This is a genomic window from Secundilactobacillus paracollinoides DSM 15502 = JCM 11969 (assembly GCF_001311135.1).
Classification (GTDB): Bacteria; Bacillota; Bacilli; order Lactobacillales; family Lactobacillaceae; genus Secundilactobacillus; species Secundilactobacillus paracollinoides.
The window spans coordinates 1-57,671 of sequence record NZ_BBAG01000013.1 but is presented as its reverse complement, the minus strand read 5'-3'; the positions used below and the strand labels follow the sequence as shown (position 1 = coordinate 57,671).

At 47.7% G+C, this 57,671-nt stretch carries 37 protein-coding genes and 17 pseudogenes; 19 read left to right on the top strand and 35 right to left on the bottom strand.

Annotated elements, in window-relative coordinates; translation table 11 throughout:
• The first annotated feature begins 91 nt into the window (after window positions 1-91).
• Window positions 92-643, top strand: a complete 552-nt coding sequence (locus tag JCM11969_RS19775; protein ID WP_054709630.1) for an alpha/beta hydrolase — start codon at window positions 92-94, stop codon at window positions 641-643.
• A complete protein-coding gene (locus JCM11969_RS19770) occupies window positions 622-1,047 on the top strand; it encodes an alpha/beta hydrolase (protein WP_054709626.1) in 426 nt (141 codons plus the stop codon). The genes JCM11969_RS19775 and JCM11969_RS19770 overlap by 22 nt, the downstream gene beginning before the upstream one ends.
• A gap of 209 nt (window positions 1,048-1,256) precedes the next feature.
• Here the strand turns inward: JCM11969_RS19770 and JCM11969_RS06555 are convergent, their stop codons facing one another.
• Window positions 1,257-1,808, bottom strand: a complete 552-nt coding sequence (locus JCM11969_RS06555; RefSeq protein ID WP_054709621.1) for a TetR/AcrR family transcriptional regulator — start codon at window positions 1,806-1,808, stop codon at window positions 1,257-1,259.
• Window positions 1,809-1,910: 102 nt separating this feature from the next.
• Here JCM11969_RS06555 and JCM11969_RS06550 point away from each other — a divergent pair, with 102 nt between their 5' ends.
• Window positions 1,911-3,623, top strand: a complete 1,713-nt coding sequence (locus JCM11969_RS06550; protein ID WP_054709618.1) for an MFS transporter — start codon at window positions 1,911-1,913, stop codon at window positions 3,621-3,623.
• A 515-nt stretch (window positions 3,624-4,138) separates the two neighbouring features.
• Here JCM11969_RS06550 and JCM11969_RS06545 read toward each other — a convergent pair.
• Window positions 4,139-5,760: pseudogene (locus JCM11969_RS06545) on the bottom strand (peptide ABC transporter substrate-binding protein).
• Window positions 5,761-5,983: 223 nt separating this feature from the next.
• On the opposite strand from JCM11969_RS06545, the gene JCM11969_RS06540 reads away from it, so the two are divergent.
• On the top strand, window positions 5,984-6,463 hold the full coding sequence (locus JCM11969_RS06540; protein ID WP_054709614.1) for a C39 family peptidase: 480 nt from the start codon (window positions 5,984-5,986) through the stop codon (window positions 6,461-6,463).
• A 127-nt stretch (window positions 6,464-6,590) separates the two neighbouring features.
• On the opposite strand, the gene JCM11969_RS06535 is transcribed toward JCM11969_RS06540, so the two are convergent.
• From JCM11969_RS06535 to JCM11969_RS06525, 3 genes are all read right to left on the bottom strand, one after another.
• Window positions 6,591-6,968: a hypothetical protein gene (locus JCM11969_RS06535; RefSeq protein ID WP_054709611.1), complete on the bottom strand. Its 378-nt coding sequence runs from the start codon at window positions 6,966-6,968 to the stop codon at window positions 6,591-6,593.
• Window positions 6,969-7,956: 988 nt separating this feature from the next.
• A complete protein-coding gene (locus JCM11969_RS06530) occupies window positions 7,957-8,556 on the bottom strand; it encodes a hypothetical protein (protein ID WP_054709609.1) in 600 nt (199 codons plus the stop codon).
• An 87-nt stretch (window positions 8,557-8,643) separates the two neighbouring features.
• On the bottom strand, window positions 8,644-9,078 hold the full coding sequence (locus tag JCM11969_RS06525) for a hypothetical protein (protein ID WP_054709606.1): 435 nt from the start codon (window positions 9,076-9,078) through the stop codon (window positions 8,644-8,646).
• A gap of 175 nt (window positions 9,079-9,253) precedes the next feature.
• Between JCM11969_RS06525 and JCM11969_RS06520 the strand changes: the two genes are divergently transcribed.
• Window positions 9,254-9,913, top strand: a complete 660-nt coding sequence (locus JCM11969_RS06520) for an MIP/aquaporin family protein (protein WP_054709603.1) — start codon at window positions 9,254-9,256, stop codon at window positions 9,911-9,913.
• A gap of 47 nt (window positions 9,914-9,960) precedes the next feature.
• Here JCM11969_RS06520 and JCM11969_RS06515 read toward each other — a convergent pair.
• The 6 genes and pseudogenes from JCM11969_RS06515 to JCM11969_RS06490 form a co-directional block, all read right to left on the bottom strand.
• A pseudogene (locus JCM11969_RS06515) lies at window positions 9,961-12,181 on the bottom strand (glycoside hydrolase family 3 C-terminal domain-containing protein).
• A 7-nt stretch (window positions 12,182-12,188) separates the two neighbouring features.
• Window positions 12,189-12,497, bottom strand: coding sequence for an ROK family protein (locus tag JCM11969_RS19765; protein WP_082409211.1), 309 nt, complete (start codon window positions 12,495-12,497; stop codon window positions 12,189-12,191).
• Entirely contained in the window at window positions 12,428-13,048 is a 621-nt protein-coding gene (locus JCM11969_RS06505) for an ROK family protein (protein WP_082409210.1), read from the bottom strand. The genes JCM11969_RS19765 and JCM11969_RS06505 overlap by 70 nt, the downstream gene beginning before the upstream one ends.
• A gap of 44 nt (window positions 13,049-13,092) precedes the next feature.
• Window positions 13,093-14,534, bottom strand: a pseudogene (locus JCM11969_RS06500) (6-phospho-beta-glucosidase).
• 568 nt (window positions 14,535-15,102) lie between these two features.
• The gene (locus tag JCM11969_RS06495) at window positions 15,103-16,245 is read right to left on the bottom strand and encodes an ROK family transcriptional regulator (protein ID WP_054709588.1); all 1,143 of its coding nucleotides are present in this window, start codon (window positions 16,243-16,245) and stop codon (window positions 15,103-15,105) included.
• A gap of 27 nt (window positions 16,246-16,272) precedes the next feature.
• Entirely contained in the window at window positions 16,273-17,679 is a 1,407-nt protein-coding gene (locus JCM11969_RS06490) for an MFS transporter (RefSeq protein WP_082409209.1), read from the bottom strand.
• A 278-nt stretch (window positions 17,680-17,957) separates the two neighbouring features.
• On the opposite strand from JCM11969_RS06490, the pseudogene yicI reads away from it, so the two are divergent.
• From yicI to JCM11969_RS18195, 6 genes and pseudogenes are all read left to right on the top strand, one after another.
• Window positions 17,958-20,236: pseudogene (yicI, locus tag JCM11969_RS06485) on the top strand (alpha-xylosidase).
• A gap of 1,340 nt (window positions 20,237-21,576) precedes the next feature.
• Window positions 21,577-22,747, top strand: a pseudogene (locus JCM11969_RS17035) (2-isopropylmalate synthase).
• The gene (gene leuB, locus JCM11969_RS06465) at window positions 22,747-23,820 is read left to right on the top strand and encodes a 3-isopropylmalate dehydrogenase (protein WP_054709577.1); all 1,074 of its coding nucleotides are present in this window, start codon (window positions 22,747-22,749) and stop codon (window positions 23,818-23,820) included. Before JCM11969_RS17035 ends, leuB begins: the two are co-directional and overlap by 1 nt.
• Window positions 23,801-25,177, top strand: a pseudogene (gene leuC, locus JCM11969_RS06460) (3-isopropylmalate dehydratase large subunit). The gene leuB and the pseudogene leuC overlap by 20 nt, the downstream one beginning before the upstream one ends.
• Window positions 25,174-25,758 carry a 3-isopropylmalate dehydratase small subunit gene (gene leuD, locus JCM11969_RS06455; RefSeq protein ID WP_054709574.1) on the top strand — a complete coding sequence of 195 codons (585 nt, stop codon included), beginning with the start codon at window positions 25,174-25,176 and terminating at the stop codon, window positions 25,756-25,758. Before leuC ends, leuD begins: the two are co-directional and overlap by 4 nt.
• A 1,059-nt stretch (window positions 25,759-26,817) precedes the next feature.
• Entirely contained in the window at window positions 26,818-27,333 is a 516-nt protein-coding gene (locus tag JCM11969_RS18195; protein ID WP_054709568.1) for a transglycosylase SLT domain-containing protein, read from the top strand.
• A gap of 84 nt (window positions 27,334-27,417) precedes the next feature.
• Here the strand turns inward: JCM11969_RS18195 and JCM11969_RS06440 are convergent, their stop codons facing one another.
• The 6 genes and pseudogenes from JCM11969_RS06440 to JCM11969_RS20830 all read right to left on the bottom strand — a co-directional run.
• Complete coding sequence (locus JCM11969_RS06440; RefSeq protein WP_054709565.1) at window positions 27,418-27,687, bottom strand: hypothetical protein; 270 nt, start codon at window positions 27,685-27,687, stop codon at window positions 27,418-27,420.
• A gap of 80 nt (window positions 27,688-27,767) precedes the next feature.
• The gene (locus JCM11969_RS06435) at window positions 27,768-28,052 is read right to left on the bottom strand and encodes a hypothetical protein (RefSeq protein ID WP_054709562.1); all 285 of its coding nucleotides are present in this window, start codon (window positions 28,050-28,052) and stop codon (window positions 27,768-27,770) included.
• Window positions 28,053-28,250: 198 nt separating this feature from the next.
• Window positions 28,251-29,761: pseudogene (xylB, locus tag JCM11969_RS06430) on the bottom strand (xylulokinase).
• A 690-nt stretch (window positions 29,762-30,451) separates the two neighbouring features.
• Window positions 30,452-31,797, bottom strand: a pseudogene (gene xylA, locus JCM11969_RS06425) (xylose isomerase).
• A gap of 298 nt (window positions 31,798-32,095) precedes the next feature.
• The gene (locus JCM11969_RS19760) at window positions 32,096-32,470 is read right to left on the bottom strand and encodes an ROK family protein (RefSeq protein WP_263850022.1); all 375 of its coding nucleotides are present in this window, start codon (window positions 32,468-32,470) and stop codon (window positions 32,096-32,098) included.
• A 143-nt stretch (window positions 32,471-32,613) separates the two neighbouring features.
• A pseudogene (locus JCM11969_RS20830) lies at window positions 32,614-32,958 on the bottom strand (ROK family protein); the annotation flags it as partial.
• Between the two features lie 1,493 nt (window positions 32,959-34,451).
• Between JCM11969_RS20830 and JCM11969_RS06410 the strand changes: the two are divergent.
• Genes JCM11969_RS06410 through greA form a run of 3 tightly spaced genes read left to right on the top strand, consistent with a single transcriptional unit; the run spans window position 34,452 to window position 36,635 of the window.
• The gene (locus JCM11969_RS06410) at window positions 34,452-35,570 is read left to right on the top strand and encodes an aminotransferase (RefSeq protein ID WP_054709552.1); all 1,119 of its coding nucleotides are present in this window, start codon (window positions 34,452-34,454) and stop codon (window positions 35,568-35,570) included.
• A gap of 18 nt (window positions 35,571-35,588) precedes the next feature.
• On the top strand, window positions 35,589-36,146 hold the full coding sequence (locus tag JCM11969_RS06405) for a cysteine hydrolase family protein (RefSeq protein ID WP_054709549.1): 558 nt from the start codon (window positions 35,589-35,591) through the stop codon (window positions 36,144-36,146).
• A gap of 21 nt (window positions 36,147-36,167) precedes the next feature.
• Entirely contained in the window at window positions 36,168-36,635 is a 468-nt protein-coding gene (greA, locus tag JCM11969_RS06400) for a transcription elongation factor GreA (RefSeq protein ID WP_054709546.1), read from the top strand.
• Between the two features lie 123 nt (window positions 36,636-36,758).
• On the opposite strand, the gene JCM11969_RS06395 is transcribed toward greA, so the two are convergent.
• The 13 genes and pseudogenes from JCM11969_RS06395 to JCM11969_RS06330 all read right to left on the bottom strand — a co-directional run bounded on the left by JCM11969_RS06395 (window position 36,759) and on the right by JCM11969_RS06330 (window position 49,188).
• The gene (locus tag JCM11969_RS06395) at window positions 36,759-37,481 is read right to left on the bottom strand and encodes a hypothetical protein (RefSeq protein ID WP_054709542.1); all 723 of its coding nucleotides are present in this window, start codon (window positions 37,479-37,481) and stop codon (window positions 36,759-36,761) included.
• Complete coding sequence (locus JCM11969_RS06390; RefSeq protein ID WP_054709539.1) at window positions 37,481-37,816, bottom strand: hypothetical protein; 336 nt, start codon at window positions 37,814-37,816, stop codon at window positions 37,481-37,483. The genes JCM11969_RS06395 and JCM11969_RS06390 overlap by 1 nt, the downstream gene beginning before the upstream one ends.
• 241 nt (window positions 37,817-38,057) lie before the next feature.
• Window positions 38,058-38,423: an SdpI family protein gene (locus JCM11969_RS06385; protein WP_156319279.1), complete on the bottom strand. Its 366-nt coding sequence runs from the start codon at window positions 38,421-38,423 to the stop codon at window positions 38,058-38,060.
• Window positions 38,387-38,671, bottom strand: a complete 285-nt coding sequence (locus tag JCM11969_RS06380) for a DUF1648 domain-containing protein (protein ID WP_054709534.1) — start codon at window positions 38,669-38,671, stop codon at window positions 38,387-38,389. The genes JCM11969_RS06385 and JCM11969_RS06380 overlap by 37 nt, the downstream gene beginning before the upstream one ends.
• A pseudogene (locus JCM11969_RS06375) lies at window positions 38,664-38,941 on the bottom strand (autorepressor SdpR family transcription factor). Before JCM11969_RS06375 ends, JCM11969_RS06380 begins: the two are co-directional and overlap by 8 nt.
• Window positions 38,942-40,301: 1,360 nt before the next feature.
• A pseudogene (locus tag JCM11969_RS06365) lies at window positions 40,302-41,584 on the bottom strand (O-acetylhomoserine aminocarboxypropyltransferase/cysteine synthase family protein).
• 752 nt (window positions 41,585-42,336) lie between these two features.
• Window positions 42,337-43,594: pseudogene (ilvA, locus tag JCM11969_RS06360) on the bottom strand (threonine ammonia-lyase IlvA).
• 898 nt (window positions 43,595-44,492) lie between these two features.
• Window positions 44,493-45,142 (bottom strand): annotated as a pseudogene (locus JCM11969_RS06355) (ABC transporter permease).
• A pseudogene (locus JCM11969_RS06350) lies at window positions 45,142-46,073 on the bottom strand (osmoprotectant ABC transporter substrate-binding protein). The pseudogenes JCM11969_RS06355 and JCM11969_RS06350 overlap by 1 nt, the downstream one beginning before the upstream one ends.
• Window positions 46,074-46,086: 13 nt before the next feature.
• Window positions 46,087-46,715, bottom strand: a pseudogene (locus tag JCM11969_RS06345) (ABC transporter permease).
• Window positions 46,712-47,884 carry a betaine/proline/choline family ABC transporter ATP-binding protein gene (locus JCM11969_RS06340; RefSeq protein WP_263850021.1) on the bottom strand — a complete coding sequence of 391 codons (1,173 nt, stop codon included), beginning with the start codon at window positions 47,882-47,884 and terminating at the stop codon, window positions 46,712-46,714. The pseudogene JCM11969_RS06345 and the gene JCM11969_RS06340 overlap by 4 nt, the downstream one beginning before the upstream one ends.
• Window positions 47,885-48,553: 669 nt before the next feature.
• Window positions 48,554-48,820: an FCD domain-containing protein gene (locus tag JCM11969_RS06335; RefSeq protein ID WP_054709528.1), complete on the bottom strand. Its 267-nt coding sequence runs from the start codon at window positions 48,818-48,820 to the stop codon at window positions 48,554-48,556.
• Window positions 48,817-49,188 (bottom strand): GntR family transcriptional regulator, encoded by a 372-nt coding sequence (locus tag JCM11969_RS06330; RefSeq protein WP_054709525.1) that lies wholly within the window; start codon window positions 49,186-49,188, stop codon window positions 48,817-48,819. The genes JCM11969_RS06335 and JCM11969_RS06330 overlap by 4 nt, the downstream gene beginning before the upstream one ends.
• A gap of 306 nt (window positions 49,189-49,494) precedes the next feature.
• Here JCM11969_RS06330 and JCM11969_RS06325 point away from each other — a divergent pair, with 306 nt between their 5' ends.
• Window positions 49,495-49,833 carry an aggregation-promoting factor C-terminal-like domain-containing protein gene (locus JCM11969_RS06325; protein WP_404814676.1) on the top strand — a complete coding sequence of 113 codons (339 nt, stop codon included), beginning with the start codon at window positions 49,495-49,497 and terminating at the stop codon, window positions 49,831-49,833.
• A 149-nt stretch (window positions 49,834-49,982) separates the two neighbouring features.
• Here the strand turns inward: JCM11969_RS06325 and JCM11969_RS06320 are convergent, their stop codons facing one another.
• Window positions 49,983-50,870, bottom strand: a complete 888-nt coding sequence (locus JCM11969_RS06320; RefSeq protein WP_054709518.1) for a LysR family transcriptional regulator — start codon at window positions 50,868-50,870, stop codon at window positions 49,983-49,985.
• A gap of 116 nt (window positions 50,871-50,986) precedes the next feature.
• Here JCM11969_RS06320 and JCM11969_RS06315 point away from each other — a divergent pair, with 116 nt between their 5' ends.
• The 4 genes and pseudogenes from JCM11969_RS06315 (at window position 50,987) to JCM11969_RS06300 (ending at window position 53,190) form a co-directional block, all read left to right on the top strand.
• The gene (locus tag JCM11969_RS06315; RefSeq protein ID WP_225353165.1) at window positions 50,987-51,556 is read left to right on the top strand and encodes an NAD(P)H-binding protein; all 570 of its coding nucleotides are present in this window, start codon (window positions 50,987-50,989) and stop codon (window positions 51,554-51,556) included.
• A 164-nt stretch (window positions 51,557-51,720) separates the two neighbouring features.
• Window positions 51,721-52,182, top strand: coding sequence for a flavodoxin (locus JCM11969_RS06310; RefSeq protein ID WP_054709515.1), 462 nt, complete (start codon window positions 51,721-51,723; stop codon window positions 52,180-52,182).
• 221 nt (window positions 52,183-52,403) lie between these two features.
• A complete protein-coding gene (locus tag JCM11969_RS06305) occupies window positions 52,404-52,769 on the top strand; it encodes a cyclophilin-like fold protein (protein WP_225353164.1) in 366 nt (121 codons plus the stop codon).
• Window positions 52,770-52,786: 17 nt separating this feature from the next.
• Window positions 52,787-53,190, top strand: a pseudogene (locus JCM11969_RS06300) (cupin domain-containing protein).
• A 173-nt stretch (window positions 53,191-53,363) separates the two neighbouring features.
• Here the strand turns inward: JCM11969_RS06300 and JCM11969_RS06295 are convergent.
• The 4 genes and pseudogenes from JCM11969_RS06295 to JCM11969_RS06280 form a co-directional block, all read right to left on the bottom strand.
• The gene (locus JCM11969_RS06295; RefSeq protein ID WP_082409214.1) at window positions 53,364-54,200 is read right to left on the bottom strand and encodes a potassium channel family protein; all 837 of its coding nucleotides are present in this window, start codon (window positions 54,198-54,200) and stop codon (window positions 53,364-53,366) included.
• A gap of 8 nt (window positions 54,201-54,208) precedes the next feature.
• The gene (locus JCM11969_RS06290) at window positions 54,209-54,886 is read right to left on the bottom strand and encodes a matrixin family metalloprotease (RefSeq protein ID WP_065928418.1); all 678 of its coding nucleotides are present in this window, start codon (window positions 54,884-54,886) and stop codon (window positions 54,209-54,211) included.
• 715 nt (window positions 54,887-55,601) lie between these two features.
• On the bottom strand, window positions 55,602-56,918 hold the full coding sequence (locus JCM11969_RS06285; RefSeq protein ID WP_054709512.1) for a sensor histidine kinase: 1,317 nt from the start codon (window positions 56,916-56,918) through the stop codon (window positions 55,602-55,604).
• 5 nt (window positions 56,919-56,923) lie between these two features.
• A pseudogene (locus JCM11969_RS06280) lies at window positions 56,924-57,612 on the bottom strand (response regulator transcription factor).
• Window positions 57,613-57,671 lie beyond the last annotated feature (59 nt).

Below are 57,671 nucleotides of genomic sequence, written 5' to 3'. Positions count from 1 at the left end.
TCTTAAGGATGACCCCCTTTCCTTGAAAAATACCCCAAAGATTGGCATACTGAAGTATTAGATTGAACTTTTATGGTGAGGAGATACAACTATGTCGAAGCGTCTACTAAAATTATCCCTGGGTATCATCTTAGCAGCAGGGATTTTACTCGGCTTCGGGTTTAAAATGGCAACTAACTCAGCCAAACCAAACTCACAACCATCCGTAACACACAAAACACAACAAACTAAACATCAAAGTGCGAACACTGTTTCCGCAAAAGTCAACGTGCCAACACTGATGATTCATGGTGTCGGTGGCACGTTTGAGTCCGAAATGCCAATGGTCAAACAGGCCGTGCAAAAAGGGTATTCCCAGTGGGGACTTGTCGTTCACGTGAAGGCGGACGGCCAGGTGACCACGCGCGGCTCATTAAAAAACAAGCCTAACCCGATTATCCTCGTCCGTTTCGATAACAACGTTGCCGGTGAACTTCAGGACGCAAAATGGATCAAGAACGTGCTGACCACGCTGAAAACTAAGTACGATGTGACCGAATACAACATCGTCGGCCACTCAATGGGCGCTTACGCCGCTGTTTACTATGAGAAGTACTACAGCCATGAGCCAACCAGCCAAAATTGGATAAACTCGTCACACTAGCAGGGCCGTTTGACGGCATCATCACTGAGCGGAAAACCCGCTGGATCGGCCGTGTGTCTGACCGAATCTTGAAGTTGTGGGATGATACGCCGAACCTTAACCGGCTGACGGCAACAGGTAAACCAAAGATCATCCATCCGGAATACCAACTTCTGCTCAACAAACGAAATGAATTTCCATCATCCGCTCACGTCCTGAACATGTATGGTAACCTGAAAAACGGCACGAATTCAGACGGCACTGTGACCAACATTTCCAGTGAGTCGCTGGCCTACCTCATTGGCAGCCGCGTCACCAGCTTCCGTGAGAAGATGATTACCGGCTACGATGCTTCGCACTATGGGTTGCATAATGATAACGCTGAAGTTCGACAGGAACTGTATAAGTTTCTTTGGAACAAATAGAGCGTGAAGGAAAACCACTAAAGTGACTGTATTCGCAAAAAAGGGCACCACAATCAAAACATTATTTTGATTGCGGTGCCCTTTTTTGTGTGTAAAGCTGTACGTCACATGACTGAAAGCTTCGGAAAACAGAAAGCTGCATGTAAGCCAACTCTGGCTAAAATGCCAAGTTCATGCATTTCTGCCAGAGTTGGCTTACACTCCGCTTCCTACCGTTTTCCTCCGCTCTCTATTTTCAAGAAATCCGCAATCAACTGCCCCATATAAGCCGGTGTCTCAGTCATCTCGTTTTGCACCCACCGCAGCGACGTGTTGATCACGGCACCAGCCAAAAAGCCGCCCCAGTATCGCTGCGTTGTGTTTGACCCAGGTCCCTGATAGATTTTATCAGCCTGAACGAGATACTGAAAAGCAGTTTCGAACCCACGGATCAATGGCTGCTCGTTCCCAGTTTCAAGGAGCACCAGCTGTTCCTCATGATGGTTGGCTACTAGTTCAAAATAGTGGGTCATCATCGTTGGCATTTCCAGCTTGGTACTATTAGGCAGACCCCGCATGTAATTGACGATGCTCAACATCTCATACTGGTCAATGATTTCTGCATACGTCGTGAAATGCTTGTAGTAATAAGTCTGGGAAACGCCGGCTTTCTGGCACAGTTTAGTAACCGAAATCGTTGTCATTTCCTGATGTTGCATGAGGTCGATCAGCGCATGGAATATAGCAACCAGCGCCTGATCACGTCGCTCTTTAGGTGACATCGTTAACAAAATCCCTCCTTTTGTAACCGAAGTATTCAGTCTTATTATACACGCTGGTATCGTAGACAAGCGTTAAGAAATTCCGTTCAAGGAGACGATAATATGACACTTAAAACACGATTAACCGTCATGACGATGGCCATCGGCATCTTCTTATGCATGCTGGATACCACCATCATGAACATTGCCCTCCCCGCCATCCAATCCGGGCTCCACGTGAGTTTAGCTTCTCTGTCCTGGGCACTAAACGTTTACACCATTACCTTCGCAGTGTTTACGATTCCGCTGGGACGCTTATCCGACCAGTTAGGCCGCCACAAGGTCTACATTGCGGGGTTGGCGCTCTTCCTCATTGGGTCACTCGTATCCGGTAGTGCCACCAGCATGGCGCTGCTTATCAGTGGCCGGGCGCTGCAAAGTCTTGGCGCCGCCATTGTCTTTCCAGCCAGCATGACCATCGGCATCACCACGGTCGATTTGGCGCACCGGACCCCCGTCGTTGCCGCACTTGGGCTGACTCAGGGACTTGCCGCTGCGCTCGGACCAACACTGGGCGGGATCATCACCCAATTTCTTGGGTGGCGCTGGGTCTTCTTCATCAACGTCCCACTGGTTATTTTAGCCATTGGCCTGTCACTATGGTTATTACAATTGAAAAACGAGTCGCGGACAACGGCCAAAATTGATGGCCTTGGAATGGTGCTTTCAATGATCCTGCTGTTTTCACTCACCCTGGCGCTGGTCCAAGGGTCTGACTGGGGTTGGTCAAGCCTGCCCATTCTCAGCCTATTTGCAATCAGTCTCGTTTCATTGGTTGCCTTCATCGTTGCTGAACGGTTCGTCAAGGATCCAATGATTCCACTCACCCTCTTTGCCCACCGCCAATTTGCGGGCGCCGTGTTCGCCATTGTCATCACCGGGATCTTCCTGGTCGCCGTCATGGTCATTTTCCCGACCTTCTGCACGAAGGTTCAGGGTAAAACGGAACTCGCCGCTGCGCTCATGATTACGCCAGCCTCTGTCATGATCTTTCTTCTGGCACCGATCAGCGGCAACATCATCGATAAAATCGGACCGCGGGTGATGGTTGCAACCGGCTTTATTCTAATGATCCTCGGCTATGCCACCATCTTTGTGATGAATCCAAACCAGTACGCGCAGGTCGTCATTGCGCTACTGTTTATCGGCGCTGGCTTTGGTCTGGTCGCAGGTCCCATCGTAGTTCTGGGCGCTGCTGATTTCACTGGCGATATGCTGACCGCTTCGCAAAGTGTGCTGGGACTGTTTCGCCAAATCGGGACCGTCCTCGCAGTCGCTATTTTCGTGTCTGCATTGACTGCCAACCTGAAAACGACAAAGACGACCGCCATCAACGATACGGAAACCTACGTCCAAACCCTGGCGCTACCACAAACTGCAAAACACGCGATGGTGACCAACGCTACTGCCCAGATCAAATCCGAAAATCCGAGTGATCACCACGCTGCTGGTATTTCCAAGGCAACCGAGGCTCGTTTGATTGAAGAAAATTACCAAACGGCTGTGAAAAAGGCTGGTGGTGCGCAATTGCCAACTTCAGTGAAGCAGGCTATTCGGTTCAAGGTAACGCATGCTGTTCAAACCAAGGTTACGAAAGACAACGCGGTGATCAGCAAGGCTTCAACACACATTAAACATACGACCAAGCAACACATTGTTGCCGCGTTTATGTCGCCTTATAAACTGGCACTGCCGTTCTTGGTGCTTGCTAGTTTGACGTCACTTTTGTTTTACCGACGAAAAGATTATCGCCGTGTTTTGGCTGATAGAAATTAAAAAGACGACCAATCGATTGGGATTGGTCGTCTTTTTTAGCCCATTAGAAAACAAGTTCTACTACTTGTCTATGATGACAATAGTGTGAACATGCCGAACGGTTCCACTACGCTATGATACTTGTAATAGTTCATCATAGATGGTTAGGCTTCATAAATGGTGTCATGAAACCTATTAACCAATCGATACCTGTGACTAGAGCATGGTCAGAAGCATACCTGTTAATAATCTGACTAGCAGTCGAGGGCGGATTCTCCACAAACTAGTATTAACGCCATTCTGATGTTTAACTAGTTGTACAAAGTCACCTCAACGTTAGTGGAATGCAGCAATTTGGCACGGAGTCGTGGTGTCGACATCAGTTAGCGACCGTACTTTGGTCGGTTACTGATGTGCGAGTCGATGGAGATCCATTCGAGAGCTGCGCAGCAGAAATCGAATTAGCTTCATCGCGAGCCACTACGCGGAGTGCCAAATTGCGGAATGCAACGGACTTTATCACCGGACCCTACTCTCTACTTCAAATAAGTCGTTTTAAAGTTATAACTAGCACCAGCAGAATTATAAACCATATCCTTAACCGATGAACTCAACAACCAAGGTGCAGCTGACTGATACAGCGGCGTAATGCCTTGGTCCTTCATCATGATATTTTGAGCTTTGACCATATCGTCCCAACGCTTGGAGGCATTGTTGGCATCCGTGGTTGATGACGCGTTGATCAAACTGTCATACTCGCTGTTTGACCAGCCTGAGATGTTGCTTGGGTTGTTCTTTGTCATAATGTTCAGGAAGGTAATTGGGTCCGCAAAGTCGGCGAACCAGTTAGCAAACGTCACTTCGTAGTCGTGGTTGGCCTGCTTAGCCAATTCTGACCGTTGTGGGATGTTTGACACACTGACCTTTAATCCTGGCAACGTTTCTTCCAGCCCGCTTTGCAGGTACTCGGTAACTTTCTTACCCGCATCACTATCAGCTGACAGAATGGTAAAGTGCGGGTTGGTAATCCCCGTTTCCTTTAACCCTTCCTTCCAGAGCTGCTTAGCCTTGGTTGGGTTGTAGGTCATTGATTCCGGCGTGGTAATATCTGACGTGAAGTCCTTGCCGGTCTTAGGGTTTGTTGCCAGGCCCTTTGAAACAAAACTGCCGTTGACAAACGAGCCGTCACCTAACACTTTGTTGGTAATTTGTTTCCGGTTGATGGCCATGGAAATGGCTTCCCGGATCTTCAAGTTCTTAAAGAGTTTCATCTTTTGGTTCATGGCCAAATAATAACTGCTTGACTGTGGCCGTGAAATTAAGTCTTTGTTGTTCTTCAGATTTTTAGCTTGGTTCCCAGTTAATGGGGCGCCAATGAGTTTCTTTGAGTTGTATTGGTTGAGCGCTGTTTGGTTATCCTTGACCACTTGGTACTTAATAGAAGACATCTTGACGGCCTTCTTATCCCAGTAATCGTTGTTCTTCTTGAGTGTCCAGGTCGTGCTTGTCCCGTTCCACTTGGTCAGCTTATACGGGCCGTTGTAGACCATCTTATCGCTGCGTGTCCCGTAGGCACTGCCGTACTTGTTAACCACCTTTTCGTTTTGCGGGTAGAAAACAGGGAACCCGAGTAACAGCTTAAAGTAAGGAATTTGCTGTTCGAGATCGATCTGAAGTTTATACTTGCCCAACGCTTTGATGCCAAGCGTATTCGCTGATTTTTTGCCATCAGCAATAGCATCCGCATTCTTGATACCGCTAAACAGGTAGCTATACTGAGACGCGTCTTGGGGTTCACCGTCCGCTTCCACGAGTACACAAAATCTTGAGCAGTAACGGTGTCGCCGTTGCTCCACTTAGTGTTGTGCCGCATGTCGATGATGTAGCGTTTGCCATCCTTCGACTGCGTCATCTTCGTCGCAAGACCAGTTTCCGGCTTACTATTCTTTCCCAGCCGGTACAGCCCTTCATTGGTGTTGTTCAACGTATCAAATGTCCCTAAAGCAGTTGACTTAGACAGGTCAATGGTTGATAACTCACTATCCGTTGGCATGGTAAACGTCTTCTTGCTGGATGAACTATTCGATGAGCAAGCCCCCAGCACAAGCGCAAGGCCGGCCACACCAGCCAGTGCGGCCCACTTTTGTCTCAAACTCATAATAAAATCCTCCTCACAACACACAATTATTAAACACACATTAACGATAGTTTAACATATTTTTAAGAATAACGACCCGGTATTCTAATTCTTATTTAATATAAACGGGATCAATCGTTGTACTTACGCAGTGTAAGTGATTTCTTTTGAGTATTTATACACCATTGTGACAGGGCGTATCTATGCTATAATTGTGGCAAATTACTAAGAAGGCGGTGAGCACATGCACCTGAACGTTCCCCTGATTCCGCAACGCCCCGAACTGCCAACCGGCTGTGAAATTACTGCAGTGACCATGATGCTGCAATATGCTGGTGCTGACGTGTCGAAGGTCCAATTAGCTCATGAGATGCCGTACGCTAAGGAAGATTGCAATTTAGGCTTTGTGGGCGACCCATTTACAGATAATGGCAACAGTATTTACCCACCGGCGTTGCTGGCCCTCGTCACAAAATATGCTGGCCACGCAACCAACCTGACCGGTGCGACACTAGCTGAGCTCCATCAACAGCTGGATGCAAACAAGCCCGTGGTGATCTGGGTCGGTGAGTTTGACGGTTTCCACACCCACGCCCTCGTTCTGGTGGGGTACGATGCTGCCACTGTCACTGTGAATGACTGTTGGACAAATACTGTCACGATGCTTGATAACGCACAATTTGCTGAAATTCGGGCAAACAAGGCAATGGCGTTGGGGCTTTAAGCACACAAAAACACCACTGGCTCAAGCTAGTGGTGTTTTTATGACTGACAGGCAATTCAAACAGCATTGCCTGTCAGTCGTTATTGTTAGATGTCCATTTCAATTCTAGTAACCGGTATGCCGCAATCTAAACGGATAATTTCCCGGCAGTTTCGTCAGCCAAGTAAGCCCGGCCAGTGTTTTTGACCAAGACAAACTGGTTCAGATCCTGGTTGAGTTGTTGACGGAACGCGGTAACAACTTTCGTTTCGTCGCTATCTGTCGTGCCGTCTTGATACAAGGTCTGGACGTAACCGTCGTAGGCGTCCTCGATCACTTCACCCAGACTTCTGACATTTGTATAACTCGGCGGGTTGTTTCCCTTCTTGTGTAAATCAGCTTGTGAAGCAACGTTGCTCTCTAGTTGGTCGTAATCCAAACTGAGGTCGTTTAACAAATTACGCAAGGTTGGTAAGTGCAACCGCGAAATAATTTCGTCAGATGCCAATTCTGGTTGAGTCATCATGTGCTCACTTCTCTCAATAAAGTTATGGTATTAAAAGTTTAATACATGTATTATGACAGATCAATCCCCGAGTAAGGTTAAAAAAAGTGTAAGGTTTTCTTAAGTCTGCATTAATTCCAGGTAAATCACTGCGCTTTTATGCGCAATGTTGCGCCTTACTAGCTTGAAATACCGCTGCGTTGCGCCGGTTGTCCCTGCACGTTGAAGTGGGTCGCTCCGGAGCTATTGAATTTCTTGGCAGAAATTCAAGGATCTCCTCCGACTCCCGTGTTCCTAAGCGAGGAAAGGACCCTCGCCAAGGAACACCGACACCACAACGTGCAATGCCAACCGGCTCCACTCCGCTACTATTGTGGAGATGGGCAACAACATCTACAACTGTCACACAGAATCGCGGAAACCTTACTGGCTGGTCATTACGATTGCTGCAATCGAGTCAACAACTTTAGCACAGTATAGTGGTGAAACTTACAAATTGGTCAATCCAATTACGATAATCATCGTCTGAAGCATTGCTGACAATGAACTTGTCAGCAGTCGAGGGCGGATTTCTCTTCAAACTTGGTCTATTGCCATTGTGATACTTAACCAATGTATAAAGTCACTTCAACGTCAGTGGAATGCAGCAATTTGGCAGGCTGTCGTGGTGTCGACATCAGTTAGCGACCGTTCTTTGGTCGGTTACTGATGTGCGAGTCGACTGAGATCCACTCGAGAGCTGCGCAGCAGAAATCGAGTTAGCTCAGTCGCGAGCCACTACGACGGCCTGCCAAATTGCGGAATGCAACGAACTTCCCTCTCAAACAATACAGTTACAGCAACAAAAAAACATCATTGAAATGCTCAAATGGGCTTCAATGATGATTTTTAAAGTGCAATCCGCAATCTAGCTGTTAAAGGAATCAACAAGTTGGTTGATTGCAGTTGTGGTGCCAGAGTTGACCTTGTCAGTGATTTGGGATTGAAGGTCCGTGTCTTCAGAAGGATCTTAGACGTTTTCACCCTTAGCAAGGTAGTCTTGATATTGTTTTTGAACGGCAGCTTCATACTGATCCTGCAGTGATTTCTGGAAAATTGGCTTCGTGTAAGTGTTCACGTAAGATTTGGCTGGTGAGCTCTTCGTCTTCGTAAACGTGTATGTCGTTCCCTTAATGTTAACGGCACGGCCGCTCTTATACTTCGTCAATTTAGCTGAATAAGTTGAGCTTGTCTTCTTGTAGATGGACAACTTGTAGTTTGTTTTGCCGACCTTACCGTTTGAAATGGTGTGGTACGTCACGTACAGTGTCCGCATGGTCTTACTAAAAGAGTTCTTCACTGGAACGACCATTGCCAGTTGTGGTGCTTTAAAGTCCCCCATCATAATAGCGCGAACGTGGCCGCCATTGCTGACTTTGATTTTAGTCCAGTGGAACGCGTAACCTGCCTTATCACTCTTAAAATAGCCGGTTGGTCCTTGAAGTTCACTCTTACTGAACTTCGTTGAGGCCTGGGCTGTTTGTGGTTGGGCCAGTGCTGTGGATCCCAATCCGATGCCAAGTGTCGCAACTGCGGCGATAAATCCCTTGATCAATACCGATTTTTTCATTATTTTCCCTCCACCCATTCTAATCATCACTTCATTCTATCATAAGCCCCACGACAAATGAATCAATTCGCAACAATAGTTGAGGCCCTATTCCATTGAGAAATTCAGGTCGTACCGTTTGCCGGTCAACGCAACGTTACCGGCAAATCTTACCGCCAAGCGCGCCTGTTTGATTCCAAAAACAGTACGTTGACAAAATCGATTCAGTTTTGTTTTTAAAAACACCTGGATAATTTCAGCCATCCGTCCTGAATAACGCGGTGTCCATGGCACCTGAAACCCAATCGTGAGGATGGCCTGATTACGCGCATTATCCGTCTTCACATTCAATAATCGTGCCCTTCCTTGAACCTGCGCGGCGTACGGTACTTCCACCTGCCACTCATCCGTCCAGGGACTCTGCGCCAATAACAGTTCGTGCACGGCTATTTCCAGCTGTTGGCCCGTCGTTAACTGGGTGTTGCCGCCCTGATCTAGCCAGTCAATGTAAACGGGTACCCGGTAAATTAGTGTTGCTTGCATTGGTCATCCTCACTTTCCCGACTTCAGTATTTTCCATAGTATAGTCTTATTTTGATGAACGTGCTGTTACAGTTTACCCCAGTCCTTCCCTGAATGAAACACTATTCGTAACTTGTAGCCGACCACTAGATTGTGTACACTAGAACAATAAACTCAACGAAATCAGGGACTTATTTTGAAAAACTACTTAGCTGAATTTTTAGGAACCTATGTCCTCGTCACCGTGGGGACGGGCACCATTGTGCTCACCAACGCGGATCCGCTCACGGTCAGCCTTGCGTTCGGCTTAACCTTTGTGGTGTGCGCCTACACGTTTGGCACGTACTCCGGCGGCCATTTCAACCCGGCCATCACACTGGGCATGGCAATCGATCATCAGCTCTCCTGGCAGAAAACACTGTGGTACATCGTCGCCCAGCTCGGCGCTGGAATCGGGGCGGCTGCCACCGTCCGGGCCGCAGTCGTGACAACTGGCGGGGCGGCCAACTTCATCGGTCAAACCACCACTAAGGTGGACGACGTGAGTCTGGTCGTCATCGAAGCGGTCCTGACGACGATGCTGGTCCTCGTTTACCTGATGACCAAACACCAGCATCAAAAATTCGGCGGGCTGATCAACGGGTTTGCGCTCACCGTCCTTTACACGGTTGGCTACAATCTCACCGGTCCTGGGCTAAATCCCGCCCGTTCACTGGGACCCGCATTATTTGCAGGTGGCGCTTCACTGGACCAGCTCTGGCTGTACGTCCTTGGCCCAGTTATCGGCGCCGTTGTCGGTGCGTTATTGATGCTGATTTTTAAGCATGAATCACCAACTGAGGCAACTAAGGGATAACTCAAGAACGACCATCACTTCTATAACGGAAGTGGTGGTCGTTTTAATTAGTTGGTCATCAACGAAAGAAACTGGTCCAGCTGTTCCTGCGTTGCGCCGACCATGTTGGCCGACCGTAACGGAATGTTCAACAGCATCTGCTGGTCCGTGGTCTCGCCGGAAGCTAATGGCGCAAACACATCGGTTAAGCCGCTCTCCTTCAGCGCAGACTGGGCTTCAGGCAGCGCCAAAACATCGCCAATGTAACTGTTTAACGTCACCTGTGGTTTTGCCGCTTGCGGCCAGTTCAGGGTTGCGGTTGCCTGCAGCCGAATGTCCTGACTGCTTGTGCCAACCAAGATGGCGTAGTCGCCATTATCGACCTGCCAGTCCTTGATGGCTGGGTTATACCAGCTAAACGCCCGCTGATCCAACGTCAGCGTAACGGTCTGCGTCTCACCGGGTGCCAACGACACCTGTGCGAAGTTGGCCAGTGCCTTGACTGGTTTTTCAATGCGGCTTGTCTGATTTGAGACATAGACTTGCACCGTTTCGGTTCCAGCCACACGCCCAGTATTGGTCACAGACAGTGTTGCGGTAACGCTGTCCGTTCCCACAGTCAACTTCAGATCATCGTCCTTAAACGTGGTGTAACTTAATCCAAAGCCAAACGGAAACGCAACGGGCTGTTGTCTCTTATCATAGTACCGGTAGCCCATAAAGAGCCCCTCGCGGTAATTTTCCTGTTCGGGATCCGCGTTAAATGTCAGGTAGCTTGGCGTGTCTGCCAACCGTTTTGGGAAGGTCTCGGCCAAACGACCTGCTGGGTTCACTGCCCCAGAGAGCACGTCCCAAGTTGCCTCACCGACGGCTTCACCAGCGAGGTACGTTTCCAGAATGCCCTGAACGTGATCCGCCCATGGCATCAGCACCACTGACCCGTTTTGCAGCACCACTGTAACGTTGTCATTAACTGCTGTAACTGCATCAATCAGCTCATTTTGGTTATCCGGCAATGAAAGACTCGTCTTGTCAAAGCTTCCGACTCGCGACTAGCAGGATAACCGGCGAAAATCACGACTTGATCAGCTTGTTTAGCTGCTGATACAGCCTGTTGTAAACGGTCTGCATCCGCTGCCTCGCTGTTCAGCTGATAACCAGCTTCATAAAAGGCATCCGGTGCAGCAGTTTGAATGGCCTGCAGTGGCGTCACGACCTTGTAGCGTTCACGTGAGAACTGCCGCCGCCTTGATAGCGCGGGTGGGCGGCCAGTTCGCCAATCACGGCCAGGGACTGGTTTTGCTTCAACGGGAGCACGCCATTATTTTTCAGGAGCACCATGCTCTCAGCGGCCAACTTTCTCGCAAATGCATGCTGTTCATCTAGGTCGTATGGGGTAACGGTCTCACTGTCTGGCCGATAGGTGGCGATGAGGTCTAACACCCGGAGCACGGATCGGTTCAGGTCGTGCTCTGACAATTTGCCAGCGTTGACGGCATCAATGATTTCCTGCGTGGAAGCAGGCCCCTTCCCAGGCATTTCCAGATCAAGACCGGCCTGAATAGCTGCTGTGTGGTCCGCCACCGCACCCCAGTCGGACATGACAAGCCCTTGAAAGCCCCATTCATCTCTAAGAATATCGGTCAGTAAGTACTTATTTTGTGAATTCAACGTCCCATTGATGGCGTTGTATGAACACATGAGCGTTGCTGGGTGACTGTGCTTCACCACCTTTTCAAAGGCGGCAAGGTACAGTTCGCGCAGGGTGCGTTCATCCATGTTGGACGAACTGGTAAACCGCTGATTTTCGCGGTTATTGGCGGCAAAGTGCTTCACGCTCACGCCGACACCTTCAGCCTGCACCCCATCAACGTAGGCACTGGCCATTTCACCCGCGAGGTACGGGTCCTCTGAGAAATACTCAAAGTTCCGGCCTGCCAATGGACTGCGCTTTAGGTTGATGCCGGGGCCAAGGAGCACGCCAATTTTTTCGGCACGGGCCGCCTTGCCCAAATGATGGCCTAGTGCGTTCAGCGCTGTGCGATTAAACGAGCTTGCCGTCAGTGCTGAAGACGGGAAACTCACGGCCGTCACACTGTCATTGATCCCTGTCACGGCCGCATTTATATTTTGCTTCCGCAGTCCGGATGGGCCATCGGTCATCATCAACCGTTTCAGGCCGACCCGGTCTAACGTTGCGGTGTACCAGGCATCCTTTCCTGACACCAGTGCCGCCTTTTCCGGCAGCGTCAGTGTGTCAATAAACGCCTGATCGTTTTGTTTTCCCATTTTATAGTCAGTCCCCTTTTCTAATCCTTTCTAGTTCAAACTGCCGCACTGCCCCAACTAGATTTGCGTCGTTGAGATAGTGACAGGCTTGAATGTCAGTCTGAATCGCCTGGGCGCTGTGGCGGTCTTGCATTGCCATCACCCGGCTGCGAATCTCATCGATCACTTCTGACCGGGCTGAAATGCCGCCACCGATCAATAACCGGTCGGGATTCAAGCCGACAACTAAATTATACGCCGCCACGCTCAACCAGTGGTAAAGCAGGTTAACAGCGCGTTGCGCCTGAGCTTCGCCGGCATCCGCACGGTCCGAAATGTCTGGCTGGTGCGTGGCTTCGCCATAACGCGCGCCATTTTCACAGGACTTGCCAACTCACTCAAGGTATCCCCTTCAGCCGTCATTTCCATGTACCCGAACTCGCCGGCAAAGTTATCGTGGCTGGTCACAAGGCGCTGCTGGCGAACAATTGCGCCACCGATGCCAGTACCCACGACCATCAGCACCGCTGACGATACGTCACGCGCGTTGCCGAGCCAGGCTTCGGCCAGAGCAGCGCAGTTGGCATCGTTTTGTAGACTCACCGGCAAGTGGAAATAGGCTGCCATGGTGTCACGGACGGGAAACGCATTGAGGTAGTGCACTGCGCTCGTGCCCGTAATCGTTCCAGTGGCGGTGTCCACACTGCCGGGTAAACTCACCGCGATGCCCGTCACCCGAGCGCCCTGAGCCGCGGTCACTTCGTCTTTCACGAATTCAATATGACTGAGCAATCCTTCCCAGGTCGCCGGCGTCTCAAACTGGCGCTTGCAAAGAAGTGCCCCGTCGCGCCACAATGCCGTTTTTACACTCGTACCTCCAATATCCACGCTAACAACGCCGTTTGTATCATTGGGTCTGCCATTTTGCTCACCTACCGATCACTAAGGTCGTCGCCGTTTGTTGCAATGACGTGCTGATACCAGTAGAACGAATCCTTCTTATACCGTGCCATTGACCCGTTGCCGTCATCGTTACGATCCACGTAAATGAACCCGTAACGTTTCGACAACTGACCAGTGCTGGCAGAAACGATATCGATCGCACTCCACGGCGTGTAACCCATGACCGGTACGCCGTCATCGACCATGGCCAATTTCATCTGTTCGATGTGGTCGCGCAAATAATCGATCCGGTACTGATCGTGGATCTGGTGGTCATCCGTCAGCTTGTCAATGGCGCCAATCCCATTTTCAACGATAAACAACGGCACATGGTAGCGGTCATTTAACCAGTTCAACGAGTAACGTAACCCCCGCGGGTCAACTTCCCAGCCCCAGTCAGAGTGCGGCACCTTGTCGTTTTCAACAACATCATTGGTTTCATTATAGGAATAAAAATCGTCCTCATCCGCGTGCGCAGCCACCGCAAACGACTTGTAGTAACTGAGTCCAAGATGGTCGACCTTACCAGCTTCAAGCGTTTTTAGATCTTCTGGCGTGATATCAAGGTCAAAGTGTTTCTTTTGCTGATAGATCGTCAACCAGCTTGGGTAGCGGCCCTGAACCTGGACGTCAGAGAACCAAAAGCGGGCTTGCATGGCACGTTGCGCTTTTAGAATGCCCGTTGGTTTATCCGTTGCCGGATAAGCTGGCGTCATGGCAATCATCGCGCCAATTTGGAAGTTTGGTTGATACGATGGCCTTCCTGCACCGCAATCGCACTGGCAACCACTTCGTAGTGCCCAGCTTGATACATGACGGCCTCGGCGTTTTCCCCAGGCTTGATTTCAACACCCGAGTTGGTAAACAGTGAGAAGGTCCGGTCGTAGTTGATCTGGTTGTTAATTTCGTTGAACGTCAACCAGTATTTAACCTTATCCTTGTACCGCTTAAAACAGGTCGTCGCAAACCGTGTAAAGAAGGTGATCAGTTTCCGGTTTCGGAAGCCGCCATACTTGGTCACAAGGTGGTAATGGATTTCAAAATGCGACAACGTCACGACGGGTTCGATATTATATTTGAGACATTCATCGAATAATCGGTCGTAAAATGCCAGTCCTGCTTCATTTGGTTCATCCTCATCGCCCTGCGGAAAGATCCGCGTCCAGGCAATCGACGTCCGGAAACATTTGAAGCCCATTTCAGCAAACAACTTCACGTCTTCTGGATACTGATGGTAAAAATCCACCGCATCATGGTTCGGGTAAAATTCACCGGGTTGCACACCGTCCGTGATCTGACGCTCGCCGTAATTGCCAGCAGCCGTCATCACATCGGCAACGCTGAGCCCCTTTCCTTCGGCATCATAACCGCCTTCAACTTGATGAGCGGCAACCGCGCCGCCCCACAGAAAATCCTTTGGTAATTCTGACATACGATCCATCCTTTCAAAATACGAGTCTTCGATGACATAACAAGCCCAAATAATGCCTGATCAGTTGGGAAATCAGGATTATTTGGGCTCGATTGATTGCTTAATTTTGTTCTTGTGTGAAATCTGTGGATAACTGCCGCTGCGTTGCGCCGGGCGGCACTCCGCTGATACTTGCTCAAACTAGTCCCAAAACCCGTTAAGTCAACACGACTAATTTTCTGTTTGCTAATGATCATCCACCTTACTCAACGCTAAAAGGTTAGCTAGCAATCGGTGAACTGCAGTCAAGGGCGGATAATCTAGAAACTAGCTTTTACTGGCTTTCGATAATTAGCAGAAGTAAGCGGTTGACACTGTATGAGTGGAACGCAGCAATTTGGCACGGAGCTGTGGTGTCGACATCAGTTAGCGACCGTTCTTTGGTCGGTTACTGATGTGCGAGACGACTGAGATCCACTCGAGAGCTGCGCAGCAGAAATCGAGTTAGCTCAGTCGCGAGCCACCACACGGAGTGCCAAATTGCGGAGTGCAACGCCAGTCCAGCCACAATCCCATTAATGATGGAAGATCAACGCGTGCCCTCCATGTGCAATACCCGGTGAATTGCTTGTGATGCCCCACCAAGTAACGTTGCGTAGGTGACGTCTTTTGACATGACCAGTGGCGGTACCAGCGGCATGAAGCCGAGTTTCATTTGGATGTTTTTTAGGATTTCGGGAAGTGCGTCAATCAGCGGGGCATTGAAGAAGATCATCTGCGGGTCATAGAGCGCGATCAAGTTGTTGATGATGACGGCAAGGTGGTAGCAGAATTCTTCAATTAACCCGGTGATGGCTTCATCGTCCGCGTTAAAATCGGCAACCAACATTTCTAGTGAATAAGCGGGACTTTGCTTCAACTTGGCAGCTTTGCGCAGAAGCGATTTTTGTGACCATTCCGAATCAAAACTCGGCAGCTTTGAGAGGCGCCGTTTCTTGAGCCCCTTATCCTGAACAATGATCCGCCCGACTTCACCCGCCTGCCCGTAATTACCGGTGTACAGCTGGGTATTGATAATGATGCCGGCACCGATGCCATCATGAATACTAACGGCGACGATGTTTTGCAGCTCCTGTTTACTAAAGTCCTGTTCGAAAATGGCAGCCAGATTGGCTTCGTTCTCCACAATGACTGGCACATCATATTTCGTTTCAAAATGTCCCACCAGGTCAAAGTCGTCAATGTCCACAAACGGCGACGTCACGACTTCGCCCTGATAGACCATGCCAAAGATGGCAATCGAGATGGCCTGCAGCCCAAAATCCGTTTCAAATTCCGGCAGCTGCGCGATCATATCCTCCATTTTAGTCACAATTTCAGCAATGGACTGACTATCAATCGACGTGGTGCTGTAATCCAGCGACCGGCCATCAAGCTTCGTGGCTAGCATTTCTAGCGTGGCGCCATTCAGGCTAAAGTTGATCACGTACCCGTACGCAGAGTTGTATTCGATCAATTCTGGTTTGCGACCACTGGTACTTGAGGACTTAGCTTCTCCCAAACTGTAGGCCAGCTTTCGGTCAATGAAGGACCCCACAATATCTGAAACGGAGACCTTGTTCAGGCCGAGTTTCTTTGAGATCTCATTTCGTGAAATCGGGCCGTAGTTCACAATGGCTTGAAGCACTGACCGTTCGTTGTAATCACGCATTACGTCTTTATTGATAATCATGTTTTTTATGCTCACTTTTCTTAGAGTTTATTCTCCGGCGTTTTCTTTCGCATGTTTTGCGGTAAGATCGCTCTGCATCTTTTTCTCGATGCTGTCCACATGATAGAACAAAAGTGAGATTCCTGAAAGTGCAAATCCAAGAAGGGGTACCCAAATGTAGTTTAATTCGATTCCGTGAAGGGCTGCGCCAGTTTGGGCGTGGTTAGCCACATAGCCGGTCCCAGTCATGATCCAACCAGTGATAACACCACCAAAGCCCATCCCTAACTTAGCAGAAAAGCTTGAGAATGAAGTGACGATACCTTCAGCACGGACACCGTTCTTCCATTCACCATAGTCAACGGCATCGGCCAGCATAACGGCAATCAAGCCTGAAACATAACCGGTACCCATGTACCCGACGATAGTTGCAACAACGATGATCGGCACATTGAGTGAACTAGCACCCCAGCTCAACAGCAGTTGGCCGACACAGGCGAGGATCATCCCACCTAACATGGTGTTCCGTTTCCCAATCTTACGAGAGGTCCATGGGGTCAAAACAACGGCGATCAGTGAAACGAATTGTAAGCTCAAAATGAATGACGATAAGGTGGCATCGTGCATGTTGTACTTAAAGAAGTAAACCGTTACTTGAGAACGGGTCTGCATCCCTAACCAGTAAATGAAGTTAATGAAGATGATGATGGCCCATGGCCAGTTGCGCTTCAACGCCTTCAAGGATTCCTTGATTGGAATTGATTGGCGAGAGCTCTTGTTTTGAACCCGTTCGTTTGTGTTCTTGAAAACGATTGCAAAAATAATCACAACGATGATGCCGACGATCAGTGCCCAGAGGAACCAACCGCGCTTGCTGGTGGTTGACCCACCGCCAAGTTTAGCAACCATAGTCAACGTGATCCCGGTAATAATGGCAGCACCGGCAGTCCCCATGAATTGACGGATCGTTGAAAGGGTGACCCGTTCTTGAGGGTTGCTTGTTAATGATGGCAAAATAGAAGTAATTGGAATGTTAACTGCCGAATACAGCACATCAACACCGATATAGGTAATGTAGGCCCAGATCAGTTTACCCGTTAAACTCATGCTTGGCGTGGTAAAGACTAGGACACAGAAAACAGCAAATGGAATCGAGAACCATAACCAGTACGGCCGACTCTTCCCCCACTTAGTATGGGTGTGGTCGATCATGATCCCCCAGAATGGGCCATCGACGGCATCGAAGAACCGGGCAACGAAGAACAAGGTCCCAACAGCGGCAGCACTGATCCCGAATGTATCTGTATAGAAGATCATCAGGTAGGTCCCAACCATCTGGAAGGACAGGTTGCAGGCAAAATCACTTAAACTATAGGAGAAACGTTCTTTCCACGGCACCTGTTGCTGTTGTTCAATCGGCGTTGGTGTCGAGTCATTCGAAACATTTTCACTCATATGAAACACCTCGTAATCAAAATAGTAGGACGGTTAATTAATTAAATTTTCTAACTCCGATTATATTGTAACCGTTTTCTCGTGTCAATAAGGAATTAGTTCAAATGAACAACCAACCGTAAAATCGATGTTAAAGGTCGTTATGTCAACGTTTAATGGACAAAATCAAGTATTACAGTATTCATGAAAGCGTTGACAATTTAAAACGGATTCGGTACACTGATCGTGACAATTAATTAATTCAATTTTCTATTAATCCAAAACAGAGGTGTTTTTAGATGAAGTTTACTGATGGTTATTGGCTCGACCGACCTCAATATGAGATTCAGTCCCCAAAAGAAGTCTTCGACTATCGCAAGTCGGACGACAAGTTAACCCTTTACGCCCCGTTTAAGTACATTAACGAACGCGGCGACAAATTAAATCTCGGGATGTCAACGATTGAACTGACCTCCCCGATTGAAGGCGTGATCGGTGTTAAGCTGATTCACTTTGATCAAAACGATAAGGGACCTTCTTACCAATCGGAAAATGAACATCCAAATATTGATATCACAACTGGCGATAAAGAGATCACCTTTAGGTCCGGTGATTTAACCGCTAAGGTGCCTTATAAATCTCACTTTGAGCTCGACTTCTTACATAAGGGTAAGGAGATCACCAAATCGATGGAAAAGGCCCAGGGCGTTATCTTAGACAAGTCGACTGGCAAACACTACATGCGCGAACAACTGTCCATGGGTGTTGACGAATTGATCTATGGCCTTGGCGAACGGTTTACCTCATTAGTGAAGAACGGCCAAACCGTTGATATCATCAACAAAGATGGTGGGACTGGTAGCGAACAGGCTTACAAGAACATTCCGTTCTATCTCAGTTCAGAAGGCTACGGGGTTTTCGTCAACCAACCAGAAACGGTTTCCTTTGAAATTGCCTCCGAAAATGTTGACCGGACCCAGTTCAGTGTGGAAGGTGAATCGCTACAATACTTCATCGTTGATGGCCCAACACCTAAGGATGTCCTCAACAAGTACACCCGTCTGACCGGCCAAGTTGCACTACCACCGGCATGGTCATTTGGCCTTTGGTTATCGACCTCATTTACGACCGACTACAGTGCCGAAACGGTGCTGAAATTCATCGACGGCATGCACGACCGCAAGATTCCGCTCGATGTCTTTCACTTTGACTGTTTCTGGCAAAAGGGCTTTGAATGGTGCACCCTCCTCTGGGACAAGGAACAATTCCCTGATCCAAAAGGGCTGATCAAGAAGATTCACGACCGCGGTATCAAAGTCTGTGTCTGGATCAACCCTTACATCGCCCAAAAATCACCGCTATTTAAGGAAGCTCAGGATAACGGCTACTTTATCAAGCGCAAGGACGGCAATGTCTGGCAATGGGATCTCTGGCAAGCTGGCAACGGCTTCGTCGACTTCACCAACCCTGACGCCGTTAAATGGTATCAATCTAAGCTGAAAGCCTTGCTTGATATGGGTGTTGACTGCTTTAAGACTGACTTTGGTGAACGGATTCCGGTCGATGACGCAGTGTTCTTCGACGGTTCTGATCCAAAGCGCTAACACAACTACTACACCCTGCAATACAACGAGACCGTCTTTGACCTCATCAAACGAGAAAAAGGCGACGACCAGGCAACCGTCTTTGCACGGTCCGCAACAGTCGGCTCACAAAAGTACCCTGTTCACTGGGGCGGCGACTGTCTGTCACGCTACAAGTCAATGGCTGACTCCCTTCGTGGTGGCCTGTCATTCTTGATGTCCGGCTTCGGCTTCTGGGCTCATGATATTAGTGGGTTTGAGGAACAAGCAACCCCTGATCTGTACAAACGGTGGACCCAATTTGGCCTGCTGAGTTCCCACTCCCGTTACCATGGTAGCGGTCAGTACAAGGTGCCGTGGGTCTTTGATGACGAAGCGGTTGCCAACACCAAGAAGTTCGTTGACCTCAAGTTATCCTTGATGCCATACCTCTTCAACGAAGCTGTGAACACCCATGAAACTGGGACCCATTAATGCGCCCTGTCTTCATGGAGTACACGAAAGACCGCAACACCTACTTTCTCGAACGCGAGTACATGTTTGGCCCTAGCCTGTTAGTTGCGCCAATCTTCAACGCTGAAGGAACTGTGAAGTACTACCTGCCAGAAGGCAAGTGGACCAACATCCTTAACGAACAGACCTACGACATCAAGAACGGTGCCTGGTTAGACGAAACGTACGATAACCTGACCTTACCAGTTCTCGCTCGCGAAAATAGTATCATTTTACGCAATCCCAACGCGGAACACGCTGAATATGATTACACCGATTCACCTGACATCCACCTGTACGAATTCGCAGATGGTGCCAGCGAAACCACCCGTGTCGTTGACGAAAAAGGCAAGCCTGCCGGTCACGTCACTGCAGAACGCAGCGGCAACACCATCACCTTGTCCGCCGACGGTTTAAAGGGCAGCTCCAAGGTCTACGTCCACGCAGACGGCAAGGTATCCGAATTCACGCTCGACGGTGGCTCAACCACCCTGTCTCTATAAGTTGCTTGTCTAGCTTTCAACACTTAACAATCAACTAACCAACTAAACCCCAGCTGATAATGCAAAGCCCCTTTGCGTTGTTGGCTGGGGTTTTTAGTTGTTATCGTTCGCTGCGTTGCGCCGGTCGGCTCTGCAGGCTGTACCGGGGTCCTTCAAATTTCAGGTGATAGTCCGTTGCATTCCGCAATTCGGCAGGCCGTCGTAGTGGCTCGCGACTGAGCTAACTCGATTTCTGCTGCGCAGCTCTCGAGTGGATCTCAGTCGACTCGCACATCAGTAACCGACCAAAGAACGGTCGCTAACTGATGTCGACACCACGACAGCCTGCCAAATTGCTGCATTCCACTTACTGAGAGCCGCCATTTTATCACTAGTCAAGCATCGCAATGGTGTTAAACCAAGTTCGTAGAGAATCCGCCCTCGACTGCTATTCAGTCTATTAACAGCAATGCTCCTTACTAAACTAGCAGGATTCATAACGCAACTACTAATGCTTACTTTAAATTTTGAGACTTTCATGACTCATCACGTTGCGACATACCAGCACTACTACTTAATTTGCACAATATTGGCCCCGCATTAGGCAGTCAAAGATTGACACTCAATACTTTGTCTACTGGTTGCCTCTGAATGAAGAGCATTGCAGTCAAGTGCGGATAATCATCGAACTAGCTTTAATGCAATTTCAATACTTATCAAAGGTTTGCAGTTAGCGCAAAGTGAGCGAAATGCAGTAATTTGGCACGGAACTGTGGTGTCGATGGCACTTAGCGGAGTGGTTCTCTCCGCTTAGAGCCATGCGAGACGATGAAGATCCATTCGAGTGGCGCAAGGCGACAATCGAATTAGCTTCATCGCGAGCCACCCACGGTGGAGTGCCAAATTACGGAATGTAGCGCCATCCAACCACAATCCGCTATAATCCAGCATTTACCGGTAATTACATCGGAAATATTCCAAACAAGCATAAAAATAAATTGAAAATCTTTTCAATGTGCCACTAATCACATAAGAACAGTCAAAAACACTATTCAATATGGAATATATGTGATTTCTATGAGAATAATGGTTGTTCACTCTCATAATGTATGGTAGATTGATTGCATACAAAAAACGAACGGAGGTTACAACAATGAAAAACCAATTTGTCTCACAATCACAAGTTAAAACTGCTGCTGTTGTAACCTTTGCGTTAGCCTTATTACTATAACCCAGGACTAGACATCTTAACTTGTCGAGTCCTGTTTGCGTTATCGAATGGGGCTTTGACGAAACACCCTATTCGATTGAATGGGGTGTTATTTGTTACTTGGATTTTAAATTATAAGGAGGTCATTTCTATGACAAAACAAATTCAATTTTTCGATACGACGCTGCGTGACGGCGAACAAACCATTGGTGTGAACTTCAATGTTGAACAAAAGATCGCGATCGCAAAACAGCTTGAAAACTGGGGTGTTGACGTGATTGAAGCTGGATTCCCCGTTGCTTCTAAGGAGGATTTTGACGCCGTCCAAGCCGTCGCACGCGCCGTGAAGAAGGTCCGCGTTACCGGACTAGCGCGGGCCCGTAAAGGCGACATCGATGCTTGTGTCAAGGCAACCGCAGACGCCGCCCATAAACAAATTCACGTCTTCATCGCCACCAGCCGATTCATCGGGACTCCAAATTACATATGACGAAGGCGCAAGTGATCGATTCCATTACCGAACACGTTACATATGCACACAAATTCTTTGACATCGTTGAGCTCTCTCCAGAAGATGCTACCCGGACTGAGCCAGACTTCCTGGTTGACTCCATCCAGGCCGCCATTGATGCGGGTGCAACCGTCATCAACATTCCTGACACCGTCGCTATACCAACCCAGTAGAGTTTGCCGCCCTCTTCAAGAACCTGCGTGAAAACATTCCAGCCTTTGACGACATCACCTTCTCCGTTCACTGTCACGATGACCTCGGAATGGCTGTTGCCAACAGCCTGGCCTCAATTGAAAACGGTGCGACCCGAATCGAAGGGACGATCAACGGCATCGGCGAACGTGCCGGCAACGCCGCCCTTGAAGAAGTCGCTGTCGCCATGTACGTTCGTAAAGACTACTACGACGCTGAGAACAACATCAATATGAAAGAAACCAAGAAAACCAGTGACATGATCAGCGACTATGCGAAGATGCCCGTTCCGCATAACAAAGCGGTCGTCGGTGCTAACGCCTTCGCTCATGAATCAGGGATCCACCAAGATGGCATGTTGAAGAACCCGCAAACTTACGAGATTCTCACGCCTGAATCCGTTGGGGCTGCCAAAACCTCACTGCCACTTGGCAAATTGTCAGGCTCCCACGCTGTGATGGACAAGCTCAACGAAATGGGCTTCAGCGTCGACCGCGAGGCCATGAAGGCCATCTTCCCCGTCTTCAAGGATTGTGCCGATCACACGGATATCGTTTCCGAAGAGGATTTGACCCGAATTATGTCGCAAATCCATGCGACAAACGAGGTGAGCGCCTAATGACTGCACAAATTGCCGTTCTTAACGGGGACTACATTGGCCCTGAAATCATGGCTGCCGGGTTAAAGGTGCTGGCCGCTGTTACTGAAAACGAGAATTTTGATTACGACCTCCACCCCGTGCCATTTGGCGGTGAAGGCATCGATAAGCTAGGTGACCCATTACCCGCTTCCACGTTAGCCACCTGCAAACAAGCCGACGCCGTGCTGCTCTCCGCAATCGGCGGCCCCAAGTGGGACAAAGCTGAGCGTCGCCCTGAAACGGGGTTGTTGGAGATTCGCAAAGCGCTCAATCTCTTTGCCAACATCCGTCCAACCGTGATCAGTCCGGCAATGCGTCAGTACTCGCCTATTAGAAATGAATCCCCAGTTGATTTCGTCATCGTCCGTGAACTGACCAGCGGTATCTATTTTGGTACACCGCGAGAAACACACGAAACCTACGCGCTGGACACCATGCGTTACACAGAAAACGAAATTGAACGCATCGTTAAGGTTGGCTTCGAAATGGCCATGAAACGCCGCAAGCACGTCACCCTCGTGGATAAAGCCAACGTGTTGGACACCAGCAAATTCTGGCGTAAAATCACCGCCCGCATTGCTGCCGACTATCCCGAAGTGACCTACGACACCAGTTATGTCGACGCCGCTTCAATGAAGATCATCGCAAACCCTGGTCAGTTTGATGTGATTTTGACGGAAAACCTCTTCGGCGACATTCTCAGTGACGAAGCCGCCCAAATTACCGGGTCGCTTGGCACCATCCCTTCTATGAGTAAGGGCACCGATGGCCCAGCGCTTTACGAACCCATCCACGGTTCAGCACCAGACATTGCGGGCCAGGGCATCGCCGACCCGCTGTCCATGATCAAGTCGGTCGCCATGATGCTGGCCAACTCGTTTGACCGCCAGGACCTGTCTGACACGATCATGACCGCCGTTGACCAGGCCATTGACGACCAGATCGTCACCCCCGACCTTGGCGGCACCGCAACCACCGATGAAGTTACCGATACGATTATTAAAACGATTAAGAAAGTAGGTCAGCATAACTATGAGCCAAACCATGTTTGATAAAATCTGGAACCGTCACGTCATTACCGGTGACGTCGGCGATCCGCAATTGATCTACGTTGATCTGCATCTATTACACGAAGTCACGTCACCACAGGCTTTTGAAGGCCTCCGTGAAAACAACCGCAAAGTTCGCCGGACCGACAAGAGTTTTGCGACGATGGACCATAACGTGCCCACCCAGGATATTTTTAACGTCAAGGATGCTATTTCAAAGAAACAGATCGACACCCTTGGCAAGAACGCAAAGGAATTTGGCGTGCGGTTAGCCGGCATGGGTCATGAAGACCAAGGCATCATCCACGTCATCGGCCCACAATTAGCCTGACTCAGCCAGGGATGGTCATTGTCTGCGGCGACTCGCACACTTCCACCATGGTGCCTTTGGCTCAATTGCGTTTGGCATTGGGACCAGCGAAGTTGAACACGTGCTCGCCACACAAACCATTTGGCAAACGAAACCGAAGACCATGGGCATCCATGTCCACGGTAAACTCCCCCACGGCGTGTTCGCCAAGGACATCATCATGGGCATCATCGCCCGCGAAGGGGTTGCTTTCGGGACCGGCTACGCAGCCGAGTTCTATGGCGACACGATTGAAGCCATGAGCATGGAAGAACGGATGACGCTGTGCAACATGGCCGTTGAAGGTGGCGCTAAAATGGGGTCGATTCAACCCGACCAAACCACTTTTGACTACGTTGCCGGCCGCAAGTACGCGCCTAAAAATATGGATAAGGCCATCGCCTACTGGAAACAGTTCTACACCGATGACGAATCCGCCTTCGACCGCATCGTTGACTTTGACGTCAGTGATCTGGCACCCTTTGTCTCATGGGGCACCAATCCCGGGATGGCCGTGCCGGTTGACAAACCATTTCCAGAAATTCAAAACGATGATGATCAAAAAGCGTACGACTATGTGGCTTGAAGCCAGGTCAAACCGCACCCGAAATTCCCATTGAATTCGCCTTTTTTGGCTCATGTACCAACGGGCGGCTCTCTGACCTGAAGATTGCAGCAGATGTCCTTAAAGGCCATCACATTGCGCCACAGGTCACCGCCCTTGTCGTTCCCGGGTCACGGACCATCAAAGAACGTGCTGAAGCACTCGGACTGGATAAAATTTTCAAGGATGCCGGCTGTGATTGGCGTGAACCTGGCTGCTCCGCTTGTTTGGGTATGAATCCCGACCAAGTGCCAGCTGGCGTCCACTGTGCGTCAACCTCAAACCGAAACTTTGAGGGGCGGCAGGGTGCAGGGTCTCGAACCCACCTCGCTAGCCCGGCAATGGTTGCTTACGCTGCCATCAACGGCCACTTTATCGATATCAGAAAGGAAGGTGTCACCGCATGAAACCCATCACAACCATTACAAGTACCTCGGTCCCATTAATGAAGGAAAACATCGATACCGACCAACTGATTCCCAAGCAATTTCTGAAAAACATCCTGAAGGTCGGCTATGGCAAAAACTTGTTTTACGACTGGCGCTACACGTCACCCAACAAGCCCAATCCTGATTTCATCTTAAACAAACCGGAGCGCCAAGGCGCCAACATTCTCATCACCGGCGACAACTTCGGCTGTGGCTCATCGCGTGAACACGCCGTTTGGGCACTGAAGGATTACGGTTTCCAAGTCGTCATCGCTGGTGGTTACAGCGATATCTTCTACATGAACAGCACGAAAAACCGGTTGCTGGCGATTATTTTACCGGTAGACCAGCGTGAATTCTTAGCGGCAGCTCCTGCTGACGCCGAAATTACTGTCGATCTTCCCAACCAGGAAGTTCGCTATGCCGGCAAGACGTTCAAATTTGACATTGATCCGCTTTGGAAACACAAATTCGTCAACGGACTGGATGACATCGCCATTACCATGCAGTATGAAGACAAGATTGACGCTTATGAAGCGGCTATTCCGGACTTTAACTAGATTTTGGGATTAGAGATGAACAGTCCGTTGCATTCCGCAATTTGGCACGGTATCGAAGTGGCTCGCGATGAAGCTAATTCGATTTCTGCTGCGCAGCTCTCGAATGGATCTTCATCGTCTCGCATGTCACTAAATGGCCAAAGGACGGCCATCAAGTGACATCGACACCACGATACCGTGCCAAATTGCTCCATTCCACTGATATTGAGCTTAGTTTTTCAATCCATAAAGTATCACATTGGCGTTAAATCGAGTTCTAGGAGAATTCGCCCTCGACTGCTGATAGTCCTTTGTTAGCAATGCTTCTCACAATTTGTTAGTCACTGGTAACGCTTGTTTAACAGATTTCATGAAGCCATTTTCGAAGACTCACCATCTACGAAGACTATGACAAGTATCGTAGCACAGTGGAGCCGGTCGGCATTGCAGGCTGTGGTGTCGGTGTTCGTTAGCGACCGTTCTTGGGTCGGTTACGAACACGGGAGACGTAGGAGATCCTTGAATTTATGACCAGACATTCACTAGCTCCCCAGAGCGACCCACCTCAGCCTGCAGAGCCGAACGGCGGAACGAAGCGGCATCATAACACCATTTAACTACCTAATAAAAACACCACTTGGATTCTAAGAGTGGTGTTTTTGTCACTATTTATATAGAAGAAAACCGAAAAAATACGATTGCGAAATCAAAAAAATCTGAATTCAGTCAAAAAATTCAAGAAATAACGCAATTTTCCACCAAAAACGTCCAATATTTTTCGTTACAGTTTATGACTAAAACACACAAATTTGACCAATTCGCCTATTATTTCGGTGAATTTGAACACGGCTCACGCCCATTCTCATCACCCGTGTGCCGGTTTTGTACAAAGATTTCTAATGTTACAAATATTACGGTTTATTACAAAATGTCGACGAACTGCATGATTGACGCAAATCCTTAAAATACCCGTTACGAAACACTAACAATGAGTCGTTAAACTCGTACCTGTTGACTCGTGTTAGTCAGCTATTGAACGTAAACGGAAGATCCAGATTTCTACTATTAGGAGTGTATATCTTGAAAAATATTGTAAACAAAATTCTCGCTACCACCGCAGTTACCTTTGGTTTAGTCGCTGCAGGTGCCGTTACCTCAAACGCATCAACTACCTCTGCATACGCAAGTCAAGCCCCTTCATACAGCCAATCATATTCTGGCTACGGCTACTCATCAAGTACCCCATCGTATTCATCATACTCGACACCAACTTACAGCTCATACAACAACTACAGCTCAACTGGTTCAACGACTAGTTCAGCATCAACGAGCACAACGACTTCTTCAGCAGCCTTAAGCTCAAGCGAACAATCATACGTCTTGAGCCAAATGGCTTCACGGACTGGCGTTTCAGCATCAACTTGGAACACCATCATCACCCGTGAATCAAACTGGGAACCAACTGTTGTGAACGCATCTAGTGGTGCTTATGGGTTATTCCAAAACATGCACATCAGCAGTGGTGACGTCGATGCTCAAATCGATGCCGCTGTCAGCTTATACAACACACAAGGGTTAGCTGCTTGGGGCGAATAAGACTCAGCTGCTAATCAATGACTAACACACATTTAAAGCCATCCGACCGCGTAGTCAGATGGCTTTTTTGTATGCTGTTTTAGATTAGTGTTGATTATCGTCTTTACTCGTGGGGTTAGTAGTAAGGCCAATAAGGATAAAGAAGAGGACAAGTAACACCCATACAATCAGCAGGGCACCCACCGAAAAGAGTGTTGCTGCGCCGACATTAGGTGACTGCAAGACGTTATGAATCAGACCAAATAGGCCATCCATGGGGTGGTGAAAAAGAAAGCCAATTGGTTCGAAAACAATGTCCAGAATCAGTCCGATTATCATCCACATCGTTGCATTTTTGGTCGCCTGCTTAATCATGAAAAGGTCCTCTCTAGTCGTCCGTTTTATCTTAGCCTACCAAATAGTGCCTTTTAAAACAATTAGTTTTTTAGTCGAATTTACGGCTTATAAACGTCATCTTTTCCCATATATAGTTTTAGCCATTCAAAGAACCAGAAAACGAGCACTAGAACCACCCAAAGGACGACCAATATTCCGACTACCACCAATAACGTTAGCCAGATATTCGGTGCTTGTAACACCGTTTGTGCCAGTCCAAAAATACCGGTAAACTCGTGTCCAAAGATATAATCTAACGGCTCAAAAATAATATCTATCACGATGCCGACCATGATCCACTGATAGGAATCAATCAGGGCCTTTTTAAATAATCCGTTTGTCATCAAAATCCCCTCTTGTTTACTAGGTTACCTCCACCCTAGCAAATCCATCACAGGGAGACAATGATAAAACGCTATTATGCAATTATTCGATACACGTTATTCTTTCTGTATGGTGCTACGCCAATTTTCTGGTTTCGTGACACTCGTCGCCTCATAACCAACAAAAAAGACCAGCCGCAGCTGATCTCTTCAGTGTTCCTATTTATCATTTTCACGCCGGTAGTCCAGTAACTGGTGACTGAGGTCCTTGGTCTGGTTATAAACTTGACCATAGATTTTGTGCAGTTGATCGTACTTCTTGGCGTTCTCTGGGTTTGGCAGGTATTCCTTACCAAAGTGGACGAACTTCTCAGCACATTCCTGGAAGTCCTTGAACCAGCCCAGACCGACCGCAGCAATCATTGCAGCGCCCATGCCAGGCCCCTGCTCGTTGGTCAGGCTAACAACCTTCTTGTTGAAGATGTCGGCTTGAATTTGAAGCCACAGGGCACTCTTGGCACCGCCACCGATGGCAACGACTGTGTCAAAGTCCTTGTCGTGTTCGTCATAAATATCCATGATGTCTTTGAAGGAGAAGATGATCCCTTCGAGCACAGCCCGGACTAAATCCCGTTTTTGGTGTGTCCCATCAACACCGATGAAGCTCCCACGAATGTCAGCATCCGCATAAGGTGCCCGTTCGCCGACGATATACGGGGTGTAGATCAATCCGTTAGCGCCAACGTAGAATCGCCCGCGCTGGCAACCATGTCGTTGAATGAAACATCCTGCGCAAATGTGCGTTTAAACCAATTCAATGAATAACCGGCAGCCAGCGTAACCCCCATTGAATAGAAGGAATCTGGAATGGCGTGGTATTCAAATTGAAGCACACCATGGTAATCAACGTTAGGATTTTCCTCGTACTTCAGCACAACACCAGAGGTCCCGATACTTGAAAGAACCATGTTAGGTGACAAGATCCCGGCACCAACGGCACCAGCAGCGTTGTCGGCCGCGCCGCCAAAGACTTCGGTGTGGGTGTCCAAGCCGGAGAACAGGGCGTAGCTTTCTGAAATCGTACCAGCAGAGTCAATCGACCGCATTAATGGTGGGCACATTGAGACGGGAATATCAAAGGCTTCACAGATGGCCTTGCTCCAGTCCCCCTTCTTCACGTCGATGAGGACGGTCCCAGTGGCATCCGAGTAATCCATCGCAATTTGGCCAGTCATGCGGTAACGCACATAATCCTTAGGCAAGACAAAGGTCTTAGCCTTAGCCCAGATGTTAGGTTCGTTTTCCTTGACCCACAAGAGTTTTGGTAACGTAAAGCCTTCCAGTGGCCGGTTCTTAGTGGTTTCTACAAACTTGTCGCCAAGTTTTTCTTCGATCTCAGCGCGTTGCTTCGATGTCCGGGTATCATTCCATAAAATAGCTGGGCGTAATACTTGGTTGTTTTCATCAAGCAAAACGAGCCCGTGCATTTGACCCGAAAAACTGATCCCAGAAATTTCTTCTGGCTTGATGTGGTCTTCCAAAATCAACTGGACAATGGCAACCGTTGTCCCTGAGACCCATTCTTCAGGGTTTTGTTCACTGTAGCCTGGGTGCGGCTGTGACAGTGGGTAATCATAACTTTGTTGGGCGACGATCTCGCCGTCCCGGTTCATAGCGGACACCTTAACGGCACTGGTACCAAGGTCCACGCCTAAAACGTATTCGTTCATGGTTTTATGCTCCTCTTTAAATTTCATTTTCTGGTTAGTGGGCGAAGTTCGCTGCGTTGCGCCGGTTGGCCCTGCACGTTGAAGTGGGTCGCTCCGGAGCTATTGAATTTCTTGTCAGAAATTCAAGGATCTCCTACTTCTCCCGTGTTCCTAGGCGAGGAGAAAACCCTCGCCAAGGAACACCGACACCACAACGTGCAATGCCAACCGGCTCCACTCCGCTGATACTTGTTGTAAATCAGGATAGTCTGTCCTCCCATCGCCTCTCATAACTTCGCATACACTGCAGGTCTATGTCGATTAACCATGAACAGCCAGCATCATTAGGTTAACTGACAGCAAGCAAGCAGCAGTCGAGTGCGGATAATCCGCGAACTGGCTTTGACTGCATATGTGATTTTTAACAAACGTCAACAGTATGCTCATGGTGAGTGGAATGGAACGATTTGGCACGGAGCAGTGGTGTCGATGTCACTTGATGGCTGTACTTTGGCCATCTAGTGACATGCGAGACGATGGAGATCCATTCGAGAGCTGCGCAGCAGAAATCGAATTAGCTTCATCGCGAGCCACCACAGCGGAGTGCCAAATCGTGGAATGCAACGGCCCTTAACCACTAGATCGTTTAACAGGAAAAGCAGCGAGCAGACGCAAGTCCACTCGCTGCTTATTTTTTAACCATTTAAATTGTTATTTGCCTAAAGTGTTAACAATGTAGTGGTTGATAGTGTCTTTGATTTGTTCCAAGTGATCTGATGACGTTGCGGCACGCAGTTCAGCTTGTGTCTTATCAAGCTGTATGCTTCAAGTTCTTTGAAGCCAGCCTTGCCGCTTTCGATATCAGCACCGATACCTGACTTGTATGAGCTGTAACGGTCAGCGACGATGTTCTTCAAAACGCCGTCTTCTTCCATCTTAGCAGCAACACGTAAGCCGGCAGCGAAGCTATCCATACCAACAATGTGGCCGTAGAACAGATCGTTAGGTTCGAATGATGAACGACGAGGCTTTGAATCGAAGTTCAAACCACCGCGAGGGCCGATACCGCCGTTTTCAAGCACTTCGTACATTGCGGCAGTGGTCTCGTACAAGTTTGAAGGATATTCATCAATGTCCCAGCCGATCAGCTTGTCACCTTGGTTGGCATCCAATGAACCAAGTAAGCCTGCTTCACGCGCAACACGGATTTCGTGTTGGTAAGTATGGCCAGCCAAGTTAGCATGGTTACCTTCCAAGTTCAACTTGAAGTCTTTGTCCAAATCGTATTCCTTCATGAATGCGATAGTGGTTGCGGCATCAAAGTCGTATTGGTGAGTCGTTGGTTCCTTTGGCTTTGGTTCGAGCAACATTTGTGCGTCGAAGCCGATTTCGTTGGCGTAGTCCTTAGCCATGTGGAATAACTTAGCAGCATGTTCTTGTTCCAACTTCATGTCGGTGTTCCAGAGTGATTCGTAACCTTCACGGCCGCCCCAGAAGACATAGTTTTCAGAACCGACACGCTTACCAACTTCCAAACTGTGCTTCAATTGAGCAGCAGAGTAAGCAAAGATGTCAGCGTATGGTGAAGTACCAGCACCAGCAACGAAACGAGGGTTAGTGAACATGTTTGACGTGTTCCAAAGAACCTTCATGCCAGTCGTCTTTTGGTAATCAACGATCCGGTCAACAACTTTGTCCAAGTTAGCGTTGGTTTCACGTAAGGTGTCACCTTCGGGAGCTAAGTCACGGTCATGGAAGCAAAGGAAGTCGTTCCCTAATTTGTCGTAAAATTCAAAGGCGTAATCAACCTTAGCTAAGGCGTTGTCCATTGGATCAGTGTACTTGTCGTAAGGACGAATAGCAGTCCCATCACCGAATGGGTCAACCAGACGTTGGTCAAATGTGTGCCAGTATGCTACAGAGAACCGTAACCAGTCACGCATTTTCTTACCAGCAACCACTTCGTCTGGGTTGTAGTAATGAAATTCTGCACCAGAAGTTAAGCTTGAGTTACCTACATAGTTAATCTTATCCATGTCCCATAATTGTTCAGCCATGAAGAAGCCTCCTAAAATTTTTTAAAATCTATTTTCAATTAGTTTGTTCATACAACCAACTAACAAACACAGTATAGCGCTTACAACCGAAAATGCAACCCCTTTTAAACGAAATAATTGTGTGCTAAACGGCTAAATGGCGGTATGTTGGGGTTTGTCGAGCTAAAAATAAATTCAAATTAGTTGTTTTAAACAACCAAGACCCGCGGATGGCTGCCTGCTCCCCGCTACTATCCCTTGCGAAGTCTAAAAAAGACACCCTGCGGCAACGGTGTGCTGAGGGTGTCGAAAATACTGTTTAAAATTCTTGCTGGGCCGCAAAGTTTAGTTCAAAATCTTCCAGGTTCAGCACACGACGCGTAATCAGCGCACAGCCGCCAAGTAAGGTGGCATAGTGCGAATTACGGGTCACCGTCATTGGAATCACGGTGTTTGAAGGAACGATCTTACTATACGCATTCCGAATCTCGGGCAGTAACTCTGGCAGGGATTCGATCAGTGGCGAGTTCAAAAAGATCTCATCTGGATCATAGTCGTTGCTGACGTTCACGATAATTCGTGCCGTATTTTCAACAAACGACCCGATGACGCGTTTGGCGATGGCGTCATTTTCGTTGTACAATTTGACAACTTCGTACCGGTCCAGCGGTGCGCCTTCACGCGCCTCACTGATCTGATTGATAATGGCATCTTCAGAACAGTAATCTTCGACCTTGCGTGGTGCTTCGTTGATGTTGTTGCCAACCGCAGTGACCGGCCGATTTCGCCTGCTTCACCATGGGCGCCGCGGTAAAGTTTTTTATTAATAATCAGTCCAGCACCGATCCCACGGTGAATGCTGATGGTCACGGCATTACTGAGCCGCTGATTTTCATCGTTGAAGTCGCGTTCAAAAACGGCTGCAAGGTTCGCTTCGTTTTCGAGCAGCACTGGTACATCGTACTTATCACCGAAATACTGGACCAGGTCGATACCCTCCATGTCCAAGAACGGCGAGTACGTGATGGCATTGTCATCAATGGTCCCGTGGATGGCAAAACTAATGCCAAGCAAATTGTGTTTTGTCTGATCCTCGTTTTCAGCCTTCTCAATCTGCGTTTCGATCAACGGCAGAATGTCCTTGATTCCAATGTCCTTCGCATCCACCTGTGTGTAAGACATGATGTCCCCTGACAAATTATTCTTCATCACGTGAATGTGGCGGTAGCCGAAATCAAAGTTCATGGTATAGCCATATCTGCGGTTAATTGCGAGAAGTACTGGCTTCCGGCCGCCCGCTGTTGACGCGGCCCCCTCACCGAGTTCCTCCACGTAGCCTTCTTCTTTCAAAGCGTTGTAGAGGGAGGAAACGGTTGATTTATTTAATGCGAGATTACGTGAAATTTCGATTCGTGAAATTGGCTGGTGGTTAAACACCTGAGCCAACACGGATTGAATGTTTTGCTGATGCAGTTGCATCCGATTTCGAATCGTGCCTGCCATTCTGAAGTCCCCCTCTGTTTCGATTAACAATAATCTCATTGTACATTACTCATTTACGAATAGACAACGTGAAAATCACAACCGCCATTTTCATAAGTACGCCTGCACCTGCTCCGTTCTGCTTTATATCCGTTATTTGTGACTCGTCATTTTATTTTTAAATCGTGGTTAAGTCATGCTGTATTGTTCGCTGCGTTCCGCCAGTTGGCCCTGCACGTTGAAGTGGGTCGCTCCGGAGCTATTGAATTTCTTTACATAAATTCAAGGATCTCCTACGTCTCCCGTGTTACTAGGCGAGGAAAGAACCCTCGCCAAGGAACACCGACACTACAACGTGCAATGCCAACTGGCTCCACTCCGCTGATATTGGATTTGAATGACAATTAGTTGTTGCGTCTACATTACACAACTTAACGTTGACTTCCAATTAATGAAATTGAGCAACATCACTTATCAATTGGTTAGCTGATAAATGTCAATCAGTAGTCAAGTGCGGATAATCTTCGAACTGGCTTTAACTATATTGTTTATACTGATCAATCGGCCGTAGTTGGCTCTCTATCAGTGGAATGGAGCGATTTAGCAAGGAATCGTGGTGTCGATGTCACTTGATGGCCGTCCTTTGGCCATTTAGTGACATGCGAGACGAATAAGATCCAGTTGTATGGCGCACAGCGACAGACAACTTAGCTTAGTCGCGAGCCACTACGGTTCCGTGCTAAATCGCGCAATGCAACGTACTAAGAACCCCAAATACGTACACAACATTGAATCGAGAAGACACTTCAGAAATAGCCCCTATCAATAGGTTAATTGACAGTTGTCAATCACCAGTCGAGTGCGGATAATCTTCGAACTGGCTTTAACTCAAATTCGATACTTATCAATCGTCAGCAGTTGGCGCTATGTAAGTGGAACGCAGCAATTTGGCACGAAGCTGTGGTGTCGACATCAGTTAGCGACCGTTCCTTGGTCGGTTACTGATGTGCGAGACGACTGAGATCCACTCGAGAGCCACGCAGTGGAAATCGAGTTAGCTCAGTCGCGAGCCACTACACGGAGTGCCAAATTGCGGAGTGCAACGCACTAAGAACCCCAAACACGCACAGGTTAAACCCACATTCCATGGTACAATAATGCTAACAAACCGTCCTCAGAAAGGGAGTTTCCTGATGAAAATAGCTGAATTTGGTGTTGAATCTTGGTTGAACGAATGGGAAAAGTCGGCGACGTATGATATTTCGCAAAGTACGATTGCTTCGATGACAATTGATGAGTTGCTTGCCGCGACTGGTGACGACCGTGAACAGTTCTTTGACCAGTTAGGCCAAGCCAAAATGAACTACGGCTGGATCGAAGGCTCACCGGAATTTAAACAACTCGTCGCGGGTCTCTACGACAACGTTCACGACTCCCAGGTCCTGCAGACAAACGGTGCGACCGGTGCTAACCACCTCGCCCTGTATTCCCTCATTGAACCGGGCGACCACGTCATCAGCGAGTACCCGTCCTACCAGCAACTCTACGATATTCCGCGGTCACTAGGTGCTGAAGTCGACCTCTGGCACATTCATGAAGACGCCGATTGGTATCCCGATATCAACGAGCTTAAGCAGCTCATCCGGCCGAACACGAAAATGATCTGCCTCAACAATGCCAACAACCCAACTGGGACATTGCTGGATAAGGCGTTTCTCCAGCAGGTCGTTGACGTCGCTAAATCCGTTGGTGCCTACGTGCTCGTCGACGAGGTCTACCTGCCACTCGATGACCCTTCCGCGTTTACGTCGATTGTCGACCTCTATGATAAGGGAATCGCCACAAATTCGTTGTCCAAGAGCTACTCCTTTCCTGGTGTTCGAATCGGCTGGACGGTTGCCAATGACGCGGTCAGCGACATTTTCCGCAAGTATCGCGACTACACCATGATCTGTGGCGGCGTGTTCAACGATATGCTGGCCGTGTACATTCTGCAGCATCGTGACCAGGTGCTGGCACGTAACCGAAAACTCGTGATGACTAACCTTGCCATTTTGAAGGAGTGGGTCGCAAATGAGCCACGGGTCAGTCTTGTATTTCCGAAAGCTGTGTCAACGTCTTGCGTCAAATTCGACATCCCAGAGGGTACTGAATCCTTCTGTTTGCGGCTTTTGAAGGAGACAGGTGTGCTATTAGTCCCTGGCGATCGTTTCGACTTACCAGGCCATGCCCGGTTGGGGTATTGTACTGATGAAACAACGTTACGCACGGGGTTAAGTAAGCTTTCGGCATTCCTACGACAGTTCGATTAAACCATTGGAGGTACCCAAATGGCAGCAAACGAAGCGTTACTCATTATTGACTATACAAATGATTTTGTGGCCGACGCCGGGGCACTGACCTGCGGCAAAGCAGGCCAGGTGCTCGACCCGAACATCGTCGCCCTCGCCGACCGTTTTGAAAATGACGATTCTTGGGTGATCTTACCCACGGACGTCCACACGCCAAATGATCCGTACCACCCGGAAACGAAATTGTTTCCACCGCACAATGTGCGCGGCACGTGGGGCCGGGAGTTCTACGGCGATGTTGCGCAGTGGTATAATGATCACCAAAATGATGAAAAAGTTTATATGTATGATAAGACACGGTACAGCGCATTTGCAGGTACCGACCTGGACATGCGCATGCGCGAACGCCACGTCGATACCCTGCATCTCACGGGTGTCTGCACCGATATTTGTGTGCTGCACACCGCGGTCGATGCCTATAACCTCGGCTACAACATTGTGGTGCATCAAAACGCCGTGGCCGCTCTGACGCCAGCAGGTCAGGAATGGGCACTTGATCATTTTAAGGGTGTACTTGGCGCTACCGTGACCGATTAACCTCACCAAAGAAGGATGTCTATGCAATCGTATTTTAACAAGGTTACGCAAGCTGGCTACGACCAGATTGCGGCCGAGATAGAAGCTTTAAAACAGTCGCGACCGGAGAAAATCGAACAACTTCAGGCCGCCCGTGCACTGGGTGACCTCTCCGAAAACGCCGAATACAGTGCCGCCAAACGTGATCTGCGTCATCTGGAAAGCCGGTTGCGCTACCTCGGCAAACAGCTCCGGTACGCGCAGGTGGTCAAGCCCAAGGACGACGCGGTAATTGAAATTGGCAAGCAGGTCGTTTTACAGTTCATGGACGACCAGTCGGAGGACACGTTTGAGCTCGTTGGCACGCCCGAAGCGGATGTTGGCGCTAATAAGATTTCACTGATCTCACCCATTGGCAAAGCCATTCTCGACCATACCGTTGGTGACGTTGTTTCGATTGACGCGCCGAACGGGGCTTATCAGGTGAAAATTTTAGATGTGACATTGTAAAAAACGCGTTACCCGCTGCTGGGTAGCGCATTTTTGTTAGTTATTTTTACGAGAATTTAGGATCTCAATCATTGCCTTACGCCGTGGATACTTGTGATTTAACTCATCGATCCACTGGTTTGTTTATGCAACATCGCCAAATTCTTGGTATCTAAAGAGCATCCAACCAATCGCATCATAATCTTTCCGATTGCCACTCGTTTCAGCCATGGTCAGCAAAATTTCATGGTAGTCTGCTTTGAGCTGCTCTGGGAATGCCGCGTATACTTCATCCGTGTAATTCTGAAATAAATAGGTGGTCATCGTGGTATCACGATTCTCATGTAGGAGATCGCGCAACGCTGCGGTGTTTTTTAAATTGCTCAGCAGTTTGGCAGCCGTCATGACATCCGTTGTCTCTGAGATTTGGTTACTCAGGTCATCGCGGTCACTTGCCCAACGATGATGGTGCTCGCTCAATTCCTTGAGTTGTTTCGTGAGTTTGAGATTGCCCTTCAACACCCGTTGTTTTAAAACATCGATCAATTTATCATCCTGATGTGTCCGCTCATAGATCTGCGTTAACTCGGGCAGAAAATTGGATTCAAGACTTAATTTCTCAGCCGTTGCATAGTCATTGCCATCAAGCGCAACCATCACCCGGTCACGCCGAATATCTTTATTGTCCAAATGAGCGTCCAATTCATGAATAATGGCCTTCGGGGTATTCAAATGGTGCCACAGATGTCGTTTGAAGGCTAGGTTATGCTTTGAAACGTAGCCGTAATCCCTGGAATCAACCTCGTGCGCATACTGATTTAACTGATCCAGAATGGGTACCATGTTTTGAATCGTCACCAGTGGCATCAGGACCTGCAAAATCGGGAATCACTATACCAGCCTAAAACAAGATCGAGTAAGGCTTGCGTCTCTGCCTCACTTAGGCCGGTCGCTTGCAACTGCATCAAAATCGTGGTGGTCTTTTCAATTGCGCCATTCATGACAGCAATAAATTGTTTGCCATAGTCCTTAGTTGTCCGCCGAATAATTTGGCGGTTTTCAATGTACAGTGAAAGTAACGCGTTAATTTGGTCTTGACCATCTGTATCGTTTATCGGCGCATCAACTAAGTCTTTAAACGTGTGGTAGAGATGGTCGATCTGCTCGCCGTCATACCCGTTGTAATGAACGTACTCCGTCACATCGTCAATGAAGGTGGTCGTCAGTTAGGCCTCTGCGTTGGGCTTATTTTTTAGTTTCTTATCAATGCCCAACACTCGACTGTCGCTTGATAGTAGTCATCGTTGTTCTCATCTAAATTAACAATCATCTCGGTTAGTCGCGCCAGCGCATATGCCGGAGTGTATTGGGTAATTGTGACCGTCCTGGAATACTCATGAAAAGACCTCTTTTCGTTACGTTTGTAACTTAAGTCTACTAAGCTCACCGCAAAGATACAAGTCTGACGACGATCACCCCAATAATCACGAAACCAATCGCAATCAACGAAGCAAGTGGGGCCAGAAAAACGCTGCCGATGCAAAGCAGTCCGCCAACCACTAAAATATAAGCCAGTCGCCGAGTAACCCGTAACCAATCCTGTTCCTCTAGTTTTGCTCGGGCATGGAACCCAATTTTACTATTCACCGGCGCCGTTGGCAGGTAGTTTCCAACAGCGATGAACACAAGCCCGATCACCAGCATCACGATTCGCCGGATGTCTACTGCGTTGCCCAGGTTGAACTGAATCGTAATAACATAGAGAATCAGATTCAATGTTGGCACAATGCCATAGAGAATGCGTTCCAACCGTGGGGACGTCCCTTATGTGTCGCGTTAAGTCGCGTCAAAATGACCGCAAACCACTGCAGCACCAGCATCATTAAGGGAATGCCAAACACGACCAAGTTCCGACCTGCCCAACCATCCGCTTGATTTTGGAAATTAAAGTGAATCGCCATCGTGGTTGGCAGTTGGTGATAGTAATAAATGCCGTAAAGAATGGGTAAAAGGATTACCGCACTTGTCCAGCCAATGATTTTCTGCGTTTTAGTCATCGTTGTTGCCCCCTATTCCAAGACTGTAGATCCAAGTCAGTACTTCCTCAAAGACCGTCGCGTTCAACTCATAGTAGATGTAATTTTTCTCCTTACGCTCCCGGATCAAGTCGGCCTTCTTTAGGAGCTTCAAGTGATATGAAACGGTTGCCTGCGAAAGGTCAAACTTACTAGCGATGTCCCCCGCAGCGTAAGATTTTTCTCGCAGTAATTCGAGAATCTGTCTGCGCACCGGTCGGCAATTGCCTTTAATGTTTGACTCATGGCCATCACGACCACCAGCTTTCTATTTTGAATTCTATCTAAATAGAGTATACACTATTTAGATGTTTTTCTAAATAGAAATGTCTCCAAACTACATCCCAGACTAACTGTCAACCCATTATTCTTATTAGCTAAGTAATTATAACCGTGTTTTAAAATCGTTCGAGAAAGCTTTATGTAATATAAATTAATTGTTATACTGTAATTATTAAAGGAGTGAAGAAATGCAAATCAAATATAGCAATTATCGCAATCAGCCTAGGATTAGCGGTAACAAGTGTGTCTTTACCATCAACAGTACATGCCTCTGAATGGCATAAAGGAATGCCCAAGTCTTTTGTAGGTAAATGGAAACGTCATGCAAGCTACCAGAAAACTGGGAATAAAGTTTACGAATGTGCCTATCTTTTTCAGGGAACAAGGAATGGGTTTGCAGCAGGTGGAACATATACTGACACATACTACAACCATGTGCGGTATAACCATTATTTGGGCGGCTATACGTATAAAATACTATACAATGATTCAATTACAAAGAAACATCAGATAGCTTACCTTCATTGGTATTCAAAAAACAAAGTAGGTATCAAGTATTCCATTAAGGGCAAGTATTCCACCTACAATAGTCGCAAAGCTGTTTATAATTATCCATACGCCTGGATTGGGTAAAATAACTCCAAATTTCATATTAAAAAGACATCCGACCAAAAGATCGAATGTCTTTTTTACGCCATGCCACGTTAACATCGTTTTATGAGAAGTTTTGTCCTTGAGAAATTTGCACTTCGTTAGTTGATGGTGGTTGTGTGTGTTTAATGACGGTAGTATGGCGCGTGCCGTTAACTTGTTGGTGGTGCTTGTCCTAATACTTGTTGTTTCAGTTTCTGCATCCTCTGTCGAGTTGGGGTGACAGGGAATTTGGGAACCATTTTGTCGAAATAACGCGGTGTTACTTTTTTATTTTACAACTGTGTAGTCATTATTTAGTGATTCAAATAGCGTTGTTATGTCGCTTCGTTCCACCGTTACCAGTGACTAACACATTGTGAGAAGCTTTGCTGTCAATGGACTGACTAGCAGTTGAGGCCGAATTCTCCGCAAACCAGTTTTAACGCCATTGCAATGCTTAACTAGTGATAAAAGTAAGCTCAACCTTAGTGGAATGCAGCAATTTGGCACGGAGCAGTGGTGTCGATGTCACTAAATGGCCGTCCTTTGGCCATTTAGTGACATGCGAGACGATGAAGATCCACTCGAGAGCCGCGCAGCGGAATCGAGTTAGCTTCATCGCGAGCCACCACAGCGGAGTGCCAAATTGCGGAATGCAACGGACTACCCGCAACATTGCAACGCCTTGCTACACACTCTAATCAATTGAATCTAATGCTTGGCTCAAATCAGCAATCAAATCGTCCACGTTTTCAATCCCAATCGACAACCGAATCAAATCAGGCGTAATCCCGGTCTCTTTCAATTGTGCTTCGTTCAACTGGGCGTGCGTTGTTGATACTGGGTGAATGATCAGTGATTTTGCATCGCCGACGTTTGCTAACAGTGAGAACAAGTTGAGTTTTTCAATTAAGTCCTTGCCTGCTTTTTCGCCACCCTTTAAGCCGATGGTGAAGATCGAACCGGTCCCCTTTGGGAAGTACTTCTTGGCTAACTCATTATACTTGTTGCCTGGCAAACCAGGATAGTTGACCCAAGCGACCTTTGGATGATCGTTCAAGAATTTGGCGATCTTTTGGGCGTTTGACACGTGCCGTTCAACCCGCAGTGATAAGGATTCTAGCCCTTGAATCAGTAAGAATGAGTTGAATGGGCTGATGGCAGCACCGGTATCACGTAGCTTTGTGCCCGAACCTTGGTGGTAAAGGCCGCTGGGTTAACGTCGTTCCAAACGATACCGTTGTAGGTGTCATCTGGTGCGGTGAAGTCTGGATACTTGCCGCTCTTCGCATAGTCAAACTTCCCATTTTCAACGATGACGCCACCCATTGAAGTCCCGTGGCCGCCGATAAACTTAGTTGCTGAGTGAACGACCACATCAACACCGAAGTCCAGTGGCTGAATCAAGTAGGGACTGCCAAATGTGTTATCCGCAATAAGGATAATGCCGTTATCATGGGCAATCTTTGCGACGGCTTCGATATCGATCAAGTTGATGCCAGGATTCCCAATCGTTTCGATGTAGAGTGCCTTGGTCTTGTCGTCGATGGCGTCCGCGAAGTTTTGCGGGTCATCAGGATCAACGAACGTTGTCGTAATCCCTAACTTTGGAAGCGTCACGCTAAATAGGTCGTAAGTCCCGCCGTATAGCGTGCTGGAAGACACAATGTTGTCACCCACATTGGCAATGTTTTCAATTGCGGCAGTGATGGCAGCGGCACCGGTTGCGAGGGCAACCCCAGCAGTCCCGTTTTCAAGTTCGGCCACACGTTTTTCCAATACATCAGTGGTTGGGTTGGTCAACCGGGTATAAATGTTGCCTGGTTCAGTCAAGCCAAAACGACCAGCTGCTTGTGCGGCGTCCTTGAAGACGTACGACGTTGTTTGGTAAATCGGCACGGCGCGGGCACCCGTCTCGTCAACAACCTGTCCTGCGTGAACCTGCTTTGTTTCAAAATGTAACTTGCTTGTGTCTGTCATAGATAAACGCTCCTTTTTTAATATCCTTATTCACAATAATGAGCATTAGATTGGGAAAAACGAAAAAAGCGTTCGTCCCCCATACCGGCCTATAGCCAATACAGGGACGAACGCTTCGTGTTACCACCCTTGTTCGCAGCTCATTTGCACAAACTGCCTCAACGACACCTACTGATGTCTGGGATCGTAACGCATCCTTGCGAACCCGTTGCGTGAACAGCAGGTCTTCAATTTGGGTTCATTCACCAACGCGTGTGTTCCCTGCCTTTCACCAAATACAGGTCGCTTCATAACACCGTTGTCGGTTACTATTCCCATCCGAATTTCATAATCTAATTGCTATTTAATATAGTCGTTGATGGCGGTTCTGTCAAGCGCTTTTATGATTTTTATTGTGATTAAATTTCGCTTCGTTCCGCTGGTCGGCCATGCAGGCTGTAGTTAGAGTGTGGCGCAGGCCGGGTAACTCCCGGAGTGTAAGGCGACTTTGTCGGAAATTCCAGTCTTTAATTTCTGGCAAAGTTGTCTTACACAGTAGGGACTTGGCCTGCGGAACACGTTTCCGCAATGTAAAAGTGTCGCTCCGGAAATGCCGACCAGCCCCACTACGCTGACACTAGCCTTAAAATCAAAAAAGCTGTCTGGCAACATTGATATCACAACGTTAACCAACAGCTCTATTTATCTTTAATCCAACAACTTCATATTTTTGGCATGACGTCAGTCCAGACTAAATTATGGCAGCCGCCTTTCTATACCAGCATCCGATACAGCATCTGATTTTCCTGAAGGTTGATATAGTTTGGGTCAAATTCGGCAAGTCGCTTCAGTAACTGATTGAGATTCCGTGCCTGCCCAGGCCGGACGCCAACAAGTACTGGTCCTTCAGCACTATTGACCTTCTTTGTGTACTCAAATTTTGTAATATCGTCATCCGTGTTCAAGACTACGTTCACAAATTCTCGCAGTGCCCCGGCCCGTTGCGCAAAGTTAACCACGAAGTAGTGCTGTAGCCCTTGGTAGATCAGCGATTTTTCCTCAATTTCCTGCATTCGGTTAATATCATTATTCCCACCTGAGATAACACACACGACGGTCTTCCCTACCAGACGTTCCTTAACGCTGCGATGCTTAACGCACCAGCGGGTTCCGCGACCAACGCCATCTTGGTATAAACATCAAGAATCGTTGTGCTGACCAGTCCTTCCGGCACTTCAATCAAACGATCCACGTTGTCCTGACACGTTGCATAGGTGAGTTGACCGACCATTTGAACAGCTGCACCGTCGACAAATTTGTCCACGGTTTTCAGTGCTTGCGGATGACCGACCGCAAACGCCTTTGCCATCGACGCCGCTCCAGCCGGCTCCACACCGACAACAGTCGTTTTGGGACTCACCGCCTTAGCGTGAGTACTGATACCGCTCATCAAGCCGCCACCGCCAATCGCAGCGAAAAGAAAGTCAATTGCTGTCCCGCTTTCAGCAGCGTCATTGAACACTTCTACCGCCAAGCTTCCCTGCCCAGCCATAGTGTTTAAATCATCAAACGGCGCAATGAACGTTTGGTCGTGTTCGTCACAGAAGCTAACGCCGCTGAATTAGCTTCATCGAATGTGTCACCCGTCAGCTCAATGGTCACGTTATCGCCGCCAAAGAATTTCACTTGATCCACCTTTTGGCGTGGGGTGGTCACTGGCATAAAAATCGTGGCCGGAATCCCCATTTTCGCACTAGTCCACGCAACACCCTGGGCATGGTTACCGGCACTGGCGCAGACAACGCCGTGTTTGCGAACATCCTCCGGTACTTGCGAAATGGCGTAGTACGCGCCACGAATCTTAAATGACCGCACGGCTTGGAGGTCCTCACGTTTTAAATAAACGTGACACCCATATTTTTGAGACAGGTACGCACTGAATTGCAACGGCGTATGCGTAACGATAGGTTTCAACACCTCGTATGCATGCAACACGGCGTCGTCAGTTAAAACTGCAGTATTTGTTGTCATCTAATCACATCCTCTTATCGTATTGGTCATCGCCAAAACGGTTTCGAGCATCTCTGACAGTCATGAAATTTAAGCTATGTAATCCCATCACTCGCCAGACAAGGATTGCCCGATCCGTACTGCGATGGTTGATTAATTATGACTCTAGTAATCGTTATGTTGAGATTAAAATGACAGTCTCCGAATGTTTTGCCCCATTCGACTGGTCGCAATGACCCTAGTAATTGCAATAAGCGTCCCTCCAGTTTCGACAAGCAACCGCCATTTCTAAACTACAAAGCAGAAGCACTTCGCCCTGTAATTTCCATTACTTTAACACACTAAGAATGCTTGTCAATCCTTATTTAACACGGTTTCAAGCAATACTGAAATCCCCAATAAAATAAGAAATGCCATTAAATTTGATACAAATTATTGAGCATCAAAATGTTTTTTCTGCTGAAAACAGCAGAGCGTGCGGATTTTTGTGTGCACTCAAAATTGTAATGCTGAACTGGGCCAATGCACAAAAACTTGTGGCAAACAAAAAAGCCTGTCAGGTAACATCAATTACAATGTCAGCCGACAGACTTTTAAGATTTTATTTTTTATACCAAAACAGATAGCTTCGCTGATTATGGCATGCTCGCAGTCGAGGGCGAATTCTCCTCGAACCAGCTTTGACTGTGTTGCGATACTTAACGTAACTAACAAGGAAGCATCATGTCAGTGGAATGGAGTCCTTTGGCACGGAGTTGTGGTGTCGATATCAGTTAGCGACCGTTCTTTGGTCGGTTACTGATATGCGAGACGATGAAGATCCATTCGAGAGCTGCGCAGCAGAAATCGAATTAGCTTCATCGCGAGCCACTTCAACGGAGTGCCAAAGGACGGAATGCAACGAACAACAACCACAATATTACGTTGTAGGATCCGCCTTCTTCTCCACCCAAGCCAAAACCAGATCGACGATGATCGCCATTAAAGCAGTTGGCAAGGCGCCGGCGAGGATAATGGCACTCCCGTTGGTGGCGTTGGTTCCACGAATAATAATGTCCCCGAGGCCACCAGCACCAACGAAGGTCCCGATAGCGGTGATCCCGATGGCAAGCACTAAAGCGTTTCGCAGGCCGGCATGATGACGGACAGCGACAGCGGCAGTTCAACCATCCGCAGTAACTGCATCCGCGTCATGCCCATGCCCTTCCCGGAATCAAGCACGCTGTTGTCAACGCTGCGCATCCCGGTATCCGTGTTTTTGATAATCGGCAGCAACGCATACAGGAACACCGTAACGATCACGGTGTTGACGCCAAGGCCTAGGCCGATCATGATGATCGACAACATCGCCAGTGATGGAATCGTTTGAATGACGTTCGCAATACTGATGACGAGGCCGCTCAGCCGGCCATGGTGCGCGATGAAGATCCCGATGGGAATTCCGACGATTGCGGCCAGCAGCACGCCGTAAATTGAAATCAAAAAATGACGGGAGAACTGGGCTAACACGTATGAGCCGTTATGCTGATAGTAGTAGATCAGCTGTTGCCAGAGATTCATGTTTTGCATTAGTTGTTCCCCCCTTCGAAGTAATGGTGTTCTTCCAAGAATTGTTTGGCCACGACTTCCGGTTCCTTCAAGTTATTATCGACTTGATAGTTCAGTTCCTGCATGGTCTTTAGACTAATTTTGACATTTAGTTTAGCAATGATCGGCTTTAATTTTGGATGCTTCTTTAAAATGGCGTTGGTGGCCACCGCACTCGCCGTGTATGGCGGGAAGAAGTGTTTGTTATCGGTCAGAAGTTTCAAATGATAACTGTTAATTCGACCGTCCGTTGAATACCCTAAAACGGCATCCATCTTTCCGGCCGCAACAGCGTCGTATACCAGCCCGATCTGCATCGGGTGAACGGCGCCGAAGCTGTACCCGTACGTCTTCTGGAAGCCGTCATAGCCGTCACCTTTTCGGTTAAGCCAGATCTGATCGATCCCAACAGACATCTTAGGCGCAATTTTTTTCATATCGCTCACGTCGTTCAGATGGTATTTTCTGGCCGTTTTTTGGGTCACCATAAATTGATAGGTGTCCGCGAACCCGTATGTTGGGAAATAGGTCATGTGATAATCCTTATTGAACCCCTTGACCACAGTTCGTGTGGCACGGGCAGCGTTCCGGTCGGCCTTTTTGCCATAATGGTCGTGAGGTCGGTCCCGACATACCGAATTGCTGAAATATCCGCCTGGTTGTTTTTCAGGGCGTTAAAGCTAACGGTCCCTGATCCCAGGTTGTTAATGATCGTGGTGTGCAGGTTTGAATAATGCTCGATCATATCCTGCAGCATGTAGGCCATGATCTGCTGTTCAGTGGTGTTTTGCGACGCGATTCTGACTGTGTCCTTAGATGAACTAGAAAGGCCGGGAAACCCACAGCCGCTCAGTGTGGTCGCACCAAGCACGGACACAAGCAGCACGATCAGCCAACGTTTAACTCGTTTCATGATCAGCGCCTCCTTATGCGTGTGCCGTTTTTGGTGTGACGGCGACTTCAAGTTTGCCTAACAGCCAGTCGATGATGAGCGCCAGTAGGATAACTGGGATGGACCCGCCAAGAATGAGGTCGGTCCGGTACAGGTTCAACCCATTGAAAATGAAATCCCCAAGGCCGCCAGCACCAATGTAGGACGCCAACGCAGCCCAGGCGATCACATAGGTGGCTGAGAGCCGGATGCCAGACATGATGACTGGGGCAGCAAGCGGCACTTCGACCTTGACGATCGATTGCCAGGGGGTCATCCCCATCCCCTTTGCGGCATCCCGCAAAGTTGGGCTGACACCGTCCATGCCGAGGTAGGTGTTTCTTAAAATTGGCAACAGCGAATAGATGAACAACGCCACGATAGCCGGCAGTGCCCCGATCCAAAAATGGGAATCATAAACGCCAACAACGCCAAAGCTGGAATTGTTTGGAGCATACTGGCAATCGAAATGACGATGTTTGCGATGCGTTTCGTTCTGGTCAGCAGTACGCCAATTGGCACCGCAACGAGGATCCCAAGACCAAGCGAAATGGCGGAGATGTAGATATGCTGCCAGGTCTTAAACAGCAGCTGCATCCCATACACTGAAAGAAAGTGCATCATTTGGCGTCACCACCTTGCCCGTTATCGTCAACGGCTCCCGTCTGTTCATCGTTGGCCAGTTTTTTAGCCGTGGCACTCTGTGAGGTCGTTTCACTGTCAGATGTGCTGGATTTGTCATCGTCACCCCATAGGGCGTCATAAACGATATCCACCAGTGCTGCCCGGGTCACGATTCCGACCAGATGGTGGTCCTTATCCACAACGGGGACGTTTTTGAAGCCTCGTTTCAGGATCCGCTCAACAGTGTCTCGAATCAGTGATTCTGACGAGACGTAGAAGACATCGGTATGCATGACATCGCCGACACTGGTTGCCGTTTTAAAGTTATAGTCGATATCTTCAATATCCATATAACCCTTCAACGTGCCGCCACTATCGGTGACCAGCAGGGAATCGACCCGGCGATCATGCATGATCTTCAAGGCTTCCTTCAGTAACCGGTCAGGTGTGATCGATGCCACGTTGGTCAGCATAACTTGGCCAACGGTGGTAATACTTGGTTTGGCCTGAATCAAACGATCATGGCCAAGCAAATTCTCGACAAACTCATTGGCAGGATGCCGTAATATTTCATCAGGGGTGGCCACCTGCATGATCTGGCCGCTATCCATAACAACGATCTTCGTTGCAAGGTTCAGGGCTTCGTCCATGTCATGGGTCACAAAGATAATCGTTTTCCCTAACCGTTCATGAAGGTCTTTCACCAGATTCTGCAGGGCTTCACGTGTAATGGGATCAAGGGCACCAAACGGTTCGTCCATTAAGATCAAGTCCTGGTCAGCTGCCAACGCCCGGACAACACCGATCCGTTGCTGCTGCCCACCGGAAAGTTCATACGGATAGCGGTCCAGGAATTCTTCTGGTAGTTCAACCAGCTTGATCATTTCCTTCTCCCGTTCGTCCATCTTTTCTTGCGGCCATTTCAGTAATTTAGGCACGATATTAATATTTTGCTTAATCGTCATGTGCGGCATCAGCCCGATATTTTGAATCACGTAGCCAATCTTTCGCCGCAACTTAACGGGGTCTAGCTCACTGATGTCTTTGCCATCGATCTTAATTGTGCCAGAAGTTTGCTGCAACATGCGGTTGATCATCCGCATCGTCGTCGTTTTCCCGGAACCAGATGTCCCGATAAAACAAACAAACTCTCCCTTTTCAATTTCCAAATTAAAATCTTCAACCGCGACTTTACCGCCGCTATAGGTCTTGTTAGATGTTCCATTGTTAAAAACAAAGTCGTCACTTCCATCCTCTCTTGAACCAGGGTCGATTCTTGCATGCACAGCATGCGTGTTCTTACTATATTGTAACGTACAGGTGTTAGGGAATGCAAAAATCAGAGTGTGGAAGAAGGCGTTTAGGGGGCGGAGCGTAAGGGACTTTGACCGAAAAAGGCCGGTTCTGCCTTTTTTGGTCGAAGTCCCTTACGCAGGAGTCCCCTGCCTTCTGGAACACGTTTCGGCTAAAGGCTAATAGATAGTAGCGTAGTGGAACCGTTCGGCATTGCAGGCTGTGGTGTCGGTGGTCGTTAGCGGCTGTCCTTTAGCCGGTTACGACCACGGGAGACGTAGGAGATCCTTGAATTTCTGCCAAGACATTCACTAGCTCCCCCGGAGCGACCCACCTCAGCCTGCAGGGCCGAACGGTGGAACGAAGCGACATTAAAGCGCTACTTTTAATCACCCAACAATGGAAAGTCCCCTTCTGGAACACGTTTCGGCAATGTAAATTCAACACACGTCGCCAAGCCCACACAACTCAATCAAAAGATTTTTCATCCAAAAAATAAAAAAAGGCCCGCCTCAGCAGACCTCTCCAATCCCATATCACTCACACTATTCCAAAAACGCATCCAACGCCCGCGCCTGTTTCATCCGGTGACGTCGTGCCAACCGACCAGCCTTTTTGATCTTTTCGGCGTTTAAGGCTTCGATCAGCGCAGTGTGATCCGCCACAGCGGCAATTTTCTTTGGAAACTGTTGCTGATAATAGCGAATTTCCGTTGGCTGTAATTGCGTGCGCAAAATATCAGCAAACTTGCTGGCATACCTACTTGGACTTCGGCGCAGCAGGACTTGATGGAACTCGCGGTCAATGATCATGCTTCGCGCCACTGGCTATTATCAATGGCCTGTTGATATTCTGCGTTCAATTGAGTCAATGGTTCAATCAGCGACCCTAACACAGCGTTGCTCAATTGTTCCACACCGGCCTGCTCGATTCGACCGAGCAACTCGTATGTGACAGCTACCCGATTTTCCTCAACCGTTGCGACCCGGGTCCCAATGTTAGGTTCTACTTCCAGAAACCCCTCCGCACGTAACTGTTGAATCGCTTCTCTGACGGGTGTCCGGCTCACCTTATACTTTTCTGCCAGAGGGCGGTCCGCAATCATTTCACCACTCTGAAGTGTACCGTTCATAATATCTTTCTTGAGGCTGACATAAACTTTTTGTCGATTTGTTGGCACTTTAATCACCTTCTTGATTTTGTCATCTGCGATATTTACCTAACTCTATTTTAACCGACAAATATTTTTTTAATGTGGATAAAGCTTGAATTTTCTGGTAATGAACACGGTGTTCTGTGGGTCTTTTCATGAATATGACAAGAAAATTTCAATCATTTAACGGCATAGTAACCGCCTATTAATATAACTGAAACATTATCCGTGTATGCTTATCACAGTTAATCAAATCGGATAGGGAGTTATACAATGTCAAAAATTCACATAAAACTCGTTACATTCTTGTTATTATTCGGCTTCACCGCAGGTATGGTTACTGATACCGCCTCAAACTTCAACAACGAACCAACCACAGCACAGGCCTCAACCAAGTTAACTGCAACTCAAAAAAAGCAGATTGCAGCGGTTAACGCCAGTTTATCTAAAACACAAATGGCTGCTAAAAACTGGATTGCTTACCATGAATCAAGTTACAGCTACACCGCTCGTAACGGAAACTGTTACGGCCGTTACCAATTACTGATCTCTTACCTCAAGGGTAACTTATCACCAGTTAACCAAGAAAAGACTGCGAACTCATACGTTAAGGGCCGTTACGGTACTTGGACTAAGGCTAAGAAATACTGGGTTGCACATCACTGGTACTAAACTGAATGCACCACAACCGCATCGTACTTAAACGCGACTGCGACAAAAAGACTAACCGTTACCTATGTGAAGGCGGTTAGTCTTTTTTTATTAGTGTGATTAAAATCATTTAGCGCACAAACAAAAGACGCTTTGCCGATCATGATACCTCAGCCTAATGCGTGTCGGATAAGATTGATGAAATTTTGTACTTTCATATCGGTAGTCTTAGCTGCTAAAATGCCGTATTCAACTTGGATGCTCGTTTTTAGGGGGGACGAAACTAAATTGGGATGAATATTTTCCCAAGGCGTTAGGCTAATGAGGGCGCTGTTATCATTAACCGCCTTATTAAAGACATTAATATCGTAACGACCAGTTGTGTAGTTAATTGAAATGTTAGGATTAATCCTTAGTATTTCATGAAGCAACTGGTCGTTTTTTTCACTGACACCGTTTGGAACCATTAAAAGCGTTTGATCTTGTAAATCGCCAATTGAGACTATCTCCTGAGTCGCCAGTGGATTATCACTTCGCACTGCAATTCCAAACTGATAGGTGCCCAACGGAATTGCTTGTACAAGGCTTCTAGTCGTTGCTCGGTCAAAAGTGCCGATCATAATGTCAAAGTCGCGACCAAGCATGGCATATTCACGATTACTAGCAGTGAGGTCATTTGAGAGCTGTGTGATTTGTAGCTGATAATTGGGTACTTGTGCCTTAATTCGGTGCCAAGTTTGCATAAATGGCGCGCTTGGATGAAGTAGCGAAGTACCAAGACGAATCGTCTGAGCCGTGCCGTCTGCTTTATGACAGTCTGCATATACGTCATCAGTTAGTTTAATAACCTCTTCAGCATATTTTCTAAAAACTTTGCCACTTGGCGTGAGGTCGACACCAGTACTGGAGCGGATAAATAATTGCGTTTCCAGTTCATTTTCAAGCCGGTTAATTTGCTTCATGACCGCAGTACTAGAGATAAAATTTTGCTCGGCAGTTTTTGTGAAGCTTCCAGATTCAACGACTGAAATAAACGTTCTTAGATTATGAGTCTCCATCTTGATTTCACCTCCGTATCAACCATCCGTTAATGCAACCCTAACAATGAGATTCTTCCCTGTCAAGATTGTATATCTCATAATAGCATCATCGAATGAACCTTGGGGGCGTCAATATGAAACGGGTATTAATCTTAGGTGCGACAAGTCATATTTCCCATTATTTAATTCCTAAGTTGATTCATCAAGATGTCTCTCTGACATTATTCGCACGTCACGGTCAACAAAGATTAACACGCTTTGTATCTATACCCAACGTCCATGTGAGAAGTGGAAATTGGAATAGTGTAACAGATCTTCATAGCGCGATTGCAAAACAGGAAATCATCTTTATGGCGACTGGGCAATTCATTCAGGCAAATAAAAATGTTGTGTCTGTCATGAATGCATCTCGTGTGAATCGCCTAATCGTCGCCACTGGGTTAGGAATCGAAAATGAGGTTTCTGGTAAATTTGGTCAATGGAACCGTCAGATGATGGGGAATAATCGAAACTTGATTGACGCCGCCGAAGTCATTAAACATAGCGGTCTTAATTTCACGCTAATGCGAATGGCTTGGCTGTACGACCAACCAAATAACGAAAGGTATGAATTGATCCTTCTGGACAGCCCTTTCGTGATACGCAACTCACAAGACAGGCCGCGGCGACATTTATTGCTGATGTGGTTCATCATCCTCAATTAGCTGCTTATGAAAGCGTAGGTGTTGCAGAGCCAGATACCCGATGGACTAAGCCTGCATTTTATTGATCTGAGGAATGGCATGATGCAACCTTTTTTAACTAAAATAATTGCTTGCACTTTTAGAATACGAGTTACTGACGAATACAAAATTGGAGATGAACTAGCATGGCAACAAAAATTTTAATTGCCTATTTTAGTCACTGGGGTCACAGTCAAAACTTTGCGGAACAAATCCAAAAACTAACTGGTGGCGATCTATTTGAGATTAAAACAAGTACAGATTACCCAGAGGCGCATGACCCTTGTTCAATACAAGCGCATCAGGAACAATTAGCCGATTTTCGGCCTGAATTAACTAACCACGTTCAAAATATGGCACAGTATACTACTGTCCTGATTGGCCATCCGATCTGGTGGTATCGGGAGCCAATGGTCATTCGGTCCTTCTGGGAAGCTTACAACTTTACCGATAAGAAAGTAATTCCCTTTGCCACTTCTGGTGATGTTGCATTGCCAATACTGAGAAAGATACCAAGGATTGGCTTCCTAACGCGGATGCTAAGCCTGGTCTCCGTCTTGAAACACATGCTGTTGAAGACAATGTTCCTGAAATTGAAAAATGGCTAAAGAAGGATGCGGTAATTAAGTAGAGAAACCAATAATATTGCTTTCAGTATTATTCCTTTGGCACTGCCATTCACAGCATATGCAGTAAATTCAAGCATCATATTATCCTTGCACGATATGATGTGAAAAGTCGTCCTAGTCATTACAGCCAAAAATAACCGTCATTAATGACGATCATGGACCAACTAGCATTAATAATAATTGAGAAGAGGTTATCACTTTTGAACGACAAAAATTTGGTAGAAATAATGGTGAACAACGGCGTCAAATTAACGGCCCGGTTTGTGGACAATGCGACCACGCGAGACTTGATCTCAAAAATGCCATTTACAATCACCATGGACAATTTATATTCACGAGAAATGTGCCACCGTTATGGTTGTGACGGATTACCAATTGATGATGCAAAGAATAGTTCTTATCAGGTTGGCGATATTGCTTACTGGCCACCTATGGGTAGTTTAGTCATTCTCTATAAACAGAATGGTGAAGTATTTGAACAACAACCAATCGGCCATATTGATGGTGATGTGGCCTTCTTTTGCAAAATGAGCTCGGCAAAGATTACCTTTCAAGTTAAAGCATAAAAAGGAGAAATGAAAGTATGGCACAAGTAGAAAATAATATATTCGGAATTGGAGAGAAAAATACTGCCTTTGGTCAGTACTTTACTGGTTTAACCTATCGTCACCCTCTAGTAAAAAAGAGTACCACCATTAAAGCCGGCGTTAGCAACATTACCTTCACACCTGCGGCAAGGACAAATTGGCACATTCATAATAACGGTTACCAAATCTTACTTGTGACGTCGGGAAATGGCTGGTACCAGGAAACCGAAAAGCCAGCTCAAAAACTGCAAGCTGGAGATCACATCGTCATCCATGAAGGTGTTAAACACTGGCATGCGCGACTGAAAATAGTTGGTTTAGTCATATTTCTATCACATCTGGCACTAGTGAATGGCTTGAACCGGTTAGTGATGAAGACTACGAAAATCTTAATCATTAGTGTCAACGCTTAGTTGATAAACGTCTCATTGTTTAGAAAAAACGAATTAAAAAATGGTCGCCAAGATAATAATTCTTGCCGGCCATTTAAATTAAGTTGGTATTAACGAATAGAAGGAGACGCGAAAAGGCATGGTAAATATAGTCTATATTGCGTTGACTTCAGTCTATTATCTATTGTGGCTTAGGCTTATTCGCTGGTTTAGGTTTCGCCTTAGCCACGGGTTTGGGCTTACCCTTTGGCTTCGGTTTAGACTTCGTTTTCGGTTTCGTTGTCGCGGATTGCCGGTCAACTTTGCGTTGTAGTCGCCGAACTTCCTTAGTCAGCGTTGAGATCTGCTTGGAAAGGTCCTGCATGGTTGGTTCATTACTATCCGTCACAGTGGCACGGTCCGTAAAGAACTCAGTGATCTGCGATGTTAACAAACCAATAAAACCGATACCACCAAACATCAGCGCAGTCGCAATGACTTTACCCATGGCGGTCTTTGGAAAATCATCCCCGTACCCAACGGTGGTTGCTGTCGTAACTGCCCACCACATGGCTTGAGACAGCGATTGATGCTCCGCGATGGAGTATAACCAAGCGCTGACACAAATGATCACAACGGAGATCGTGATCAAGTAGATAAAACCGGTGTCGTACAGGAAACGGTGAAAATTACGGCTCCACTTTCCTGAAATTCCCAAATGCCAAATAATATGGTGCACTTTGATAATGCGCATCAACCGGCTTAACCGGAATAGCGCAAATACCGGGTGCATGGGGATAATTCCGACAAGGTCGAGAATGTTATCAACTAGAAACCACTTTCGATTTGGCGTCCGAAGCAGCCGAACTAAGTAGTCGATGACGAAAATGCCCCACACCGTTGTGTTTAACTGGTGAACCCACGGAGCAACCGAGGCACTAAACATAATCGTCAGTGCCAGGCCGGCCGAGAGAAACACGAAAAAACTGACCATAATATGATAAAACAAAAGCCATTTTGACGTCGTACTCGTCTTCATGATGATCGTCACCTTGAACTTTCAGGATAAATTGATTTGAGGGCTGCAATGTCCATTTTGGACAGGACGCTGCGACCATGATCGATAGGATACATGACCGATGTCACGCTCCCACTGTGGTCCAACCCTAAGGCGTGACCTAATTCATGAACGGCCACTGATTTCTTAATGCCCATTTGCGGGTACTTCATATTCAATCCCGCACGTGCATGGTTTACAGTATAGGCGCCCCAGCCGGTTCGTTCAATAATTTTAGGCCCACCATGGCCAGATTCAATTAATCCCTGGGAAGCGGTGCTGGTTGCTTTGCTATAAACGAAGAAGGTAATGCGATTTTGTTTCGCCGTCCCCTCGCCTTCAATCAGCTTAACAACCCCCGTTGCGTTGTAGGTGGCAACGGCCTCTTCAAAGACCTGTTTTGCGTCAGTGGGCATATTGGCGGCAAAGTGGTAGTAGTAGGTATGCGACAATGTCTTGCCCTGAACGATCGATTCAATTGGCGTCTTATCAGACGTATCACTTTTTTCTTGTGACTTCGTTTGCGTCGTTGTTTCAGGAAACCACTTGGCAATGAGTTGTTCACCCATTGCGCGTAGATTAACTGGCGCTGGTTTTAAATCAAGTTGTGACGGAATCAGTAACACAATGATGGCCGTTAGCCATGCAAGCCAGTGTTTTCTTCTCACTTTGGGTGCCTCCTTGCTCCTATGATAATTAGGGATGGAAATGAAGAAACCGGGACCTTTCTGGGGTCTCGGTTTATTTGCTTGGCCGTCTTTCCCCCGAAGATAGCTGATTGTTATATTGTGCTGTACTTTCACTGCGCTACGCCGGTCGGCCCTGCACGTTGAAGTGGGTCGCTCTGGGGAGCTAGTGAATGTCCTTGCAGAAATTCAAGGATCTCCTACGTCTCCCGTGTTACTAGGCGAGGAAAGAACCCTCGCCAAGAAACACCGACACTACAACGTGCAATGCCGACCGACTCCACTCCGCTGATAATTGCTGGAAATTAAAAAAGTCTGTAACGTCAACGCATATCACAACGTATCATAGCTTTGCAGTTCTACGTCAATTGACCATTAACAGCCACGGTCAATAGGTTAGTTGACAATAGGCAATCAGCAGTCGAGGGCGGATAAACCACAAACTGGCTTTGACTGCCTGTTGATGCTTAATAGAAATTAACAGCATGCTCACAGTGAGTGGAATGGCGCAATTTGGCACGGTATCGTGGTGTCGATGTCACTTGATGGCCGTTCTTGGGCCATTTAGTGACATGCGAGACGATGAAGATCCATTCGAATGGCGCACAGCGACAGTCGAATTAGCTTCATCGCGAGCCACTTCGATGCCGTGCCAAATTGCAGAATGCAACGGACTGAACCGCCTCACGCCACACCGCTATTTCACTGGCAAAACGGCCACAAAAATTGCCCCAGTAGGCTGGTTGTCCTTAATCGTGAGTTTGCCATGGTGTTGTTTGACGACCCATTGTGCGATGGCGAGGCCGAGGCCGTTGCCACCGGTTTTTGAGTTTCTGGATTTATCGGTTCTGTAGAAGCGGTCAAAGACCTTTTGCTTGTCTTCATCCGCGATGCCAGCACCGGTATCAGACACGGCAATCTGCACCGTATCCTTGACTCGGGTGACGTCAACACCCACCCGACCGTTTTCCGGCGTGTACTTGATGGCGTTATCTAAGAGGATCACTAACAGCTGTCTGATCAGATCGGTATCCAGCTGGGCCTTACCCTCCGCAGTCACGTTGGCAGCAAACGACTTTTGCTGGCTATTGGCAATTTCAACGTAGGGCCGCAACACCTCCGTAAACCAGGGATGCAGATCAACCTGCGACGGATTGAATTGCGTCACGTTGGAATCTGAACGTGCCAGTGTCAATAACCGGTTCGTCAGGGTTTGCATATGGCGGACCTCATCTAACGCGGTGGATACCTCATCTACTTGGTCCACGATACGCGACTTTGGCTGCGTCAGCAAATATTCTAACTGATTTTGAATCACCGTCAGCGGTGTCCGCAGTTCATGCGCGGCGTTAGCACTGAAATCACGCTGTTTCCGCCAAGCGGTAATGATTGGCCGCATGCTCCAGCGCGACAGCAGATAGGAAATCAAAATCGCGAGCACCCAGAAGAAGATCAAGGTGATCATCAGCGCTGACCTAAAACTATTGATGGCCATCAAATCGGCATCGATACTTTCCATGATCAGGACGTAGCGCCCGGCATAGAGTGGATTACTGTTATCTTTTGGTACCTTGATCAGCAGCACCCGGAAATGACTCGTCACTTCTGATGAGGTCAGTGAGAGGTCCTCAATTTTATTGAGGTCTTTTTTGATCAACTGGGTTTTCTTAAGCAGCCCATAGTTACGTTCCCCAAGCATCGCTGCGTTCACGATCTTACTCTTGCTGTTAAACACAATGATGTTTGATCGAAACGGCCCAGACGCTGACGGCGAATGCTTCGCTTTTTGAGTATCCGTCATGGTCGTTCGATGTTCGAGTCTCGGCGTTGGCGTGTTCCGTAAAATCTGGCGTTCCTGGCCGCGTAATCCCTGATCGATGTTGGTATAGATCGACTGGTTAAAGAAGAAGTAGACCACAAAACCAAGGGTCGCAAAGAGAATCGCAAAGGTGATCAATTCATTTAAAAAGAGCCGCGTTTGCTGCTTAGTTTCGGGATTCTGCTGCTTCTTCATGCGGTTTACGCCTCCGTTTCTAACATATACCCCACGTTTCTAAGCGTGCGGATGGGTTGATTGGTGTTTAATTGTTTAATTTTCTTGCGTAAGTTACTCATATAAACTTCAACGACTGAGAGTGCCGTATCGGAATCAAAGCCCCATAACCGGTCAAAAATTTGGTCCTTGGTGATGATCGTATCTGGGTTTTGCAGGAAATAAACCAGCAGGTCATATTCCTTACCGTTTAACTCCAGGTTCGTTCCGTTGATGGCAACGGTCCGGTTATTCAGGTTAGCTGAAAAATCGCCGACGGACAGCTGGTTATCGTTGCCCATACTGCCGGAGCGACGTAACAGCGCCTTGACCCGCATAATGAGTTCTTCGCGGTGAAATGGCTTGGTAAGATAATCATCCGCCCCTAACTGGAAGCCGCGGACCTTGTCGTCCAAGGTATCTTTCGCTGTTAAAATCAGCACTGGCATGTCCAAATTTGATTCATTGCGCCAGTACTTCAAAATATCGTACCCGTTCACTTGCGGCAGCATCAGATCCAGCACTGCAAGATCAAAGATACCTTCTTGTCCCAGCATCTGCCTTCCAGGCCGTCATTGCTGACCGTGGTGGTCGCGATCTCGTTTAAAATGCGTTCCAAACTGGTGGCTAACGCTTCGTCATCTTCTACTATTAATATTCTAAGTTCTTTATTCAACCTGGCACCTTCCCTAACATCCGTAGTTGTCTGTTATTAAACTAGCGATTTTTTATGTT

What these genes read in the sequence shown, in the direction of transcription:
- JCM11969_RS06440 (WP_054709565.1), bottom strand. Translation starts at nt 27,687, where the DNA reads ATGATTAAGCAGGCGACCAAAAATGCAACGATGTGGATGATAATCGGA.
- JCM11969_RS06315 (WP_225353165.1), top strand. Translation starts at nt 50,987, where the DNA reads ATGAAACGGGTATTAATCTTAGGTGCGACAAGTCATATTTCCCATTAT.
- JCM11969_RS06540 (WP_054709614.1), top strand. Translation starts at nt 5,984, where the DNA reads ATGCACCTGAACGTTCCCCTGATTCCGCAACGCCCCGAACTGCCAACC.
- JCM11969_RS19775 (WP_054709630.1), top strand. Translation starts at nt 92, where the DNA reads ATGTCGAAGCGTCTACTAAAATTATCCCTGGGTATCATCTTAGCAGCA.
- JCM11969_RS06320 (WP_054709518.1), bottom strand. Translation starts at nt 50,870, where the DNA reads ATGGAGACTCATAATCTAAGAACGTTTATTTCAGTCGTTGAATCTGGA.
- JCM11969_RS06405 (WP_054709549.1), top strand. Translation starts at nt 35,589, where the DNA reads ATGGCAGCAAACGAAGCGTTACTCATTATTGACTATACAAATGATTTT.
- JCM11969_RS06395 (WP_054709542.1), bottom strand. Translation starts at nt 37,481, where the DNA reads ATGCCACTGGTGACGATTCAAAACATGGTACCCATTCTGGATCAGTTA.
- leuD (WP_054709574.1), top strand. Translation starts at nt 25,174, where the DNA reads ATGAAACCCATCACAACCATTACAAGTACCTCGGTCCCATTAATGAAG.
- JCM11969_RS06495 (WP_054709588.1), bottom strand. Translation starts at nt 16,245, where the DNA reads ATGATTATCAATAAAGACGTAATGCGTGATTACAACGAACGGTCAGTG.
- JCM11969_RS06550 (WP_054709618.1), top strand. Translation starts at nt 1,911, where the DNA reads ATGACACTTAAAACACGATTAACCGTCATGACGATGGCCATCGGCATC.
- JCM11969_RS06325 (WP_404814676.1), top strand. Translation starts at nt 49,495, where the DNA reads ATGGTTACTGATACCGCCTCAAACTTCAACAACGAACCAACCACAGCA.
- JCM11969_RS06490 (WP_082409209.1), bottom strand. Translation starts at nt 17,679, where the DNA reads ATGAGTGAAAATGTTTCGAATGACTCGACACCAACGCCGATTGAACAA.
- JCM11969_RS06335 (WP_054709528.1), bottom strand. Translation starts at nt 48,820, where the DNA reads ATGATCATTGACCGCGAGTTCCATCAAGTCCTGCTGCGCCGAAGTCCA.
- JCM11969_RS06535 (WP_054709611.1), bottom strand. Translation starts at nt 6,968, where the DNA reads ATGATGACTCAACCAGAATTGGCATCTGACGAAATTATTTCGCGGTTG.
- JCM11969_RS06310 (WP_054709515.1), top strand. Translation starts at nt 51,721, where the DNA reads ATGGCAACAAAAATTTTAATTGCCTATTTTAGTCACTGGGGTCACAGT.
- JCM11969_RS06555 (WP_054709621.1), bottom strand. Translation starts at nt 1,808, where the DNA reads ATGTCACCTAAAGAGCGACGTGATCAGGCGCTGGTTGCTATATTCCAT.
- JCM11969_RS06295 (WP_082409214.1), bottom strand. Translation starts at nt 54,200, where the DNA reads ATGAAGACGAGTACGACGTCAAAATGGCTTTTGTTTTATCATATTATG.
- JCM11969_RS06525 (WP_054709606.1), bottom strand. Translation starts at nt 9,078, where the DNA reads ATGCAAGCAACACTAATTTACCGGGTACCCGTTTACATTGACTGGCTA.
- greA (WP_054709546.1), top strand. Translation starts at nt 36,168, where the DNA reads ATGCAATCGTATTTTAACAAGGTTACGCAAGCTGGCTACGACCAGATT.
- leuB (WP_054709577.1), top strand. Translation starts at nt 22,747, where the DNA reads ATGACTGCACAAATTGCCGTTCTTAACGGGGACTACATTGGCCCTGAA.
- JCM11969_RS06410 (WP_054709552.1), top strand. Translation starts at nt 34,452, where the DNA reads ATGAAAATAGCTGAATTTGGTGTTGAATCTTGGTTGAACGAATGGGAA.
- JCM11969_RS06435 (WP_054709562.1), bottom strand. Translation starts at nt 28,052, where the DNA reads ATGACAAACGGATTATTTAAAAAGGCCCTGATTGATTCCTATCAGTGG.
- JCM11969_RS06285 (WP_054709512.1), bottom strand. Translation starts at nt 56,918, where the DNA reads ATGAAGAAGCAGCAGAATCCCGAAACTAAGCAGCAAACGCGGCTCTTT.
- JCM11969_RS06380 (WP_054709534.1), bottom strand. Translation starts at nt 38,671, where the DNA reads ATGACTAAAACGCAGAAAATCATTGGCTGGACAAGTGCGGTAATCCTT.
- JCM11969_RS06530 (WP_054709609.1), bottom strand. Translation starts at nt 8,556, where the DNA reads ATGAAAAAATCGGTATTGATCAAGGGATTTATCGCCGCAGTTGCGACA.